This window comes from Azospirillum brasilense, assembly GCF_008365405.1.
Taxonomy (GTDB): Bacteria; Pseudomonadota; Alphaproteobacteria; order Azospirillales; family Azospirillaceae; genus Azospirillum; species Azospirillum brasilense_D.
Window position 1 is genome coordinate 55,612 of record NZ_QOKV01000006.1, and the last position, 56,794, is coordinate 112,405.

At 68.2% G+C, this 56,794-nt stretch carries 47 protein-coding genes (1 of these 47 cut by a window edge); 31 read left to right on the top strand and 16 right to left on the bottom strand.

From position 1 onward, the window contains the following. Window positions 1–201 precede the first annotated feature (201 nt). Entirely contained in the window at window positions 202–1,032 is an 831-nt protein-coding gene (locus tag DS837_RS11950) for an esterase-like activity of phytase family protein (protein ID WP_247889887.1), read from the top strand. A 32-nt stretch (window positions 1,033–1,064) separates the two neighbouring features. Here DS837_RS11950 and DS837_RS11955 read toward each other — a convergent pair whose 3' ends face one another. Next, window positions 1,065–1,646, bottom strand: a complete 582-nt coding sequence (locus DS837_RS11955) for a LabA-like NYN domain-containing protein (RefSeq protein WP_149164961.1) — start codon at window positions 1,644–1,646, stop codon at window positions 1,065–1,067. 297 nt (window positions 1,647–1,943) lie between these two features. On the opposite strand from DS837_RS11955, the gene rpoZ reads away from it, so the two are divergent. The 10 genes from rpoZ to DS837_RS12005 all read left to right on the top strand — a co-directional run bounded on the left by rpoZ (window position 1,944) and on the right by DS837_RS12005 (window position 11,584). Then, window positions 1,944–2,390, top strand: a complete 447-nt coding sequence (gene rpoZ / locus DS837_RS11960) for a DNA-directed RNA polymerase subunit omega (protein ID WP_149164962.1) — start codon at window positions 1,944–1,946, stop codon at window positions 2,388–2,390. A 106-nt stretch (window positions 2,391–2,496) separates the two neighbouring features. After that, window positions 2,497–4,668, top strand: coding sequence for a RelA/SpoT family protein (locus DS837_RS11965; protein ID WP_149164963.1), 2,172 nt, complete (start codon window positions 2,497–2,499; stop codon window positions 4,666–4,668). A 53-nt stretch (window positions 4,669–4,721) separates the two neighbouring features. Beyond that, window positions 4,722–5,144: an HIT family protein gene (locus DS837_RS11970; protein WP_149164964.1), complete on the top strand. Its 423-nt coding sequence runs from the start codon at window positions 4,722–4,724 to the stop codon at window positions 5,142–5,144. Window positions 5,145–5,242: 98 nt separating this feature from the next. Then, a complete protein-coding gene (locus tag DS837_RS11975) occupies window positions 5,243–5,995 on the top strand; it encodes a pyridoxine 5'-phosphate synthase (RefSeq protein WP_149164965.1) in 753 nt (250 codons plus the stop codon). Further along, window positions 5,992–6,459, top strand: a complete 468-nt coding sequence (gene acpS, locus DS837_RS11980; protein ID WP_149164966.1) for a holo-ACP synthase — start codon at window positions 5,992–5,994, stop codon at window positions 6,457–6,459. Before DS837_RS11975 ends, acpS begins: the two co-directional genes overlap by 4 nt. Next, complete coding sequence (gene lepB / locus DS837_RS11985) at window positions 6,456–7,226, top strand: signal peptidase I (protein ID WP_149164967.1); 771 nt, start codon at window positions 6,456–6,458, stop codon at window positions 7,224–7,226. Before acpS ends, lepB begins: the two co-directional genes overlap by 4 nt. Window positions 7,227–7,290: 64 nt before the next feature. Then, window positions 7,291–8,040, top strand: coding sequence for a ribonuclease III (gene rnc / locus DS837_RS11990; protein ID WP_149164968.1), 750 nt, complete (start codon window positions 7,291–7,293; stop codon window positions 8,038–8,040). Beyond that, window positions 8,033–9,064, top strand: coding sequence for a GTPase Era (gene era, locus DS837_RS11995; protein ID WP_149164969.1), 1,032 nt, complete (start codon window positions 8,033–8,035; stop codon window positions 9,062–9,064). Before rnc ends, era begins: the two co-directional genes overlap by 8 nt. A gap of 79 nt (window positions 9,065–9,143) precedes the next feature. Further along, on the top strand, window positions 9,144–10,559 hold the full coding sequence (locus DS837_RS12000; RefSeq protein ID WP_149164970.1) for a YcjX family GTP-binding protein: 1,416 nt from the start codon (window positions 9,144–9,146) through the stop codon (window positions 10,557–10,559). After that, window positions 10,556–11,584 carry a YcjF family protein gene (locus tag DS837_RS12005; RefSeq protein WP_149164971.1) on the top strand — a complete coding sequence of 343 codons (1,029 nt, stop codon included), beginning with the start codon at window positions 10,556–10,558 and terminating at the stop codon, window positions 11,582–11,584. Before DS837_RS12000 ends, DS837_RS12005 begins: the two co-directional genes overlap by 4 nt. A gap of 4 nt (window positions 11,585–11,588) precedes the next feature. Here the strand turns inward: DS837_RS12005 and DS837_RS12010 are convergent, their stop codons facing one another. Continuing rightward, window positions 11,589–13,073, bottom strand: a complete 1,485-nt coding sequence (locus DS837_RS12010) for a tetratricopeptide repeat protein (protein ID WP_170295838.1) — start codon at window positions 13,071–13,073, stop codon at window positions 11,589–11,591. A 222-nt stretch (window positions 13,074–13,295) separates the two neighbouring features. Here DS837_RS12010 and DS837_RS12015 point away from each other — a divergent pair, with 222 nt between their 5' ends. Both DS837_RS12015 and DS837_RS32055 read left to right on the top strand, forming a co-directional pair. Further along, window positions 13,296–13,853 (top strand): hypothetical protein, encoded by a 558-nt coding sequence (locus DS837_RS12015; protein WP_149164973.1) that lies wholly within the window; start codon window positions 13,296–13,298, stop codon window positions 13,851–13,853. A gap of 53 nt (window positions 13,854–13,906) precedes the next feature. Beyond that, window positions 13,907–14,119, top strand: coding sequence for a hypothetical protein (locus tag DS837_RS32055; protein ID WP_040134149.1), 213 nt, complete (start codon window positions 13,907–13,909; stop codon window positions 14,117–14,119). 97 nt (window positions 14,120–14,216) lie between these two features. Here the strand turns inward: DS837_RS32055 and DS837_RS12025 are convergent, their stop codons facing one another. Continuing rightward, window positions 14,217–14,843 (bottom strand): ATP-dependent Clp protease proteolytic subunit, encoded by a 627-nt coding sequence (locus DS837_RS12025; RefSeq protein WP_149164974.1) that lies wholly within the window; start codon window positions 14,841–14,843, stop codon window positions 14,217–14,219. Between the two features lie 261 nt (window positions 14,844–15,104). On the opposite strand from DS837_RS12025, the gene DS837_RS12030 reads away from it, so the two are divergent. Continuing rightward, a complete protein-coding gene (locus DS837_RS12030) occupies window positions 15,105–15,965 on the top strand; it encodes a glycosyltransferase family 2 protein (RefSeq protein WP_149164975.1) in 861 nt (286 codons plus the stop codon). On the opposite strand, the gene DS837_RS12035 is transcribed toward DS837_RS12030, so the two are convergent. After that, window positions 15,923–16,738 carry a phosphodiesterase gene (locus DS837_RS12035; RefSeq protein ID WP_149164976.1) on the bottom strand — a complete coding sequence of 272 codons (816 nt, stop codon included), beginning with the start codon at window positions 16,736–16,738 and terminating at the stop codon, window positions 15,923–15,925. The two genes, DS837_RS12030 and DS837_RS12035, sit on opposite strands and share 43 nt — an antisense overlap. 677 nt (window positions 16,739–17,415) lie before the next feature. On the opposite strand from DS837_RS12035, the gene DS837_RS12040 reads away from it, so the two are divergent. Together DS837_RS12040 and DS837_RS12045 are read left to right on the top strand one after the other, a co-directional pair. Continuing rightward, on the top strand, window positions 17,416–18,549 hold the full coding sequence (locus DS837_RS12040; RefSeq protein WP_149164977.1) for an efflux RND transporter periplasmic adaptor subunit: 1,134 nt from the start codon (window positions 17,416–17,418) through the stop codon (window positions 18,547–18,549). 3 nt (window positions 18,550–18,552) lie between these two features. Next, the gene (locus tag DS837_RS12045) at window positions 18,553–21,675 is read left to right on the top strand and encodes an efflux RND transporter permease subunit (RefSeq protein WP_149164978.1); all 3,123 of its coding nucleotides are present in this window, start codon (window positions 18,553–18,555) and stop codon (window positions 21,673–21,675) included. Between the two features lie 59 nt (window positions 21,676–21,734). On the opposite strand, the gene DS837_RS12050 is transcribed toward DS837_RS12045, so the two are convergent. The 4 genes from DS837_RS12050 to DS837_RS12065 form a co-directional block, all read right to left on the bottom strand. Next, entirely contained in the window at window positions 21,735–22,715 is a 981-nt protein-coding gene (locus tag DS837_RS12050; RefSeq protein ID WP_247889888.1) for a transglutaminase family protein, read from the bottom strand. Further along, window positions 22,693–25,287 carry a circularly permuted type 2 ATP-grasp protein gene (locus tag DS837_RS12055; protein WP_247889889.1) on the bottom strand — a complete coding sequence of 865 codons (2,595 nt, stop codon included), beginning with the start codon at window positions 25,285–25,287 and terminating at the stop codon, window positions 22,693–22,695. Before DS837_RS12055 ends, DS837_RS12050 begins: the two co-directional genes overlap by 23 nt. A 227-nt stretch (window positions 25,288–25,514) precedes the next feature. Beyond that, entirely contained in the window at window positions 25,515–27,602 is a 2,088-nt protein-coding gene (locus DS837_RS12060) for a di-heme-cytochrome C peroxidase (RefSeq protein ID WP_149164979.1), read from the bottom strand. Window positions 27,603–27,830: 228 nt separating this feature from the next. Further along, window positions 27,831–31,175, bottom strand: coding sequence for a transglutaminase family protein (locus tag DS837_RS12065; RefSeq protein ID WP_149164980.1), 3,345 nt, complete (start codon window positions 31,173–31,175; stop codon window positions 27,831–27,833). A 260-nt stretch (window positions 31,176–31,435) separates the two neighbouring features. On the opposite strand from DS837_RS12065, the gene DS837_RS12070 reads away from it, so the two are divergent. Together DS837_RS12070 and DS837_RS12075 are read left to right on the top strand one after the other, a co-directional pair. Beyond that, window positions 31,436–32,362 (top strand): hypothetical protein, encoded by a 927-nt coding sequence (locus tag DS837_RS12070; protein WP_149164981.1) that lies wholly within the window; start codon window positions 31,436–31,438, stop codon window positions 32,360–32,362. Between the two features lie 13 nt (window positions 32,363–32,375). Continuing rightward, a complete protein-coding gene (locus DS837_RS12075; RefSeq protein ID WP_149164982.1) occupies window positions 32,376–33,185 on the top strand; it encodes a lysozyme inhibitor LprI family protein in 810 nt (269 codons plus the stop codon). 16 nt (window positions 33,186–33,201) lie between these two features. On the opposite strand, the gene DS837_RS12080 is transcribed toward DS837_RS12075, so the two are convergent. Further along, window positions 33,202–34,140 carry an aldose 1-epimerase gene (locus DS837_RS12080; protein WP_149164983.1) on the bottom strand — a complete coding sequence of 313 codons (939 nt, stop codon included), beginning with the start codon at window positions 34,138–34,140 and terminating at the stop codon, window positions 33,202–33,204. Window positions 34,141–34,424: 284 nt separating this feature from the next. Here DS837_RS12080 and DS837_RS12085 point away from each other — a divergent pair, with 284 nt between their 5' ends. Further along, window positions 34,425–37,076, top strand: coding sequence for a serine/threonine-protein kinase (locus tag DS837_RS12085; RefSeq protein WP_149164984.1), 2,652 nt, complete (start codon window positions 34,425–34,427; stop codon window positions 37,074–37,076). A 101-nt stretch (window positions 37,077–37,177) separates the two neighbouring features. Here DS837_RS12085 and DS837_RS12090 read toward each other — a convergent pair whose 3' ends face one another. After that, window positions 37,178–37,705 (bottom strand): peptidylprolyl isomerase, encoded by a 528-nt coding sequence (locus tag DS837_RS12090; protein ID WP_051140648.1) that lies wholly within the window; start codon window positions 37,703–37,705, stop codon window positions 37,178–37,180. Window positions 37,706–37,965: 260 nt separating this feature from the next. Between DS837_RS12090 and DS837_RS12095 the strand changes: the two genes are divergently transcribed. From DS837_RS12095 to DS837_RS12110, 4 genes are all read left to right on the top strand, one after another. Next, complete coding sequence (locus DS837_RS12095) at window positions 37,966–39,408, top strand: intermembrane phospholipid transport YdbH family protein (protein WP_149164985.1); 1,443 nt, start codon at window positions 37,966–37,968, stop codon at window positions 39,406–39,408. Window positions 39,409–39,470: 62 nt separating this feature from the next. Beyond that, window positions 39,471–39,671 carry a YnbE family lipoprotein gene (locus DS837_RS12100; RefSeq protein ID WP_247889890.1) on the top strand — a complete coding sequence of 67 codons (201 nt, stop codon included), beginning with the start codon at window positions 39,471–39,473 and terminating at the stop codon, window positions 39,669–39,671. Then, complete coding sequence (locus tag DS837_RS12105; RefSeq protein WP_149164987.1) at window positions 39,668–40,003, top strand: YdbL family probable chaperone protein; 336 nt, start codon at window positions 39,668–39,670, stop codon at window positions 40,001–40,003. The genes DS837_RS12100 and DS837_RS12105 overlap by 4 nt, the downstream gene beginning before the upstream one ends. 13 nt (window positions 40,004–40,016) lie before the next feature. Further along, the gene (locus tag DS837_RS12110) at window positions 40,017–42,029 is read left to right on the top strand and encodes an O-linked N-acetylglucosamine transferase, SPINDLY family protein (RefSeq protein ID WP_149164988.1); all 2,013 of its coding nucleotides are present in this window, start codon (window positions 40,017–40,019) and stop codon (window positions 42,027–42,029) included. Here DS837_RS12110 and DS837_RS12115 read toward each other — a convergent pair. The 4 genes from DS837_RS12115 to DS837_RS12130 all read right to left on the bottom strand — a co-directional run bounded on the left by DS837_RS12115 (window position 42,026) and on the right by DS837_RS12130 (window position 47,250). After that, window positions 42,026–42,751 (bottom strand): hypothetical protein, encoded by a 726-nt coding sequence (locus tag DS837_RS12115; protein WP_149164989.1) that lies wholly within the window; start codon window positions 42,749–42,751, stop codon window positions 42,026–42,028. The two genes, DS837_RS12110 and DS837_RS12115, sit on opposite strands and share 4 nt — an antisense overlap. Before the next feature lie 96 nt (window positions 42,752–42,847). Further along, a complete protein-coding gene (locus tag DS837_RS12120) occupies window positions 42,848–45,253 on the bottom strand; it encodes an LPS-assembly protein LptD (protein WP_149164990.1) in 2,406 nt (801 codons plus the stop codon). 183 nt (window positions 45,254–45,436) lie between these two features. Beyond that, a complete protein-coding gene (locus tag DS837_RS12125) occupies window positions 45,437–45,679 on the bottom strand; it encodes an Lrp/AsnC ligand binding domain-containing protein (protein ID WP_145623509.1) in 243 nt (80 codons plus the stop codon). Between the two features lie 5 nt (window positions 45,680–45,684). Beyond that, entirely contained in the window at window positions 45,685–47,250 is a 1,566-nt protein-coding gene (locus DS837_RS12130; RefSeq protein WP_149164991.1) for a DEAD/DEAH box helicase, read from the bottom strand. A 277-nt stretch (window positions 47,251–47,527) separates the two neighbouring features. On the opposite strand from DS837_RS12130, the gene DS837_RS12135 reads away from it, so the two are divergent. Continuing rightward, on the top strand, window positions 47,528–48,070 hold the full coding sequence (locus DS837_RS12135; RefSeq protein ID WP_149164992.1) for a hydrolase: 543 nt from the start codon (window positions 47,528–47,530) through the stop codon (window positions 48,068–48,070). Between the two features lie 37 nt (window positions 48,071–48,107). Then, entirely contained in the window at window positions 48,108–48,812 is a 705-nt protein-coding gene (locus tag DS837_RS12140) for an alpha/beta fold hydrolase (protein WP_149164993.1), read from the top strand. A gap of 15 nt (window positions 48,813–48,827) precedes the next feature. Here DS837_RS12140 and DS837_RS12145 read toward each other — a convergent pair whose 3' ends face one another. Both DS837_RS12145 and parE read right to left on the bottom strand, forming a co-directional pair. Then, the gene (locus DS837_RS12145; protein WP_247889891.1) at window positions 48,828–49,412 is read right to left on the bottom strand and encodes a hypothetical protein; all 585 of its coding nucleotides are present in this window, start codon (window positions 49,410–49,412) and stop codon (window positions 48,828–48,830) included. A 97-nt stretch (window positions 49,413–49,509) separates the two neighbouring features. Continuing rightward, window positions 49,510–51,498: a DNA topoisomerase IV subunit B gene (gene parE, locus DS837_RS12150; RefSeq protein WP_149164995.1), complete on the bottom strand. Its 1,989-nt coding sequence runs from the start codon at window positions 51,496–51,498 to the stop codon at window positions 49,510–49,512. A gap of 117 nt (window positions 51,499–51,615) precedes the next feature. Between parE and DS837_RS12155 the strand changes: the two genes are divergently transcribed. From DS837_RS12155 to lpdA, 6 genes are all read left to right on the top strand, one after another. Further along, on the top strand, window positions 51,616–52,032 hold the full coding sequence (locus tag DS837_RS12155) for an acyl-CoA thioesterase (protein ID WP_247889892.1): 417 nt from the start codon (window positions 51,616–51,618) through the stop codon (window positions 52,030–52,032). A 164-nt stretch (window positions 52,033–52,196) separates the two neighbouring features. After that, window positions 52,197–52,568 carry an FtsB family cell division protein gene (locus tag DS837_RS12160; protein WP_014198780.1) on the top strand — a complete coding sequence of 124 codons (372 nt, stop codon included), beginning with the start codon at window positions 52,197–52,199 and terminating at the stop codon, window positions 52,566–52,568. A gap of 212 nt (window positions 52,569–52,780) precedes the next feature. After that, a complete protein-coding gene (gene pdhA / locus DS837_RS12165; RefSeq protein WP_014198781.1) occupies window positions 52,781–53,797 on the top strand; it encodes a pyruvate dehydrogenase (acetyl-transferring) E1 component subunit alpha in 1,017 nt (338 codons plus the stop codon). Window positions 53,798–53,875: 78 nt separating this feature from the next. Next, a complete protein-coding gene (locus DS837_RS12170; RefSeq protein ID WP_149164996.1) occupies window positions 53,876–55,273 on the top strand; it encodes a pyruvate dehydrogenase complex E1 component subunit beta in 1,398 nt (465 codons plus the stop codon). Window positions 55,274–55,286: 13 nt separating this feature from the next. After that, window positions 55,287–56,636: a pyruvate dehydrogenase complex dihydrolipoamide acetyltransferase gene (locus DS837_RS12175; RefSeq protein WP_149164997.1), complete on the top strand. Its 1,350-nt coding sequence runs from the start codon at window positions 55,287–55,289 to the stop codon at window positions 56,634–56,636. A 12-nt stretch (window positions 56,637–56,648) separates the two neighbouring features. Next, window positions 56,649–56,794 carry the beginning of a dihydrolipoyl dehydrogenase gene (gene lpdA, locus DS837_RS12180; protein ID WP_109069446.1) on the top strand. 1,252 nt of this gene lie beyond the right edge of the window, so the window shows 146 of its 1,398 coding nt (coding positions 1–146); its start codon is at window positions 56,649–56,651; its stop codon lies off the right edge, out of view.

A 56,794-nucleotide genomic window follows, 5' to 3' on the forward strand; every position in this document is an offset into this window, starting at 1 on the left:
AGTGCCGCCATGCGTTTGAGAACCCTGGTAATTCCTTTCTGCGCCCTGCTGGCTGTGGCCGGCGGCTGCGTTGCGGTGGCCGGAAATGGCGGGCCATCCGCATCCTCCGTTCCGATCGCACTGGATCCGGACCGCCCGGATCTTGCGGAGCTCGGTGCTCTGCAATTCCGCGGCGCCCTCCGTCTGCCCGACAGGGCGGGCGTGGGGGGCTTGTCCGGCCTCTGGGTCAGCGACTCGGGCGACCGTTTCGTCGCGATCTCCGACAATGGGAAGAGCGTTACGGGGCGGCTGTCCTACAACGCCGAGGGACGTCTGGCCGGTGCCGGACGCTATGATGTCCGCCCCCTGATCATCGACAAGGGCCCGAACTACCGCGGCCGGCTCAATGACTCGGAAGATCTCGTCCGCCTTCCGGACGGCGGCTGGCTGGTGCCGTTCGAGCGCAACCACCGCATCCTGCGCTACGGTGGCGCCGACCGGCCAGAGGGAACGCCGCGGAAGCTTCCGGTGCCGCCCGGGCTGGAAAACGCTCCCGCGAACGGCGGGGTCGAGGCGCTGGCCGCGCTGCCGGACGGCCGCATCCTGGCCATAGAGGAAGGCGACGATGACGGCGTCCGCGAACGCCACGCCTGGATCGCTCCCGCCGATCCGAAGGCGCGCGGCGACTGGCAGCCGCTGACCTACCGCGCTGCGCCGCGCTTCCGCCCCACGGCCGCGGCGCCATTGCCGGACGGCGGGGTGCTGGTGCTGGAGCGGCGGGTATCCCTGCTGGGCGGCTGGGCGGCGCGCATCGTTCATGTGCCGGCGGACTCGCTGCGCGGCGGCGCGACGATGGATGGGGCGGAACTGGGGCGGCTGGAGCCGCCGCTGCTGACCGACAATTTCGAAGGGCTGGCGGTGCGGACCGGTGCGGATGGCGACCTGCTCATCTACATCGTTTCCGATGACAACCGCAGTCCGCTCCAGCGGACTTATCTGATGATGTTCCAGCTTCCGGCCGGCGCTCTGAAAGCCACCGTCGCGGGGCGCTGATCGGAAAGCGCCTCCGCGGTGGGCGGCGTCGCTCAGAAGTTGGCGTAGGGGCCGCCTTGGCTGGACATGTCCGGGGCGCCCGGAGTGCCCGGATTTCCCATCGGCTCGCGGTGATGATGGACACGGGCGATGCTTGGGGCGAGGTCCTGAAGTTCGATGAAGTTGTCGGCCTGACGGCGCAGTTCATCGGCGACCATCGGCGGCTGGGAGCGCACGGTGCTGATGACGCTGACCCGCACGCCCTTGCGTTGCACCGCCTCGACCAGCCTGCGGAAATCGCCGTCGCCGGAGAAGAGCAGGATGTGGTCCACCCGCTCGGCCATCTCCATCACGTCGATGGCCAGCTCTATGTCCATGTTGCCCTTGATCTTGCGCCGACCGGAGGCGTCGGTGAACTCCTTGGTCGGCTTGGTCACCATGGTGTAGCCGTTGTAGTCCAGCCAGTCGACCAGCGGGCGGATCGGCGAATATTCCTGATCCTCCACCAACGCCGTGTAATAGAAGGCGCGCACCAGTCGCCCTTCGGAGGCGAAGCCGTCGCGAAGACGCTTATAGTCGATATCGAAGCCCAGGGACCGGGCGGCTGCGTACAAATTGGCGCCGTCGATGAACATCGCCAGACGCTCTTCCTTATAAAAGAGCTTCGTAACATCCTTCGGCAAAGTCGTATTCCGATCCAATTCCGTAATCCTTCCACGATGGATTGAATTATATGTCAGGCATACGCGAAATTGCGATTCACCAGATAAGTAAAGTAGGCGGTCGTCTTCGCGCGAGCAAGGGGGAGCGCGGGCATGGTCACGCCGCGGGCGGGGTACGGCGGGCGGACCCGACAAGGCTCGAAGCGCTTGCGCAGGCGCGAACGCATCAATATATTCGGTTGCCTTCGCAGATCCCGGAGTTGGTTTGGTATGGCCCGCGTTACCGTCGAAGATTGCGTCCTCAAGGTTCCGAACCGGTTTGAACTGGTCATGATAGCGGCCCAGCGCGCGCGTGAAATCGCGTCCGGCGCCCCGCTGTCGATCGACCGCGACAACGACAAGAATCCAGTCGTTGCCCTGCGCGAGATCGCCGATGAGACGGTGATGCTTGAGCATCTGAAGAATGCCCTGATCAAGGGCCATCAGAAGCATGTCGAGCCGGACGAGCCGGAAGAGGAAATCGTCGAGTTGATGGCCGGCGAGCACGACTGGGCCGCCCGCGGCGATACGTCGCTGGAGGACGAGGACGGGATGAGCGAGGCGGAGGAGGTTGGCGAAGGCGACGACCTGCTGTCCGATATGGAAAGCGATCCGGCGGCGGCCTTTGGCGAGACCGAAGACGATGTCGTCGGCCGCGATGCGGACGGGGATCTCTGACGCTGACCGATAGCGACCGGCCTTGGGGGGCGGTGGCCCCCCTTTCCGTCCAAGAACCAAGGCATTTGCGAAACTTCATGGCGCACGCTGCGCCGGGTCGGGTGGCATGATCCGGCAATATGAGCTTGTCGAACGCGTCAAGGCGTACGACCCCTCGGCGGACGAGGAGTTGCTCAACCGCGCCTACGTCTTCTCCATGAAGGCGCACGGCTCGCAGACCCGCGCCTCGGGCGATCCCTATTTCCTCCACCCGCTGGAGGTCGCCGGCATCCTGACCCAGCTCAAGCTGGACGCCGGAACCATCGCGACGGCGCTGCTGCACGACACGGTCGAAGACACGGTCGCCACGCTGGAGGACATCGAGAAGCACTTCGGCAAGGAGATCGCCCGTCTGGTCGACGGCGTGACCAAGCTGTCGCGCCTGGAGCTGCACAGCGAGCAGGCCAAGCAGGCCGAGAATTTCCGCAAGCTGGTTCTGGCCATGTCGGAGGACATCCGCGTCCTCCTGGTGAAGCTGGCCGACCGGCTGCACAACATGCGCACGCTGTTCCATCTGAAGAACCCGGACAAGCGCAAGCGCATCGCCCGCGAAACGATCGAGATCTACGCGCCGCTCGCCGAACGCATCGGCATGCATCAGGTCAAGGACGAGCTGGAGGATCTCTCCTTCGCGGAGCTGAACCCGGACGCCCGCGACAGCATCCTGGCCCAGCTCTCCCGCCTGCGGACGGAGGGCGAGAATCGGGTCCAGCGGATCATCCAGGAACTCCGCGGCACGCTGGCGGAGGAGGGGCTGCCAAACGCCGGGGTCACCGGGCGCGAGAAGACCGCCTATTCGATCTGGCGCAAGCTGCAGCGCAAGAATGTCAGCTTCGAGCAGCTGTCGGACATCATGGCCTTCCGGATCATGGTGGACACGGTGCCGGAATGCTATCAGGCGCTGGGCGTCATCCACGCCCATTACCCGGTCGTTCCGGGGCGCTTCAAGGATTACATCTCGACGCCCAAGCCCAACGGTTACCGCTCGCTCCACACCGGGGTGATCGGCCCGGAGCGCAACCGCATCGAGGTGCAGATCCGCACCAGCGACATGCACGAGATCTGCGAACTCGGCGTCGCCGCCCACTGGGCCTACAAGCAGGGCGAGCCGCGCACCCAGCAGGGGCGCGAGTACCGTTGGCTTCGCGAGCTTCTGGATATCCTGGAGCACGCGCAGAAGCCCGAGGAGTTCCTGGAGCACACCAAGCTGGAGCTGTTCCAGGACCAGGTCTTCTGCTTCACGCCCAAGGGCGACCTGATCGCGCTGCCGCGCGGGGCGACCCCGGTGGACTTCGCCTACGCGGTCCATTCCGAGGTCGGCGACCACTGCGTCGGCGCCAAGATCAACGCGCGGATGCTGCCGCTGCGCACGCAGTTGCAGAACGGCGATCAGGTCGACATCATCACCTCCAAGGCCCAGACCCCGGTTCCGGGCTGGGAACGCTTCGTCGTCACCGGCAAGGCGCGGGCGCGCATCCGCAAGTTCCTGCGCACCCAGCAGCGCACCCAGTACATCGAGCTGGGCCGCGCCATCCTGCAGCGCCAGTTCAAGTCGGAAGGCTACGAGTTCTCGGAAAAGGCGCTGGACGGCGTCGTCAAGATTTTCCAGCAGCCGAGCGCCGACGATCTCATGGCCAGCGTCGGGTCGGGGCTGCATTCGGGCCGCGAGGTCTTCCACGCCGTCTTCCCCGGCCACAAACCGCATGTGGCGACGACCAAGGAAGGCGACGACAAGAACGCCATCACGGTGCCGAAGCCCAAGCCGAAGGCGAAGGGCAACAACGCGCCGCTGCCGATCCGCGGCCTGATTCCCGGCATGGCCGTCCATTACGCCCGCTGCTGCCACCCGCTGCCGGGCGACCGCATCGTCGGCATCGTGACCACCGGCAAGGGCGTGACCATCCACACCATCGACTGCGAGACGCTGGAGAGCTTCCACGAGTCGCCGGAGCGCTGGATCGACGTCGCCTGGGACATCGGACCGGACAGCCCCGAGGAGCATGTCGGGCGCATCTCGCTGGTGGTCAACAACGAGCCGGGCTCGCTCGGCACGCTGTCCACGGTCATCGGCAAGAACGGCGGCAACATCACGAACCTGAAGATCACCAGCCGCAACACCGACTTCTTCGAGCTGCTGATCGACATCGACGTGAAGGACGCCAAGCATCTGACCAACATCATGGCGGCCCTGCGCGCCACCCCCGCCATCAATGCGGTTGAGCGGGCGCGGGGGCGGTGAGGGTGCCCGCGCGGTAGTGCCCACCAAGAGCACCCATCGGAAGCGAGAGAAGCATGTCCAGCCCGACCATCTTCAGCCGCCTGATCGCCGGGGAGCTGCCTTGCGCCGTGGTGTACGAGGATGCGGAGACCTTCGCCTTCATGGACGCCGGGCAGGTCAATCCCGGCCATGTGCTGGTGGCGCTGAAGCGCCCGGCCCCGACCATCCTGGACGTGACGGAGGACGAGGCGGCGGCCCTGTTCCGCACCGTTCACAAGATCGCCCGCGCCGTCCAGGCGGCCTTTTCACCCGAGGGGATCACGCTTCTCCAGACCAACAGGCCGGCGGGTTGGCAGACGGTGCCGCACATCCACGTGCATGTGGTGCCGCGCTATGAGAACGACGGCGCCGATCTGGTCTGGCCGCGCCACGACCCGCCCATCGAGGAGCTGAAGGCGCTCGCCGCGCGGATCGCCGCCCATCATGTCGTCGAATGACGGCGTGACGCGACGCGACGCCACCGCTATATAGCAGGAGAACCGGTGCCCGCCGGATGCAGGATGCGGGGCCGGTGCGACACCGGAGTTTCGAGCCTATGCCCCGCCCTTTGCGCCTCGGCGTAAACATCGACCATGTGGCGACCGTCCGCAACGCGCGGGGCGGGCGTCATCCCGATCCCGTGCGCGCGGCAAAGCTCGCCGCGGAGGCCGGGGCCGACGGCATCACCGCCCACCTGCGCGAAGACCGCCGCCACATCATCGATTCCGACATCGAGCGGCTGATGGCGGAGATCCGGTTGCCGCTGAATCTGGAAATGGCGGCGACGGACGAGATGCTGGCCATCGCGCTGCGCCACCGGCCGCACGCCTGCTGCCTCGTCCCGGAGAAGCGCACGGAGGTCACCACCGAAGGCGGGCTGGACGTCGCCGGGCAGATGGAGACGCTGAAGCGCACCGTCGGCGATCTCGGCGCCGCGGGCATCCGCGTCTCGCTGTTCATCGACCCGGAACCGGCGCAGCTCGACGCGGCGAAGGCGCTGGGCGCGCCCGTGGTGGAGCTGCACACCGGCGCCTATTGCGACGCGCCCGCCGGGCCGGAGCGTGCGGCGGAGCTGGAGCGCATTGTCCGGGCGGCGGCACACGCCGAGGCCATCGGGTTGGAATGCCACGCCGGCCATGGGCTGAGCTATGAGACGGTCGGGGCGGTCGCCGCCATTCCGACCATCGTCGAGCTGAACATCGGCCATTTCCTCATCGGCGAGGCGATCTTCGTCGGGCTGGGCAACACGCTCCAGCGCATGCGCGCTGTGATGAAGGACGCCCGCTTGGCAAGCGGAGGCGTCTCATGATCCTGGGCATCGGCAACGACCTGATCGACATCCGCCGGATCGAGCAGTCGCTGGACCGTTTCGGTGACCGCTTCATCGCCCGCATCTTCACCGACGTGGAGCGCGCCAAGTCCGAGCGCCGCGCCGGGGCCGCCGGCAAGCACAGCGCGCGGGCCGCGACCTACGCCAAGCGCTTCGCCGCCAAGGAGGCCTGCTCCAAGGCGCTGGGCACCGGCTTCCGCGACGGCGTGTTCTGGCGCGACATGGGGGTGGTGAACCTGCCCTCCGGCCAGCCGACCATGCGCCTGACCGGCGGGGCGCTGGAGCGGCTGCAGGCGATCACCCCGCCGGGCATGCAGGCGCGCATCCACGTGACGCTGACCGACGAGTACCCGATGGCCGAGGCCTTCGTCATCATCAGCGCCGAACCGGCCGACACGTCCGCCACCACCTCCATCACCACCTCCACGGCACCCCCCGCATGACCATGAACAGAGAGACCGCCTTGACCGGCAAAACCAAAGAGACAGGCGGCTTTGCCGAGACGGTGAAGACGGTCTTCTACGCGGTCATCATCGCCTTCGGCGTGCGGACCTTCGCCTTCGAGCCCTTCAACATCCCGTCCGGGTCGATGATCCCGACGCTGCTGATCGGCGACTACCTGTTCGTGTCCAAATTCTCCTATGGATACAGCAAGTACACGGTCGGCTTCGGTCTGCCGCTGTTCGAAGGCCGCATCATGGGTCACGCGCCGGAGCGCGGCGACGTCGCCGTCTTCAAACTGCCGCGCGACAACAAGACCGACTACATCAAGCGCGTCATCGGTCTGCCGGGCGACACCGTTCAGGTGACCGGCGGCGTGCTGCACATCAACGGCCAGCCGGTGAAGCGCGAGCGGATCGAGGACTATGTGTCCCGCGACGCGCTGGGCCGCGAGGTCCGCATCGCGCAATATGTCGAAACATTGCCGGGCGGGCGCAACCACCGCATCATCGAGGAGTCGGACAACGGTCCGCTCGACAACACCCCAGCCTTCAAGGTTCCGGCGAACCACCTGTTCATGATGGGCGACAACCGCGACAACTCGCTGGACAGCCGCGTCCCGTCGCAGGTGGGGTATGTCCCGATGGAGAATCTGGTCGGGCGCGCCGAATTCCTGTTCTTCTCATTGGAGGACGGGACGCGCTTCTTCGAAGTGTGGCGCTGGCCGGCGGACCTGCGGTTCAGCCGCCTGTTCAACGCCGTGAAGTGAGCCCCGCACAGCACCGGGGCGTGGAGACCGTATTATTGTGAGCCCTGAAGAACGGGGGACCCCCATGGCGTCCGACGCGGACGTGAGCGCCGATTCCGCCGACCTTGCGGAACTGGCCGCGGCCATCGGCCATCGCTTCGCCGACCCGCAACGGCTGGCCGACGCGGTCACCCACCCCAGCCTGATGGGGCTGGAGCGCAACGTCCGCGGCGGACGGCCCGAGCAGGGGCCCGGACTCGCCTACGAGCGGCTGGAGTTCCTGGGCGACCGGGTGCTCGGCCTCGTCATCGCCGAATGGCTTCTGGAACGCTTCCCCAGCGAACGCGAGGGCGCGCTCGCCAAGCGGCACGTCTCGCTGGTCCGGCGGGAGGCGCTGAGCCGCGTCGCCGACGCGCTGCGGCTGGGGCGCTACCTGCGCCTGTCCCCGTCGGAGGCGCAGGGCGGCGGGCGCAGCAACACCACCATCCTGGCCGACGCCTGCGAGGCGGTGATCGGGGCGCTCTATCTGGACGGCGGCATGGACAAGGCGCGGGACTTCATCCGCTCCGCCTGGGCCGGGCAGATCGACCGCGCGGAGCCGCCGCCGCTGGACTCCAAGACGGCGTTGCAGGAATGGGCGCAAGGCAACGGGCGGCCCCTTCCCACCTATGAACTGATCGAGCAGAGCGGCCCGGCGCACGAGCCGGTGTTCCGCATCGCGGTCCGGCTGAAGGGCATGGAGCCGGTGACGGCCACCGGCCCGTCCAAGCGGGTCGCCGAACGGAAAGCGGCCAGCGCCTTGCTGCGCCAATTGGGAGTGCAGGTCGATGACTGACGGCCGCGACAAGTTTGAAGACGACGATTTCGACGATAAGGACGAGGGCGTGAGCGAGAGCGTGGACGCTGATCTTGAAGAGGGCGGCCCGGAAGAGGGCGCCGAAGAGGCTGCCTATGTGCCGGAGAATCCGCGCTGCGGTTTCGTTGCCCTGGTCGGCGCGCCGAACGCCGGCAAGTCCACTCTGCTGAACGCGATGGTCGGCTCCAAGGTGTCGATCGTCAGCTCCAAGGTGCAGACCACCCGCACGCGCGTGCTCGGCATCACCATCGCCGGCGACAGCCAGATCATCTTCGTGGACACCCCCGGCATCTTCAAGCCGAAACGTCGTCTGGACCGTGCCATGGTGGCGGCGGCCTGGCAGGGGGCGGAGGATGCCGATCTCGTCGGACTGCTGTTCGACGTGTCGCGCCGCGGCATCGACCAGGACACGCAGGGCATCATCGCCCGGCTGAAGGAGCAGGGGCGCAAGGCCATCCTGATCCTGAACAAGATCGACCTCGTGCCGCGCGAGAAGCTGCTCGGCCTTGCCGACAGCTTCAACCAGGAAGGCATCTTCACCGACATCTTCATGCTGTCCGCCTCGACGGGCGACGGGGTGGAGCATCTGCGCGGCTTCCTGGCCGCCCGCATGCCGGAAGGCCCCTGGCACTACCCGGAGGACCAGATCTCCGACATGCCGATGCGCCTCCTGGCGGCGGAGATCACCCGCGAGAAGCTGTTCCAGCAGCTTCACCAGGAACTCCCCTATTCGGCGACGGTCGAGACCGAGCAGTGGGAAGAGTTCGAGAACGGGTCGGTCAAGATCTCCCAGGTCGTGTATGTCCAGCGCGACAGCCAGAAGGCCATCGTGCTCGGCAAGCAGGGCACCCGGATCAAGGCGCTGGGGCAGGCCGCCCGCACCGAGCTTGAGGAGATGCTGGAGCAGCGCGTCCACCTGATGCTGTTCGTCAAGGTGCGCGAGGACTGGGAGAACGATCCGGAGCGCTACGAGGCCTGGAACCTCGACTTCGGCGCGTCCTAAAGCACCGGTCTGGGTATAGGCGTGGGCGGACGGTCCCCCATATAGAGGGGCGATCGTCCCCTATACGGACCGGCTGACCGTGCGCGTGCCCATTTTCAACGACTTGTACGACGCCGGCTCGCGCCTGTTGGGGCGAGCCGGCGATCTCGTTTCCGGCGGCATCCTGGAACAGGACGTCCGTCTTGGCGTCACCGGGCTGCGGCGGGCCGGCAAGACCGTGTTCGTCACCTCGCTGGTCGACAACCTGCTGAAGGCCGGGCGGCTTCCCTTCCTCGACGTGGTGTCCTCCGGCCGCTTCCAGGCCTCGCGCCTGCGTCCGCAGCCCGACGCCCAGGTTCCCCGCTTCGAGGTCGAGCAACGGCTGGCCGAACTGACCGGGCCGGCGCCGCATTGGCCGACCGAGACGCGCGGCATCAGCCAGCTCCGCCTGTCCATGCGCTACCGCCCGAACGCGATGCTGAAGCGCACGGTGCAGCCGGTCGCCACGCTGAATCTCGATATCGTCGACTATCCCGGCGAATGGCTGCTCGACCTGCCGCTGCTGCACCAGTCCTTCGCGGAATGGAGCGCTCTGACCCTGGAGCTGGCCGGGCGGGCGCCGCGCGACGAGCTGTCGGTGTCCTGGCGCGGCTGGCTCGCCACCCTCGACACGGCGGCGCCGGCGGAGGAGGAGCAGGCGCGGCGCGGGGCGGCGCTGTTCACCGATTACCTGCACGCCTGCCGCCGCTCCGACAATCTGCTGAGCCTGATCCAGCCGGGGCGCTTCGTCGAGCCGGGCGACATGGCCAACGCGCCGCTGCTGACCTTCTGCCCGCTGCCGGGCGAAAGACCGCGCACCCGCGGCAGCCTGTGGGCGCTGATGGAGGACCGCTACGAGGCGTACAAGTCCAAGGTCGTCCGCCGCTTCTTCGCCGAGCATTTCGCCCGGCTCGACCGGCAGATCGTCCTGATCGACGTGCTGGGGGCGCTGAACTCCGGCCCGGCGGGTATGGCGGACATGAAGCGCGCCCTGGAGTTGAGCCTGGAGCCCTTCCGCCACGGGTCGAGCAGTTGGCTGGACTGGCTGCTGGGCCGGAAGATCGACCGGGTGCTGTTCGCGGCGACCAAGGCCGACCATGTCGCCTCGCACCAGCACAACAGCCTGCGCCATCTGCTGGACCGGCTGGTGTCTGACGCCCGCGCCGGCATCCGGTTCGAAGGGGCGCAGGTGGAGACGATGGCCATCGCCGCCCTGAAATCCACCGAGACGGTGGTGACCGAGCATGAGGGGCGGCAGTTGCGCTGCGTGCGCGGCGTGCCGCTCGGGCGCGACCGCCCGACCGTGCTGTTCCCCGGCGAGATCCCCGAGGACGCCGACTTCCCGCCGGGGCAGGAGCGGCCCTACAACTTCATGGCCTTCCAGCCGCCCGCCGACCTCGCCCGCGAGGCGCGCGGCCTGCCGCACATCCGGCTGGATCAGGCCATGCAGTTCCTGCTGGGGGATTATTTGGAATGAGCGAGCGCACCCGCGACCGCCACTGGGTCCCGCCGATGGAACTGGACCCCGCCCGCGCCGCCGCCGTCCCCGCGGCGGAGGAGGAGGCGATCATCGCCGGCCCCCTGGCCGGTTCGGCGGCGGAGCGCCTCCCCGCGCTGCTGGCGGAGGACCGGCCGCGAAGCCGGCTTGGCCGCTGGTTGGCCGGCTCGGTCGCCGCGCTGGTGCTGATCGCGCTGGGCTTCGACACCTGGGACCTGTTCAACCGAGCCTTCGCCACCAGCGCCGCGCTGGGCGTCCTGGTGGCCGCCGCCGTGACCGTGGCCGGCGGGGCGGCAGTGGCGATGCTGCTGCGCGAGTTGCGCGCGCTGCGCCGCCTGCGCAAGATCGAGGAGCTGCGTGGCGAGGCCGGTCGCCTGTCCACGGAGATTGTGACGCAGGCCGGCGAGCCGGGCCACGCCGAGCGTTTCGCCGGATCGCTGACCCGCCTCTATGAGGGCCGCGCCGATCTGGCGTCCTCGCTGGAGCGGGTGCGCGACCATGTGACCGACGCCCACGACGATGCGGAGATTCTCCGCCTGCTCGACCGCGAGGTGATGGGGCCGCTGGACCGCCGCGCCTACCAGACCGTCCTGCGCGCCTCCCGTGACACGGCGGTGGCGACGGCGCTCAGCCCGGCGGCGGTCGTCGACCTTGCCGTGGTGCTATGGCGGAACCTGAAGCTGGTGCGGGAGATCGCGGCGCTCTACGGCGCGCGGCCCGGCTATGTCGGGTCGCTGCGGCTGTTGCGGCGGATGCTCGCCAACCTCGCGGTGGCCGGGGTGGCGGAAAGCGCCCACCACGTTGCCGTCGAGGCGCTGGGCGGCTCCATCGCCGCGGCCATCTCCACCCGCATGGGGCAGGGGGTGATCAACGGTCTGCTGACCGCGCGGGTCGGGCTGACCGCGATGCATCTGTGCCGCCCCATCGCCTTCGGGCCGGACAACCGCCCCAGCATGGGTCAGATCCGCAAGGAGCTGCTGTCGCTGCCGAAGCAGGTGTTGTAGCCGGTCAGGCCTTCGGAATGGGCAGGCCGTGCCGGGGATGGGCGCGGTCGTGGATCAGGGCGCGGTCGCGGATCATCGGCCAGACGATGCGGCGCAGGAACCGGTGATCCTGCGCCCGGTCCACCTCGGCGGCGGCGTGGCGTTCGGCCAGCGGCAGCAGGTCGGGCAGCAGTCCGGCGACGCCGCCCCAGTGACCGCCCGACATCACCTCCGTGTGCAGGACCCCGTCACGCAAGATGTGGAAGGGCAGGCCGGAGGCGACCCAGGCATCGACGGCTGCCTTTCCGTCGGCGGACGGCAGGGCATCCCAATCCCGGCAGAGGAAGCGCGCCGCCGTGGGATCGTCGGCGGCGGTCAGACGCCAATAGGGAGCACCGGTCGGCGCGTCCGAGGCCACCGCCACGAGGTCCGCCCCCGCCCCGGCCAGTTCGGCCAACCGGTCCGCGGCAAGACTGCCGTCATGGTAAACCCGGCAGACCCAGCCTGGATGCAGCGCCACGGTGTGCCGCAGAATGTCCGCCGGGTCGTTGGCGCCGACGGGTTGGCCGTTCCACAGGCTGAAGGCGATGACGTTGTGCCGCCGCTGCTCCGCCCCGCGCGGCTGAGCGGGCAGCGGCGGCAGGGCAGGAGTCGTGCCCATGGCCGCCCGGTCCTTCAGGTCCAGCGCGCGTTCACCCCAAGCGGCGGCCTCGTCCTCCCGACCGAGAAGGGCGAGGGCGACGACCAACCGGTCGATGGCGTCGAGATGGCGAGGGTCCAGGCGGGCGGCCCGTTCCAGCGCGCGGGCGGAGTCCTCCAGCCGATCCACGCCCCCCAGCGCGACCCCCAGATTGAAGGCGGCGGAGGGGAAGTCCGGCGTGATGGCCAGGGCGTTGCGGTAGGCGAGGGTGGAGTCCTCCCGCAGTCCCATGGCGAACAGGGCGTTGCCGTAGAGAAAGGCGACGTCGGCGTCCAGCGGCAGCAGTTCCGCGGCCCGGGCCAGCGGGCGAAGGGATTCGGTACCGCGCCCTTGCTCCACCAGAAGGCGCCCTTCCTCGTGTCGCAGCGCGCCCAAGCGTTCCACGGCGATGGCGAGGGTGGGGGCGGACGTGACGGCGCGCTCCAGGGCGCTGATGGCTCCGGCGAAGCGGCCCAGGCTGCGCAGGGCGTTTGCCATGTCGGTCCAGGCTTCCGCGAAATCGGGCTGGAGGGCGACGGCACGCCGGTAGTCCTCCACCGCGACCTCCGGTTGCCCGGAGGAGCGCCGGATGTTGCCGCTGTTGGCGTGCATGTCCGCCGCCTCGGGCCGCTGGGCGATGGCGCGGTCGATGAGTTGCAGAGCGAGCGCCTGCTCCCCCACCTGACCGGCCAGAACGCCAAGGAAATGCAGGGCGTCCGGCTGATCCGGGTCCACATCCAGGATGCGGTTGTAGAGCTGCTGGGCCTCGGCCAGCCGGCCGGCCAGATGGTGGTCCAGGGCGAGCGTCAGCGCTTCCGCGATCGTAGCCATGCATACAGGCATAAGCACCCTGGTGCCCCTCCGCAAGCGTCATGGCTGTGAGAAGGGTAGGCGATGGCCCCAATGGTCCTGGAATGCGAAGCTTTGGTGCCGGAAACAGCCTTCGGGATTTCATCCTTTGGCATAGCCGGAAAAAAGGTGAACGAACCCTTTACAATGCACGAGTGCGGCTGCAATATATGAGCTGTATTGTCCAATCAACGGTGTAATGTCATGAACGTGGCCATCGCCACCGCAACGGCTGCAAGGCCGTTGGCCTTCATGACGGCCCGCAACAGCGACGCTGTTGAAACCGGGGCCGACACCGGGACTCCGCCCGCGAAGGACCCCGTGACCGGGCAGTCCGAACCTCTCTCCGGGCGTTACACGAAGACCGCGTACCGCTATGACGCCGATGCGTCGCGGCTGGTGCTGCTGTTCCGCAGCCCGGAAGACGGGGCGACCCTCGACCAGATACCGACCGAGGCGGCTCTGCGGCAGTACCGTGAGGCGCAGAAGGACCGGAAAAGCGGCAAGGCGTCGCTTGAGCTTCTGGTCGGTGGTCCGGACGGGCAGGACCAGCCGAACGGTGCGGGCCAGAGCGGGACCTCCGCCATCGGTTCCCCTGTGCACCGGTCGGCCTCGGGCCATTCCGGGACCGGCGCGGGCCGCTCCGGACCGTCACAGGGGACTTCCGCGCACACGTCGCCGGTGGTAGCCTCGACACCGATGGTGGCCCACGCGGCGGCCGCTCCCTCGGCGGGGACTGGTTCCGTCAACGTCGTCATCTGACTGGCGCGGGCCGTACGGCGTCGGCCGACTGTTTCCTTTGAAGGCATCCTGCGATGGCTCTCGACATTTCCTCCTCCACCCTGGGTGCCGCGGTCGGCTTGCGGCAGGCGCAGGGACAGATGGACTTCGGCGTGAAGACGCTGAACCAGACCGCGCAACAGCAGGATCAGGCGATCGCCACATTGCTTCAGGGCGGTTCGGATGGGTCCTCGTCCGGCGGAAACGTCACGGCCACGCGCGGGCAGAATCTGAACATCGTCGTGTAAGCGGCTGATGTGACGGGCTTGATCGCTCAAGCCAAGCCGCGGCCATAAAAAAAGCCCCTCTCGCAAGAGAGGGGCTTCATGCGTTCCGGAGGACCGCTTACTTCAGCTCGTCGAAGGTGTCGATGACATGGGTGACGATGCCGTACTCGCGGGCCTCGTCGGCCATCATCCAGTAGTTCCGGTCGGTGTCCTTGGAAACCTTCTCCACCGGCTGGCCGGTTTCGCGCGCGATGATGCGGTTCAGACGCTCACGCATGCGGATGATTTCCTTCGCCTCGATGGCGATGTCCGTCGCCCGGCCACCGGTGCCGCCCAGCGGCTGGTGGATCAGGAAGCGGGTGTTCGGCAGGCAGTAGCGGTCTTCCTTATTCGCGGCCAGGAAGATGTGGCAGCCGGCGCTGGCGACCCAGCCGGTACCCAGCATCCTCACGCGCGGCTTCACGAAGCGGATCATGTCGTGAATGGTGTCGCCCGCCTCGACGTGGCCGCCGGGGGAGTTCACCACGACCGTGATGTCGTCGTTGCTCTCGTGGGCCAGAGCCAGCAGCTGGGCCGAGACGGCCTGCGCCAGCTTCATGTCGATCTGCCCGAAGATCAGCACCGTGCGCGCCTTGAACAGGTTCGACTGCACGGCAGCGAACGGCGGCGGGGCGCTTTCCTTCGACTTCTCGTCCGGCTCCTGCTCGGGCTCGTCGTCGAAGCGGGTGTATCCGTCTTGCGCCATCGTTTTTGAACTCCCTGAGGTCGGCGTGTCTACCGGGGGGCTTTGGCTTGCGGGGGCTTGGGATGTCGGATGGGGACCGAACCACGCCACTCGTTTCTCCACATAGCCCGTATCGGTTCCTTGTTCAACGGGCCGCGACGCCAAATCCCACCCCGGCGCCGTCATAGTCGCGCTCAGGCTGGCCGCATCGGTGCGGATCGCCGCTTGCCGACCATCGGGAAGGAGAGGCACACTGCCCCTTGCACAATCGGAGGGCGGTGCATGGAAGGGGGCATCGGGGGCGGCGTATCGGTCATCATTCCAGCCTACCGGGCGCAGGGCACCATCGCCCGCGCCGTGTCCAGCCTTTTGGTGCAGAGCTTTCTCCACTGGGAGGCGGTGGTGGTCAGCGACGACGGCGCCGACTACCGCGCCCTTCTGGCGGCCGCCGGAATCACCGACTCGCGCCTGACCTTCACCGGAACCGGCCGCGTCGGGTCCGGCGCACCGGCGGCGCGCAACGCCGGACTGCGGTGCGCCAGTCTACCGCTGATCGCCCCGCTGGACGCCGACGACCGGTTCGAGCCGGACCGGCTGGCGCGGCTGGCCCCGCTGGCGGCGGCGCAGGGTGCGGCGGCGGACAATGTGGCGGTGGTGCGCGACGGCGACGGTTCGCCGCTCTCAACCCTGTTCCCGCCCGGGACCGGGACCACGACGCTGGACGCGGCGGCCTTCCTGGAAACCTCGGTCCCGATGTTCTTCGTGGTTCGCCGCGACCTCGTTCCCGGCTGGCAGGAGGGGGTCGATTTCTGCGACGACGTGGTCTTCAACGTCCAGGTCCTCGACCGGCTGGGCCGTCTGCCTCTGGTGCTGGAACCGCTCTACGAATACCGGCAGCGGGAGGGGTCGATCACCTGCTCCGCCGACAGCGGCGCGCGGGCGGACCTCTGCTACCGCCATGTTCTCGACCGCTTGGACGGCGACGGGCTGCGGATCGCCGACGCCATGCTGCGCCACCGCTTCGCCGCCGCCCTGGGCGCCAAGCGCGCCTTGAACGCCGCCTACATGGCGGCGCAGGCCGCCGGACGCTGCGCCAATTTTCAGGAGTTCCTGGCCCTGCGGGAAAACTCCCTGCCGGGATAGTCGCCGATCACGCTCAGATGCGTCACCACCGTGCCATCCGGTCGGAATTGATGAAGAGCGAGCGCGGACGGCTCCTCCGTCCAGCGATAGGGCGGCTCCGGCGCCAAGTCCAGGGCGATCTGATAGGCCACCGACGGGGCGACGTAGCCGTGCGCCCCGTTCCAGGCGACCGCGGTCTGGCGGTGGGTGTGGCCGCTGAGCACGGCCCGGACGTTCGGACGGCTCCGCACCAGCCGTCCCAACTCCTCCGCGCCCTCCAGGCAGCGCAGCGTGTCCAGGAAGGCCAGCCCGGTGTCGAAGGGCGGGTGGTGCAGCGCCAGCACGGTCGGGCGCTCCGGCTGCTCGGCCAGACGCTCCGCCAGCCAGGACAGCCGGTCGGCGCACAGGCCACCCACCGCCATGCCGGGGATCACCGAATCGAGCATCAGGATGCGGACCGGAAATTCCTCCACCGCGTGGTGAAGGAAGGGGCCATCCATAGGCATCCAGCCCGTGCCGGCGAAAGTCCGGCGCAGTTCCGCACGGTCGTCGTGATTGCCCGGCAGCACGCGCATAGGAATAGAAAGCGGTTCCAGCAGGGCGAACAGCGCCTCGTACTCGCCGGGCTTCGGTCCGTTGACAAGGTCGCCGGTGATGAGGACGAGGTCCGGGCGCGGCACCAGAGCGTTCAAGTGGGCCACCGCGGCGGCGAGGCGGGCGTTCGTGTCGTAGGCGGTGGTCGGGGTGGTGCCGGGGGCCGTCACATGCAGGTCGGACATCTGGGCGATCAGCATCGGGCACCCCTTGGGACGCGAGGGTCGGAGGACCAAGGATTGTCACATCGCCGATTTCCCCGACGCGTTCAAGAGTCCAACCGGAGCAAAACTTCCTTTACGCTTCCGTGACAGGCTGAGCCATCGGCCGAACGACAGTCTTGCCGCCACAGCATCGGATCGGGGAATGAGCGCGTCCACCTCCGCCTGCCTGCTCGCACGATTGCTGGCGTCCGGAAAGTTCTGGTTGAAGCGCGCCCGCATCGACTCCCAGGACCTCGGCGAGGGGGCCCCGCCACCTGGGGCGGACGGCGCCCTGCTGGCCGATCTTCGCATTGAAGGCGATCGGATTCGTGCGGTTCTACCGGCAGGCGAAGCGCCCTGCTGCGCTCCCGGCCTCTGCCTCGATGGCGCGTCGGTTCGTCCGTGCGGTGGCTGCACCGCAGTTGGTCCCGGCCAACCAGCTGATTTGACAGTGATTTTTCCTGATGGTGCGCGGTTGGAGATAGGGACGGGCCGGGTTGTGCACGCCGATCCGCCGCCGTCGCGCGTGTGAACTCTTGCAACCGTCTCGACTCCGGAACTGAACTGAACGATATAGTTCAGTTTACCGCCCGCCCCTCACAGCGGCCCGGTTGACACGAAACGCCCCGCGCGCCCGTCCGGCGGTTCAGCGGGCCTGTGCGGGTTCCGTATCCATGCGCCACACGCTTCGCATCGTCGCCCTTCTGGTTCTGGTCGCTCTCGGCGGCGGCGCCTACTGGTACTTCGTCAAGCAGGGCGGGACCATCAACACGCTGCTCGCCGGCAAGGTTCCGTCTCCCGGAGGCGCGTCGTCTGGCGCTCCGGCGGCGGGAGGGCCGCCGGGTGGCACGCCGCCGATGCCGGTGGAGGCCCTGCCGGTCAAGGTCGGCACGGTGTCGCGCCAGGTCACCGCGGTCGGCTCGCTGCTGTCGAGCGAGTCGGTGGTCATCCGGCCCGAGGTGGCGGGCAAGGTCTCCGAGATCGCCTTCCTGGAAGGGCAGGCGGTGAAGAAGGGGGCGGTGCTGATCCGTCTGGACGATTCCATCGCCCGCGCCACGCTGGCCCAGGCGCAGGCGAGCATCGCCTTCTCCCGCGCCGAGCTGAGCCGCGCCGAGGAGCTGTACCGCCAGCGCACCGGCCCCGCCCGCAACCGCGAGCAGGCGCTCGCCAAGCTCCAGTCCGACGAGGCGGCGGTTCAGCTCGCCAAGGCGCAGTTGGAGAAGCTGACCCTGACCGCCCCCTTCGACGGCGTGCTGGGCCTGCGCAAGGTCTCGGTGGGCGACGTGGTGGCGGCGGGCAAGGACATCGTGAACCTGGAGGCCATCGATACCCTGAAGCTCGATTTCCGGGTGCCGGAGCTGTATCTGCCGACCGTCCGCACCGGCCAGACCCTGAAGGTCGCCGTGGACTCCTTCGGCGGGCGGAGCTTCGACGGCATGGTCTACGCCATCGACCCGCTGGTCGACGTGAACGGGCGCGCGGTGGTGATCCGCGCCCGCGTCCCCAACACCGATGGCGCGCTGCGCCCCGGCCTGTTCGCCCGGGTGGCGCTGACGCTGGACCAAAATCCGAACGCCGTGCTGGTGCCCGAGCAGGCGGTCAGCGCCTTCGGCAACAAGCAGTTCGTCTTCAAGGTGGTGGAGGGCAAGGCGGTGCAGACCACGGTCACGCTGGGCGAGCGCCGCAACGCCGAGGTGGAGATCACCGCCGGCCTGCAGCCCGGCGACGTGGTGGTGACCGCCGGCCAGCTGAAGATCCGCGATGGCGCACCGGTGGTGGTCGTGAACAACAAGCCGGCTGGGAGCTGATCCATGGTTCTCTCCGACATCTCCATCCGCCGGCCGGTCCTGGCGACGGTGATGAGCCTCGCGCTCATGCTGATCGGCATCGTGTCGTACCAGCGCCTGTCGGTGCGCGAATACCCGAAGATCGACGAACCCGTCGTCACGGTGGAGACCACCTACAAGGGCGCGTCGGCCGAGATCATCGAAAGCCAGGTCACCCAGATCCTGGAGGACTCGCTGTCGGGCATCGAGGGCATCGACGTGATGTCCTCGATCAGCCGTGCCGAGAAGAGCCAGATCACCCTGCGTTTCCGGCTGGATCGAAACGTCGACACGGCGGCCAGCGACGTGCGCGACCGCGTCGGCCGCGTGCGCGCCCAGCTTCCCAACGAGATCGACGAGCCGGTCATCGCGAAGGTGGAGGCCGACGCGCAGCCGATCATCTATCTGGCCTTCTCCTCCGACCGCCATTCGCCGCTGGACGTGACGGACTTCGCCGACCGCTACGTCAAGGACCGCTTGCAGAACCTGCCCGGCGTCGCCCAGGTGCGAATCTTCGGCGAGCGGCGCTTCGCCATGCGGCTGTGGCTCGACCCGCAGCGCATGGCCGCCTACCGCGTCACCCCGCAGGACGTGGAGAACGCGCTGCGCAAGCAGAACGTCGAGATCCCTGCGGGCCGCGTGGAGAGCAAGGCGCGGGAGTTCACCGTCGTTTCCGAAACCGACCTGCGCACGCCGGAGGAGTTCGACCGCATCATCCTGCGCGACGACGGCGGCTATCTGGTCCGGTTGAAGGACGTCGGCCGGGCCGAGCTGGGGGCGCGGGACGAGCGGGTCAGCGCCCGCTTCAACGGGCGCGGCGCCGTCGCCATCGGCGTGGTCAAGCAGTCCACCGCCAACCCGCTGGACGTCTCCAAGGCGGTGAACGAGGCGCTGCCGAAGATCCGCGCCGCCCTGCCGGAGGGCATGGGGGTGGATGTCGGCTACGACAGTTCCGTCTTCATCGCCAAGTCCATCGACGCGGTGTTCAGCACGATCTTCGAGGCCATCATCCTGGTCGTTCTGGTCATCTTCGTGTTCCTCCGCAGCTTCCGCGCCACGCTGGTGCCGCTGGTGACCATCCCGGTGTCGCTGATCGGCGGCTTCGCGCTGATGTACGCCTTCGGCTTCTCGGTAAACACGCTGACTCTGCTGTCCATGGTGCTGGCCATCGGCCTCGTCGTGGACGACGCCATCGTGATGCTGGAGAACATCTACCGCCACATCGAGGAGGGCGTGCCGCCTTTCCAGGCGGCTTTGCAGGGATCGAAGGAGATCGGCTTCGCGGTCATCGCGATGACCATCACGCTGGCCGCGGTCTACGCGCCCATCGGCTTCATGACCGGCCGCACCGGCCGCCTCTTTTCCGAGTTCGCGCTGACGCTGGCGGGGGCGGTGATCGTGTCGGGCTTCGTCGCCCTGACGCTGTCGCCGATGATGTGCTCCAAGCTGCTGAAGCACCAGACCAAGCACAACGCGCTCTACAACGCCATCGAGCGGCTGCTGAACGGGCTGACCAACGGCTACCGGGCGCTGCTCCGCGTGTCGCTGAAGGCGCGGCCGCTGGTGCTGCTGGTCGGCGCGGTGGTGGCGGGGCTCAGCTACACGCTGTTCACCGGGCTGAAGTCGGAACTGGCGCCGGTCGAGGACCGCGGCACCATCGTCGGCATCGCCATTGCCCCGGAAGGCTCGACGCTCGACTACACGGAAAGCTACGCCAAGCGGATGGAGGACCTGTTCCGCCAGATCCCCATCGTCGAGAAGTTCTTCGTCGTGGTCGGCTTCCCGGTGGTGAACCAGGGCATCTCCTTCGTCCGCCTGATCGACTGGGACGAGCGCGACGTGAAGCAGCAGGCGATCACCGCCCAGCTCTTCCCCAAGATGTTCGGCATCCCCGGCATCCTCGCCTTCGTCACCAACCCGCCCTCGCTGGGGCAGAGCCCGGTGGACAAGCCGGTCAACTTCGTCATCCAAAGCTCGCTGCCCTACGACGAGCTTCAGAAGATGGTCGACGGGCTGATGGCCGAAGCGCGGAAGTTCCCCGGCCTGACCAACCTCGACACCGACCTGAAGCTGAACAAGCCGGAACTGCGCATCACCATCGACCGCGACAAGGCCGCCGACCTCGGCGTGGATGTGGAGACGGTGGGCCGCACGCTGGAGACCCTGCTCGGCGGACGGCAGGTCACCCGCTTCAAGAAGGAGGGCAAGCAGTACGACGTCGTGGTCCAGGTCGGCGACGTCGACCGCCGCAACCCGGACGACATCGCCTCCATCTACGTCCGCGGCACGCCGACGATGGCGGCGGAGGCGGGCGTCGCCACCAGCGCCGGGGCGATGATCTCGCTCGCCAACCTCGTCCACATCGAGGAGCGGGTGGCACCCAAGGAGCTGAACCACTTCAACAAGCTGCGCTCCGTCACCATCACCGCCACCCTGGCGCCGGGCACCTCGCTGGGCGAGGCGCTGGGCTATCTCCAGGAGGCGGCGAACCGGGTGCTGCCGGCCACCGCCCAGACCGACTATGCGGGGCAGAGCCGCGAGTTCCGGGAATCGGCGACGGGCCTGTACTTCGTCTTCATCCTGGCGCTGGCCTTCATCTATCTGGTGCTGGCGGCGCAGTTCGAGAGCTTCATCGACCCCTTCGTGATCATGCTGACGGTGCCGCTGTCGATGACCGGCGCGCTCGCCGCCCTGCACCTCACGGGCGCGACGATGAACGTCTACAGCCAGATCGGGTTGGTGACCCTCGTCGGCCTCATCACCAAGCACGGCATCCTGATCGTGGAGTTCGCCAACCAGCTCCAGCGCGAGGGGGTGGACATCCGCAAGGCGGTGGAGGAAGCCGCCGTGCTGCGCCTGCGCCCGATCCTGATGACCACGGGCGCCATGGTGCTGGGCGCCGTGCCGCTCGCCAACGCCCATGGGGCGGGCGCGGAGAGCCGGCAGGCCATCGGTGCGGTGATCGTCGGCGGCATGCTGTTGGGCACCTTCCTGACGCTGTTCGTGGTGCCGACGGTCTACAGCTACATCGCCAAGAAGAAGCCCCTCCCGGCGGTGGACGGCTCTGCCAGCCATCCGAAGGGCGCGCACCCGCAGCCGGCGGAGTGATCGGCGGCCAGATGGCTGTATTTTGAACAGGCGGTGAAGAGCGAAGCGGGGCGCCCGGATCAGGGCGCCCCGTTCTCCTCCAGCGGCTCGACATCGACGCTGACCGACAGAGTGTGGCCGGCGGCCCCCATCAGGACGCCGCGGGCGGGGCTGACGTCGTCGTAGTCGCGGCCCCAGGCGATGGTGATGAAGTCCTGGTCGGCGCGCCGCGCGTTGGTCGGGCAGACGTCGATCCAGCCGGCCTCGGCGCCGCACCAGACGGAGGCCCAGGCGTGGCTGACGTCGGCGCCGATCAGCCGCGGCCGGCCCGGCGGGGGCAGGGTGCGCAGATAGCCGGAGACGTAGCGGGACGGCAGCCCCATGGCGCGCGCGCAGCCGACCACGATGTGGGCGAAGTCCTGGCAGACGCCGCGGCGGTGCCGCATCACCTCGGCCATCGGGGTGGCGATCGTCGTCGCGGTGGGGTCGAAGGTGAAGTCGTCGTGGATCCGCTGCATCAGGTCCAGGGCAGCGTCCGCCGCCGCGCGGCCGGGAGTGAAGGACAGCGCGGCGTACTCCTGCAGCGTCGGGCCGGCCGCCACCAGCGCGCTGTCGAAGCGGTACTGGAGCACCTCCGCCCCGTCCTCCGGCCCGGTCAGGCCACCCAGCGAATCGCGCACAAGCTCCCAGGATGGGGTTAACATGGCGTCGAGCAGCGGCGGTGGGCCGACCTCCACCTCGCTCTCCGCCGTCACGACCAATTGCCGGTGCGGCTCCTGCATCGCGACATAGGTGACGGTGTTGCCGAAATAGTCGGTGTGGGACGACTGCACCGCCGGAGCCGGCAGGATGGTCAGCGTGCTCCGGTGGACGCGCTGGCGCGGGTGCGGCCGGGCGGTCAGGTGCAGCAGATGGTGCGACACCGACACGTCCTCGCCATAGTCGTAGCGGGTCGTGTGGCGCACGCGGAAGCGAACGCCGAAACGGTCACCGGAGGGATCGTCAGCGGGGGCCGCGCCGGCCAGGGTCGGGGAGAGGTCAGGCCGGTCGGGCAAAGGCATGGCTGAAATAGGCGTGGGTCAGGAGGTTGGAAATCTCAGGCAATGACAGGGCGAGCGAGTCCAGCAGCGTGTGCAGGGCGGCGCCCGAATCCAGAGCCTCCGGCGCACGCAACGAGGCGCGGGCGGCACCCAGGATCGAGCGGGCCGAGGCGGCCGTGTCGCCCGGCACGGCCTGCGACCCGCTGGGCAGGGCCGCCACATGCCGCTCCAGCGCCGCCAGCTGGAAATCCAGGGCGCGTGGATTGGAGTCGTCGGCCAGCAGAAGTTCCAGCACCGGGCGCCGTCGCACGCTGGTCAGGTAGCGGGACCGGTAGGTCATCACGCTTTCTCCCAGTTCCAGCAGCACGCTCAGCGTCGCCACCTGGACGGGCTCGTCCTGCCGTTCGAGCGCGTGGACCTGGATGCCCCGCATCACCGAAATGATGTGGAGCGCCCGCTCCATGCGCCGTCCGATGTCGAGGAAGCGCCAGCCCTGGCCGCGCGTCATGCTTTCCTGTTCCAGCCCGGCGATGGCGGCGAGGCTGGTCATCAGGTCGTCCAGCCGCAGCAGCATGGCGGCGGCGTCCAGCTTGTGCGCCGGCGGCTGGCTCTGCCGCTCCAGCATCGTGACCACGCGCCACATGTCGAGCGACAGGCGGTCGCGCACCGAATAGGCGGTGCGGTGCACCCGCTGAACCTGGGCGCGCAGGCTGTTGGGATGGTCCGGGTCGACGACCGAGCCGTAGAGCGCCGTCCTCAACGCCCGCCCGCCACCGAGTGCCGTGACGCGCGTCAGGTCCCAGGGGATCATGCCCTCCCAGGCCATCAGATGGAGCAGCGGGCGAAGCTGCAGCGACGCGCCCGGCACGTTGCCGTCGGTCAGGCGGGAATGGGTGGAGCGCAGCAGGCGCACCGTGCCCTCCGACCGCTCCGCGTAGCGGCCCAGCCAATAAAGGCTGTCGGCCACCCGGCTGGGCAGGTCGGCGGAGGCCGCCCTGGGCGCCGGCTGCGGCTCCTGGGCCGGCTGCGGGCGTGGCGTCGCCAAGGTGGCCTCGGCCCGGCGCCCGGACAGGATCCAGGTGTCCTTGCTGCCGCCGCCCCGCTGCATGGAGACGACCAGCTTTCCCGATTCGGTGGACACGCGGGTCAGGCCGCCGGGCATGACGGTGTAGCTGCCGTCCGGACGGGCGCAGAGGAAGACGCGCAGCACCAGCGGGCGCGGCTGCAACCGTCCGCCCTGCCAGACCGGCGCCGTGGACAGGGCCAGCCGCTCCTGCGCGACGTAACACCAGGGGCGGGCTCTGATGCGCTCCACGAGGGAAGCGCGCTCGGCCGCCGACAGGTCGGCGCCGAAGATCGGCTCGAAAGACAGGGACGGGAAGGCGGGCTTCACCACCAGCCCGTCCAGATGCTCGATGACGTAGGCCCGCTCGTCGTCGTTGCCGCACCACCAGACCGCCACGCCCGGCATCTTCAGCTCTTCGCCCAGCAGATGGCGGCACAGCATGGGCAGCGACGGCTTGACCGCCATGGATTCCATAAAGCCGGAGCCGAGCGCGTTCGCCACCACCACGTTGCCGGCGCGCACCGCCTCGATCAGCCCCGCCACGCCCAGCGAACTGTCGGCGCGCAGCTCCAACGGGTCGGCGAAATCCGCGTCCAGGCGGCGCAGGATCACGTCCACCGGCTCCAGCCCCGACAGCGTCTTCAGATAGACCTGACGGTCGCGCACGGTCAGGTCGCCGCCCTCCACCAACGTGATGCCGAGGTAGCGGGCCAGATAGACGTGCTCGAAATAGGTTTCGTTGTAAGGGCCGGGCGTCAGCAGAACGATCCGCGGCTGGTCGCGGCGCGGGCTGAGCGACAGCAGCGTTTCCTTGTACGCCTCGAAGAAGGGGGACAGATGCTCCACCTGGCAATGGCGGAAGCTGTCCGGCAGCACCTTCGCCAGCACCGCCCGGTTCTCCAGCGCGTAGCCGCTGCCGCTCGGCGCCTGGGTGCGGTCGGACAGCACCCACCAGCGCCCGTCCGGCGCGCGGGCGAGGTCCGCCGCGTAGAAATGCAGGTGGATGTCGTTGGGCACCGGAATGCCATGCACGGCGCGGCGGAATCCGGGATCGGCGTGGATCACCGCCGGGGACAGCCGCCCGCTGCGCGTCAGGGTCTGCGGCCCGTAGATGTCGGCCAGCACCGCGTTCAGCAGCGTGGCGCGCTGGATCAGCCCCGATTCGACCGCCTTCCACTCGTGGGCGGGGATCAGCAGCGGCACCATGTCGAGCGGCCAGGGCCGCTCCATCCCCTTGGGGTCGCCGTAGATGTTGTAGGTGACGCCGTTCTGGTGCAGCAGGCGCCGCGCCTCCTCCCATCGCTCGGCCATCAGCTCCGGGTCGAGGGGACCCAGCGTGCCCATGAAGGTCTGCCAATGCGGGCGCAGGCGGCCCTGCCCGGTGACCATCTCGTCATAGACCTGCCCGCCGCCATAACCCATGGCGTCGGCCTCGCCGAACAGCGATCCCTGAAGGAACGGCACCGGACGCAGCCCCGGAAGGGCCGGCGTGCTGGGGTCGAGAAAGGGGGAATCGCGGTCGGACAAGGCGGGTTCGGGCGCTCAACTCTGGTACGGTGCTGGGGAGTGTGAACGTCCGTTCCCGCCGATGCAAGCGGCGGTTCGGAGGCGGCGTGGCGCAATTGCATTCCGTCGCCCTCCGGGGACAGGGGGCGCGTGTGAGGGGTGCCCTTTTGCCGGACGTTTCCGCTTCCCCGCTCTCCGCCCCTTCGGGGCACCCTCTCCCCGAAGGGAGAGGGCTGTGTACGGCCGCCTTACAGGGTCTTCAGGTACTCGAGCAACTGCCAGCGCTGTTCGTCGGTCAGCGACGCGCCGAATTCGTGACCGGTGTTGTGATTGCCGGGCTTGGCCGTGTCGAAGGTGAAGCTGTTGTCGTCCGCGCTCTGGTCCACGCCGACCTTGAGCGGCTCGAAGGAGTGCGTGCCCAGGCGGAAGGTCGCCGAACGCTGCGAGGCCGGGAGCAGCATCTCGTACAGGTTCGGGACCGAACCGTTGTGCATGTACGGCGCCGTCGCCCACACGCCGTCCAGCGGACGGGCCTTGTAGGCGAGGATGCTCTGGATCAGCTCAGCCAGAGCCTTGGTCGCCTTGGCCTCGGCGTCTTTGGCGGCCTGCGTCGGCTCGGTCGTGAGGTTCGTCGCGGCAGCGGCTGAAGCCTGCTCGCTCGAAGGGGACGCCCGCTCTTTCAGCCTACGCAGCAGGGCCTGGGCGGCGTCGTCAACGGGCTTGCCCTTGACCGGCTTGGTGAAGGCGCGGGTGTCCTTGACCAGCACGGATGGCTGCGGGGCGGAAGCTGAGGCGGCTGCGGTCTCCGTCTTCCACACCGGCGGATCGTCCCACGGGGTCGGGGTCCGCACGTCCTTGGCGCCCGTCCAGCTGGTGTCCAGCAGCAGCGAGGCGACCGTCCGGTCGTGGATGACCGTGCCGATCAGCGAACCGGTCACGGCGTTGGCCAGGACGTTGACAGCCAGATCCTCCTTCTTCAGCGCCGTGCCGATGATCGGCGGCATGACCACGCCCTCGATCGGGCCGGTCTTCAGGAAGCGGCAGGCGGCGTCCACCGCCATGGTCGGATCGGATTCGTAGGCGACGGAGATATGGCCCGCCTTGACGGCGGCGGGAACTCCCTTCGCCGGGTCGCAGATGGTCTTGGTGAAGACCTCGACCACCGTCTCCGGCCGCTTGTCCGCCCAATTGAACAGCGGGATCATCCGGATCGGCGTGTCGGTGACGGTCATGTCACGCGGCAGGACCTCATGACAGCTCTCGCAATTTTCCTTGTAGATCGACTCGCCGGCCGAGGCCTTGACGATGTCCACCTTGCCGGCGATCGAGTCCGGCCACACGGGCGAACGCAGCTCGCGCACCAGCTCTTCCATCCAGATCAGGTTTTTCGCCCGGATGGTGGAGTTGTAATAGTATTGATCCTTGCTGGGCGGTGCCTTCAGCGCGGCCTTGCCGAACACGCCCAGAACCTCTCCGGCGTTGCGGGCAAGCGCGGTCAGGCGATCGCCGTTCGGCACCGCGCCGTTCCACTGGGCCTTCGGCTGCTTGGAGGCGTCCCACAGGTAGGGGAAGCTGACCGGCGCGTTGGGGTGAACGCTGTTGGACGGGATCTTCAGGTCGATGGCGCCGACCCGGTTGAAGATCATCTGGAATGCGTCGGTGCGCATCGGCCCCCACGGTGACGCCGGGGTGCTGTCGGCGACGAAGGTCGCGAAGTCCTTGTGGAAGGCGGCCAACTTCCGGTGCAGGTCCACCCGCTGCGCGTCGGTGGCATAGGGACCGAGAACGCGGCGGGAGAACACGTCGAAGGCGGCCGTGTTGCCCAACGTGTATTTCACCGCGTCCGAGATGCCGCTGATCAGGCCGTACAGGTCACCGGTGGTGGCCGAGCCGTCGATGCGCATGGTCTTGTCGCCGACGCGCCAGTCGCCGGTGTGGCAGGCCGCGCAGGTCAGGCCGATCCAGGTGGCGCCATCCTTCGGGTCGGTGTCCTTGGTGAAGCCGACCGGCAGAACGCCGTCGCTCCAGCCACTCTTGCTCGCCGCCAGATAACCGTAGCGTGTCAGATCCTGATGGAAATAGCTTTGCTCCAGCGGCGTGGTCAGCGACGAGTCCGGCAAGGCCATGAACCAGTCGTGGGGCATGATCTGCGAGCCCTGGGTGGTGCTGTAGTACCACTGGCGCTCGGCGTCGGTCCAGTTCTGGTCCAGGTACCAGTAGTCGCCGATCTTCTGCGGCAGGCTGACGGGAACGGGCCGCGGCGGCTCCGGCGGCCTTTCGGCGCAAGCGCCGAGCAGCACGGTCCCCGCCACGACGGTAAGAAGGCTGGCTTTCATCCCTTTCGCTCCTGAAGGATATCGGCGGCAGGCCGACGGAAATCGGTCAGAAGCTAGCTCGGATAACAACCAGGAGGATATTTAAACCATAAATACTCTCCTTTCTGTCTCTTTTCGTCGAAGTCGCCGCCTTCCGGGAGATGAAATCCAGAATTGCACCTACGAATGGATGAGAATCAAGCCGAATCGCGCAACGCGCGCGAATCGGCCTTTCGCCCCCGCCGCGGATCAACCCCGCCGCAGGTCCAGCGTCATCGGAAACTGCGGGTTGCGCTCCTCCGCTGGGGTATCCATCGGGCCGGGGGTGTGGCCGAAGGGGAAGAAGCGGGCAAGGCGCCGCCCCTCCGCCTCATTGGCGTTGACCGGGAAGGTGTCGTAGTTGCGCCCGCCCGGATGCATGACGTGGTAGGTGCAGCCGCCGATGGAGCGGCCCGCCCACTGGTCCAGGATGTCGAAGACCAGCGGCGTGTGCACCGGGATCGTCGGGTGCAGGCAGGAGGGCGGCTGCCACGCCCGGTACCGCACACCGGCCACGAATTCGCCCTCCGTCCCAGTGGGAATCAGCGGCACGCGGCGGCCGTTGCAGGTGACGGCGTAGCGCGCGTCGGTCAGGCCGGCGACCCGCACCTGCACCCGCTCGACCGAGCTGTCGACGTAGCGCACGGTGCCGCCGCCGCCCGGCTCCTCGCCCAGGACGTTCCAGGGCTCCAGCGCCATGCGCAGTTCCAGCGCGATGCCGCGCTGGTTGACATGGCCGTAGACCGGGAAGCGGAAGTTCATGTGCGGGTCGAACCAACGCTCCTCGATGGGATAGCCGTGGTCGCGCAGGTCGGCGATGACGTCCGCCAGATCCTGCTGCACGAAGTAGGGCAGCATGAAGCGGTCGTGCAGCTCCGTCCCCCAGCGCACCAGCTTGCCCTTGTAGGGCGTCTTCCAGAAGCGCGCGACCAGGGCGCGCAGCAGAAGTTGCTGGGTCAGGCTCATCTCCGCGTGCGGCGGCATCTCGAAGGCGCGGAACTCGACCAGCCCGAGCCGCCCGGTCGAGCTGTCCGGAGAGTAGAGCTTGTCGATGCAGAACTCCGCCCGGTGGGTGTTGCCCTGCACATCGGTCAGCAGGTTGCGCAGCACGCGGTCGACCATCCAGGGCGGGCAATCGCCCGTCGCCGCGGCCTTGTCGATCTGATTGAAAGCGATCTCCAGCTCGTAGAGCGCGTCGTCGCGGGCCTCGTCCACGCGCGGCGCCTGGCTGGTCGGGCCGATGAACATGCCGGAGAAGGCGTAGGACAGCGACGGGTGGTTCTGCCAAAAGGCGATCAGGCTGCGCAGCATGTCGGGCCGCCGCAGGAACGGGCTGTCCGCCGCGGTGGCGCCGCCCATCACCACATGGTTGCCGCCGCCGGTGCCGCAGTGGCGTCCGTCGATCATGAACTTCTCCGCACCCAGCCGCGACTGGCGGGCGTCCTCGTAAAGCTCCAGCGTGTTGCGGACCAGCTCGTCCCAACTGTGGGCGGGGTGGATGTTCACCTCGATCACGCCGGGGTCGGGGGTGACGGCCAGCGAGTTCAGGCGCGGGTCCTTCGGCGGCTGATAGCCCTCGATCACCACCGGCATGTCCAGCTCGAGCGCCGTCGCCTCGATCTCCGCCAGCATCGCCAGATAGTCCTCCAGCGTGTTCATCGGCGGCAGGAACAGGTGGATGCGCCCGTTGCGCGCTTCGCAGGTCAGGGCGGTGCGCACAACCCACCACGCCGACTTGCCGTGCTCCGGCATCTCACTGCGCACTTCGGCCATGGCGCGCTGGACGTGCTCGTTCCGTCGGGAGGCGTCCTGGCGTCCGGCCTCCTCGCGGAGCGCGTGCTGGCGCAGCGGCACCCGGTTGGGGGGCAGCGGCGCCCGCTCCTCGAACGGGTCGGTCTCCCAGGAATAGGGATAGTCCTGCGGCGACACCCAGGGCAGCGAGCCGAGCGGCAGGCGGAAGCCGACCGGGCTGTCACCCGGCATCAGCAGCAGCCGTTCCTGGCGCAGCGGCCACGCGCTGGACAGCCACACCGGCCCCTGCTGGGTCATCTTGCGGTTGATCGGCAGGGCGAAACCGACCGGCTCGTTCAGGCCGCGGGTGAAGACGTGGGCGAGGCGCGCCCGCTCCTCCTTGTCCTCCAGCTTGCTGTCCAGCGGATCGACGTTGACCGGCAGCAGCGATTCGCGGCGCAGGTAGTGCCAGGGGTCCTCATAGGCCGCCAGCACCAGCGCCGGATCCAGCCCCAGCTTCTTCGCCAAGCTGACCAGGAAGGCACCGGCGTCCTCCGCCGTGTGGCCGTAGTCGGTGTCCTCGCGGGCCAGCAGGTCGCTGTTCGCCCACAGCGCCTCGCCGTCGCGGCGCCAGTAGACGGTCATCGCCCAGCGCGGCAGCGATTCGCCGGGATACCATTTGCCCTGCCCGAAATGCAGCAGCCCGCCCGGCGCGAAGCGCTTGGCCAGCCGGTGCACGAGGTCGGCGGCCATCTTGCGCTTGTTGGGCCCGAGCGCCGTGGTGTTCCACTCCGCCCCGTCCATGTCGTCGATGGACACGAAGGTCGGTTCGCCGCCCATGGTCAGGCGCACGTCGCCAGCGGTCAGCTCCTCGTCGATGCGGTGGCCCAGCGCTTCGATCCCCGCCCATTGCCGGGGGGTGTAGGGCTTGGTGACGCGCGGCGCCTCGTAGATGCGGGTGACCGACATCTCGTGCCCGAACTCCACCTCGCACTCGTCGATGAGGCCGGAGATCGGGGCGGCGGAGGAGGCGTCCGGCGTGCAGGCCAGCGGGATGTGCCCTTCGCCGGCCAGCAGGCCGGAGGTGGGATCGAGGCCGACCCAGCCGGCGCCGGGCAGGAACACCTCGGTCCAGGCGTGCAGGTCGGTGAAGTCCTCTTCGGGACCGGATGGGCCGTCGAGCGCCTTCTGGTCGGCGGTGAGCTGGATCAGATAGCCGGAGACGAAGCGCGCGGCCAGACCGAGGTTGCGCAGGATCTGCACCAGCAGCCACGCCGAATCGCGGCAGGAGCCGGTCCGCTTGCCCAGCGTCTCCTCGCAGGTCTGGATGCCGGGCTCGAGGCGGATGACGTAGCCGATGTCCGTCTGGAGCCGCTGGTTGATGTCGACCAGGAAGTTGATCGACGCCGCCGGCTCCCGCGAAATGCCGGTCAGGTAGTCGGCCAGCAGCGGCCCCGGCTCCTCCACCTCCAGATAGGGGCGAAGCTCGCGCTCCAGCCACGGTTCGTAGGCGAAGGGGATGGTCTGGGCCTTCTCCTCCAGGAAGAAGTCGAAGGGGTTGATCGCCGCGATCTCCGCGACGAGATCGACCTCGATCACGAATTCGCGGGTCTTTTCCGGGAAGACGAAGCGGGCCTGGTAGTTGGACTGCGGGTCCTGCTGCCAGTTCAGGAAATGATGCTTCGGGGTGACGCGCAGCGAATAGCTGAGGATCGGGGTGCGGCAGTGGGGGGCCGGGCGGAGCCGGACGATCTGTGGTCCCAGATTGACCAATCGGTCGTAACGGTAGACGGTCTTGTGGTTGAGAGCGACGTGGATCGCCATGAAGTTCCACCCGTTGTCTGCGCTGGCCGGTCCCCTGCGGCTCTCCGCCGCACGGGCAAGGGCATAGTACCATCGAAGAGTTCGCGCAGACCAGAGCGCCTTCGCAATCGCGGCACGAGTTGGTTGCACAAAAAACAAGCAGATGCATATTGGACCGGTTGCGCCTTTCATCGACGCCCCGACCGCTTTATAAAGACCCATCTCTGTCCGCGGGCCTTGCTCGACGGACGGGAGCGACGCAGGCAGAGTGTGCATTGGGAATGGCGACGCTGGCGGGCCTGTCTGTGGGTGGCGGTGTTCCGGCGGGCGATGGAGCGCCCGGCGGTGCCACGCGTGGTGTCGTCACGGGCAAATATTTCAATTTCAACCCTCTGCCGCCTCCGCCCGACGTGCTCGGCAACCCGCTGGTCGTCGGCAATCTGCCGACCCACAAGGCGCCGAAGGAAACTTGGCGCAGCCGGTGGCAGCGCCGCCTGGCGCGTTTCCACATCGGCAAGCAATCGGCGCAGGTGAAGCGGCGCTGGAAGATCCAGGACACCATCTCCTCGGTGATCGCCTCGGTGTCGCCGGCGGCGACTCTTCTGGGTGAGCGACGGGTGCCGGAAAAACGCCAAGCGTCGAGCGCTCCGGTCATCGTGGTCAGGCACCCCTATCATCTCCGCCATGTCTTTGAACTGATTCTGCAGACATCGGACGACCTCGCGGCGGAGCGCCGGTTCCTCGAATTGCTGATGGGGCGCGTTCTGCGCAGGTATGGGGAGCAGCTCGCGCAAATCCGCGGCTCCGCTTTTTCCTTCGAGAACGAGGCGCGGGAGTATTTTTTTGCAGGGTTCAAGCTGGAGCGCCAGATCAAGAAATACACAAGTCCCGACGAGCGCTTTGCCGCGCTGCAATCAATCTATGTCAATTATTTCCATGGGCGGAACTACTACCTTTACGCGCTGCTGCGCCGGGAGAGGATGGCGCCGGACAACAAGCTGTTCATGCTGAATTCCCGCGCTGTTTACTTCATGGCGCGGATCGGCTGGAACGGGGAGCTGCTGGACAAGCCCAACCCGCGTTCCCTGCCCAGCCGGGAGGACATCTTTTTCCTTGTTCAGCGTGACAAGACGGTCCTGACGCGCTATCGCAGCGATCAGGATTTCCAACGGCAGGTGAAGGCTGTCCTGGAAGCGTTTCCGGCGTAAGGGATTTTGTGCGATGCGGGCAGCGATTCTTCTGGCGGGCATGCTGGTGGCCGGCACGGCCATGGCGGCGGACACCAGCGGGGAGGCCGCCAAGCCCGCGGACTGCGCCGGGGAGACTCCGCTGGCACTGCTGCTGTGCCGCGACGCGTCTCTGGTGGCCTCCGCCGACAAGCTCGATTCGGCGGTGCGGGCGCTGACCGAAGAGGCCGGGAAAGCGGGTGAGGAGGCGGTCGCCGCCGGCCAGCGCGCCTGGGTCCAGCGGCGGGACGCCGCCTGTCCGGTCGCGGAAACCGATCTCGCCGACCCGAAGAAGAGCAAGGACCGCGCCGCCTGTCTGGCACGTCAGATGGCTGACCGCAGCAAGGCGCTCGAATCGGAACTGGCCGCCCGCCGCGCCCCGGTGGCCGACGAACCGCTGACCGTTTCCGCGTCCGCCCCGCAGCGCCCGGCTCCAACCAGTCTCCAGGGCCAAGCGAAGCCTGCCTCGGCGAAGCGCATGGTGGGCGTGCCGGCTCTGACCGGCCGTTGGGCCAAGGCCGATCCGGCCACCCGGACGCCGATCGACGATTGCCGAACCTCCTACCTGGAGATCACCGGCGACGGCGCCTTCGGCCTGCATGACCCGCGCATTGCCGCTTTTCCGCTGGAAGGACCGCTGGCACCCGGCGAGGGCGACGTGGCGGAGGGTCTGTCCTTCGGCGGGGAGGAGGGGTTGCCGGAGGGCACGCTGCGCCTGGACGCCGCCGACGTGCCGAGATTCGACCGCCTGTTCGTGACGCTGGATCAACCGGCCTTCGGCGCCACCTTCGTCCGCTGCCGCTGACGCCGGTCTCCGGGTCTCAACGGGCGAGCGTTCCCAGGCGCAAGCGCATGGTGCCGCTCAGTTCTTCGCCCGGTTCGAGACGGCGCAGGCCGGTGTCGGGTTGCTCGGGGTGGTTGACCGCGTCGGTCATGTGGGACACCGGCTCGACGCAGAGATAGCCCTCGCCCGGCGGGGCATAGACGATGAGATGGCCGAACGGTCCTTCGGTCTCGATCGACAATCGACGGTCGAGCGTCGGCCAGTCCAGCGCCGCCGCCCCGTCCCAGCCGGTGAAGCCGTTGTCGAGAACGGTCCGGTCCATGACGATTCCGTCGGCAAAGGCCCAGCGGGATGGCACCGCGACGCGTTCCACCGGAAGGATGGTCGGTCCGTTCAGCCAGACGCCGCCGACCCGGGCGGTCAGGCGGGTGCCCGGCGGCTTCGGGAAATAGGGGTGCAGCCCAATTCCGGCGGGCATCGGCGTGTCGTCCTCGTTGACGAGGGAAAGGGTCAGGCTGGCTCCATCCTCCTCCAACACCACCGTCTGCGTCGCGCGGTAACGCCAGGGCCAAGCGTCGGCAGGGTGCCGGAAAGCCATGCGCACGGCCGAGGCGCTGGCGTCCTCGACCGTCCAGGCGGCGCGCCAGCCATGGCCGTGGATGACGTGCGGATTGCCGTCGCCGTCGAGCGGGAGCCGCACCTGTCGCCCGTCGTAGCTGAATTGCCCCCCACCGATGCGGTTGGAGAAGGGCACAAGCGGGAAGCAGCCCATGTCGTTGGCCGAGCCGTGGCGCAACGCCCAGTCGGAAGCCGAGCGCAAGAGGTCGATCGTTTCGTCCGCGCCGTGCCAGGCGAGGCGCGCCACGACGCCGCCGCGCTGTGGGCACAGCGTGCATTCCAGGGATCCGTTCGCAGCGCTGCGATGCAGCGTAAGGGTGTGGGCGCCGATTCCCTGGTCCAACTCGACCTGTTCCATCCGGATCTCCTGCCGGCGGTGGTTGGGCGCCGGTATCGGTTCGGGTATCGCACAGCCCGCAGGGGAAGGGAAGGGCAGGGCTGCGCGCAAAAGTGTGCGGCGGGCCACGCCCTATGGCCCCTTGCAACACCTTTGCGCAAACATTCTCCTCCGCCGTCGCGCAACCGGGCCGTTCGGCCAAGTCGGCCCGCGTATACCGGCTGTTTACCGGATCGCGTGGATGATGACCAACCGTTCACGCCATCCGCCGCCGCGCCGATCCTGACCAAAGGCCGCCCGTGTCAATGCCCGCCTCCAGGACGCCCGCTTCCGCCGGGGCGGCCGGCCCCGCCGGCACGCTCGACGAGGCGGTGCTGTGCCAGACGCTCGCCGATCACCATGACGGGCCGGCGCGGATGGTCATCGGCATCGCCCTGCGTCCGCATCTCGACAGCCTCGTGCTGACCCCGACGGAGCTGATCCACAGCAGCCGGCATCTGAAGGCGCTCCAGTCCAAGGCCACGCTGATGGAGTCCGCCCTGGGCCGGGTCGCCACGGTGCAGGCACGCCTCCCCGGCCAGGATGCCAAGGCCCGCCGCCGTGCGCTGGACCACGCGCTTTTCGAGACCATTGCGAAGGCTCGCGCCGCCCAACTCGCCTTCACCGGGCTGGGGCGGGGACGTTCCCTCATCGACCTCGTCCTGCGCAGCGCGCCGGGAAAATCGCCGACCGGCGACGCGGGGTTCGATTTGCGCGCAGCGGTTTGCCTGGAGCTTGAGGACTGCCGGACTTGGTCGTCGAAGCTCGACGCTCTGATCCAGCTGTTTCCGGCGGAGCGGCAGGACGCCTTGTCCACCGCTCTGGACGAGGTGATCGGCGACGTGCTGGCCTCGCCCGCCGCGACGCAGGAGCTGTTCGGAAACACGCCGGCCGGCGGGTCGCCGCTGGTGAGGCTGTGCGACCTTCTGTTCGGGCGCGTGCCGATGGAGGCGTCCGGGCCGAATCGGCTGGGCGTTCTCAACGGCCTGTTCCGCCAGGGGCGCTTGCCCGCCGCCCGCGACATGGTGCTGGAGCGCATCCGGCGCCAGTTGCGCGCCCCACAGCCGCTCGGGCGCGGCACGGCGGAGCAGGAAGCCGACCTGCTGCGTGCGCTGATGGGGCATCTGCTGTCCCCGGCTGGACTGACCGGCGGGTCCGCCATGGCCGATGCCTTGACCATCCGCTATTCCCGTCGGTTGGAACAGGGCGGGGCGAGCGCCTACCGGCGTTCCCTCGTGGGTCTCAGCGAAACGCAACCGGACCTGATCTGCCGGATCCATTATCTGACCGCCGTCTCCGCGGTGCCCGCCGCGGAGCGGCACATGGGCGAGATCGTGGACGCGCTGGACGCCGCGCTGAAGAACGAGCTGCTGGTGGAGAACATGGTGCTCCAGACGCCCGATACGGCGCTGGTGCGGCAGGCCCTGACCGGCGCGGTGGAGGCCGTCCGAGGCTCGGCCATGGCGGAGTATGACCGGGAGCGGATCGCCGCCCGTGCGGCCTCTGTGGTCGACGAGTTTGCCCGGCGGGGCCGGCTCGTCCAGCGACTCCGTCAGACCGAACCGCTGCCGCGCCGCCGGATCATCCGTCTGGCGGAACTGGCCTGTTCCGGTCTGATCGCCGACGACGGGGCGCTTTCGGTCCTGCGCCAGCACATTCTGGAGACGGTCCGCCAGCCGCAGTTCCAGGCCGAACTGGCCGGCTCTCAAGGCGACGACATCGCCCAGGCGGAGGTCCGCCGCCTGTACGAACTGCTCGACCGCTTGAGCCAGATGCCGTTGCCCTCGGCCAAGCCGTCGTCCCGGCGCGACCAGACGGCGGCGCGGTCCGCCTTCGAACCTTGCGGCGCGACGGCGCTGCCCACCGTCGTGGCTCCGCAGGTCCGCAGCATCGCCCTTCCGGTGAGCGCCGCCGCAGTGACGATGGAGGCGCCGTTGGCCGGCGCCGCCGCGTCGGGTCTGTGCCCGGCCTGCTTCGTGCCGAAGGCTCCGCGCGACGTGTGCCGGGATTGCGGCTACCCGGTCCGGGTGCCGAACCGCAACGGGGTCCATCTGCTTCCGGGAACGCGGCTGCTGGGCCGCTATCTGGTGGGCCGTGTCCTGGGGCAGGGGGGCTTCGGGGCAACCTATCTCGGCTGGGACGAACGGCTTCAGATCAAGGTCGCGGTGAAGGAGTTCTATCCGGCCAATCTGGTGTCCCGCGTCGTCGGATCGCCGGGGATCGCTCCCTTCTCCGACGAGCATGCGGAGAGCTTCTCCGCCGGACTGGCGAAGTTCCTGGAGGAGGCGCGGATGCTCGCCCGCCTGCGGGAGGTCAAGGAGATCGTCAGCGTCCAGGACTTCTTCGAGGAGAACGAGACCGCCTACATCGTCATGGAGCTTCTCGACGGGCGGACCCTGAAGCGGCATGTCTCCGAAAATGGCGGGCGGATCGCGGCGCGTCAGACGCTGACCCTGCTGTCACCAATCATCAAGGCGCTGCACGCCGTGCACGAGCAGGGTCTGATCCACCGCGACATCAGCCCCGACAATATTTTCCTCACCAGCTCCGGCGACCGCAAGCTGCTGGATTTCGGTGCCGCGCGCCACGCCGCGGGAAAGAGCGCCGACCTGACGGTGATCCTGAAGCCGGGCTACGCGCCGCCCGAACAATACGCGCCGGATGGCAAGCAGGGGCCTTGGACGGACGTCTACGCGCTGTGCGCCACCGCTTACTTCGTGCTGACCGGCAAGACACCGCCCGACGCCACCAGCCGCTTCATGAGTGACCGGGTGCCCCGTCTGGCCGAAGGCGGCGCCACAGTGCCGCCCGGGTTCGAGAAGGTCCTGTTGAGCGGCCTGTCGATGCGTTGGCAGGACCGTCCCCGCAGCATGCGGGATCTCCTGGTGGCGCTGACCGGGGCGATGAACGGGTCGTGACGACCCGGAGGAACGGGACGGGAAACGGGGCGGCGCGCGGTTTCACCGCCCCAATCACCTGAACAGGACCGCCGCGAACGGCGATCCTTTCCCCGGCGCCGTTACTTGGCGTCGGCGGCGACCTGCATCTTGACGATCTTGTCCGGGTCGCTGACCTGACCGTTGCGGGACTGGCTGCCCTTCTTGATCTTATCGACGAATTCCATGCCTTCGACGACCTTGCCCCAGACGGTGTACTGCTTGTCCAGGAACGAAGCCGGGGCGAAGCAGATGAAGAACTGGCTGTCGGCGCTGTCCGGGTCCGGCGTGCGGGCCATCGACAGCGTGCCGCGGACGTGCGGCTCGTTGCTGAACTCGGCCTTCAGCTTCTTGCCGGAGCCGCCGGTGCCGGTGCCGGTCGGGTCGCCGGTCTGGGCCATGAAGCCGTCGATCACGCGATGGAAGACGACGCCGTTGTAGAAGCCCTGACGGGTCAGCTCCTTGATGCGGGCGACGTGGTTCGGTGCCAGGTCGGGGCGCAGTTCGATGACCACGCGGCCGTCCTTGAGGTCGAGATAGAGGGTGTTTTCCGGATCCAAGGCCTTGGCCTCCCCCTGAGCGAAGATGAATGTGGCGAACAGTGCCGCCATGAGAATGCGCGTCCACCGCAACATGCGAAACACTCCGATGTGCCGATTCCGCGGACGCGACCATAGGGGAAACCGGCGCCGATGCAAAGACGCCCTGCGGGGCTGCCTTCATCGGCGCCTGTCCGATCCGTTTCCGCCGCCGGCTCATCATTGTCCCAACGCTGCACGGTCGCGCCCCGGCCGCGATGGACGATAGACTGCCTTTCGGGTGTTCATACCCGAAAGAGACCGGCGGCGATTTCAAAGGCGAGGGGTGGGGCGTGCGGCAGCAAAGCGTGCGGCGGTTGAGACGATGGCTGGTGCTGGTGAAGCTGGTGCTGATCGGTGGCGCGGTCACCCTCGCCGTCCAGCACCGCACCGATCTGGCCGGCACCGCCGCCACGCAGGCGCTGCGCCGCGCCGGCTTCCCGGACGCCGCCGTGACGGTGACCGACCTGTCGGTGGAGCAGACCAGCGCCGTGGTCCGCCTGGACCGGCAGGGCACGGTCGCTGGAACGCTCACCATCCGTCATCCGACGGACGCCCTTCTGGAGGGGCGAATCGAACGCCTCGATCTTGCGGACGTGCGCCTGAGGCTGGACGTGGCCAAGGACGGTGCCCTGCGCGTCGCCGGCTATCCATTGGCCGGTTCCGCCGGGGCGGGAAGCAACGGCGGCGCGGCGGGCGGTGGCGCCTTCGCGATTCCCATCGACACCATCCGGCTCGGCGATGCCGCGGTCACGCTGGCGACACCGCGGGGCACGGCCGGCGGGACGCTGCGTCTGACCATGACACGCGACGGCGCGATTCACCGCGGGCAGGCGACGCTGAACGCACCGGCCAAGGGGGTGCCGGCCCTGACCCACTGGACCGGTGCCGGGACCATCGCCGAGACGGTGGGCACCCTGACGGCCAAGGTCCGCTTCACCTGGGATGGTGCGGCCTTGAAAGCCCAGGGCGACCTGCTGCTCGCCGATCTCGCCGGACAGTTCGGGCCGGTCTCGGCCAGCGGGATCAACGGGGTGGTTTCCCTTCCCAGCCTGTTCCCCCCTGTGATCGCGCCCGGCCAGACGCTGGCGGTGAAGCTGCTCGATGTCGGGTTGCCGCTGACCGACGGCACCCTGCGCTTCGGCTATGGGGCGAAGGGCCGGCTGAACGTGGAGCGCGCCGAATGGCATTGGGCCGGCGGCGTGCTGCGGGCCGACCCCTTCACCATCGACCCGGTGGCGCCGCGGGGAACGGTCACGCTGCGGGCGGAGCGCGTCCATCTCGGCCCCATGCTGGCGATGGTCGCCGTGGACGGGCTGGAGGCAAGCGGAACGGTCAGCGGGCGCCTGCCGGTGCGCATCGGAACGGACTCCGTCCATCTGGACGGTGGGCTGCTGGAGGCCGACGGTCCCGGCACGCTGCGCTACGATCCCGAGAACCCTCCGGGCTTTCTGAAGGGCGAGGAGGGCAGCCCGACGGCCCTGCTGATGGGGGCGCTGACCGATTTCCGCTACGACACGCTGACCGCCACCGTGGACGGACAGGCGGGCGGAGAACTGGCGGTCGGCATCGCCATCCGCGGCTCCAACCCGGCATTCTACGATGGCTATCCGGTCGCGCTTAATCTTAAGGTGAGCGGCGCGCTCGACCGGATTTTGCGGCAGAGCCTGGACACCTACCGCATTCCCGAGACGGTGCGCGACCGCATGACGGAGTTCCAACGAAAGAATCCATGAGACACACGGTTCGAAGCCGGCGCGTCCTGACCGCCGCACTGATCGCCGGAATGGGTGCCGGAATGGGCGCCTGCACCCCGACCGTCAAGGTCGAGGCACCCGACAAGCCCATCGAAATCAATCTGAACATCCGGATCGAACAGGAAGTCCGCGTGAAGGTCGAACGCGACCTGGAAAAGGCCATCGCGGACGATCCGGCGCTGTTCGGCCTGCCGCCGGCCCAGGACCCCTTGGGCGCCGCGAAGGGAGGGAAGAAGCCATGAAACGCATGATTGCCGCCGCCGGACTGGTCCTGGCACTCGCCTTGTCGGGTCCCGTTCCAGCGCCGGCGCAGGATGCCCTGGGCGCCGCCAAGGCCGCCGGGCAGATCGGCGAGCGTCCGGATGGTCTGGTCGGGGCGGTCCCCGGCGCGCCGGCCACGGCGGCCCAGCTCGCCGAGCAGGTCAACGCCCAGCGCATAGCCCGCTACAGAGAGATCGCCGGCAGCAACGGAACCTCGGTGGATCAGGTCCAGGCCCTGGCCGGGAAGCAGCTGATCGAGCGGACCCCCGCCGGCCAGTATGTCCTTTCGGGCGGGCGCTGGGTCCGCAAGTAGGCCACCCGCGGGCATGACCACCGCCCTCCGTGCCCTGATCGGGGAGTGCCGTTCGGCCCTGGCCGCCACGCCCGGCGACTCCGCGGCTCTGGCCGGGTTGTTCGACGCACTCGACGCGCTGGGCGAGCCCGGTACGCCGGAGGAGGCGGTGGCCCGCTCCTCCTTCGGCGAGGCGCTGCGGCGGCAGGGGCGGGCGGCCGAGGCCGAGGCGCACCACCGCGCCGCGCTGTCCTGGCTGCCCGATTTCGGCGGCAACCATTTCAATCTGGGCCTGACGCTCCAGGCGCTGGGTCGCATCGCGGAGGCGGCGGACGCCTATGGGGAGGCCGCGAGGCTGATGCCGCGCTTCGCCCCGGCTCTCTGCAACCAGGGTGTCCTGCTCCGCGCGCTGGGCCATCGGGGAGCGGCGGAAACGGCGTTGCGCCGGGCCGTTTCGCTCGACCCCACGCTGGTTCCCGGCTGGCTCAACCTCGGCGCGGTGGTCCAGGAGTTGGGGCAGGCGGAGGCCGCCGCCGGCTGTTACCGCAACGCTTTGGCGCTGCGTCCCGATTTGGCCGAAGCCCACGCGAATCTCGGGCTCGTGGTGAAGGAGGCCGGACACCTCGCGGACAGCCTGCCGACCTTCGAACGCGCCCTGGCGATCGGCCTGCCCGACGCGGGCGGTGTGCTTGCCCAGCTCGTCCAGCAGATGCGTCATCTCTGCCGCTGGAACGGACTGGCGGAGCGCTCCGCGCAACTGACTGCCCTGGTGGGCGGCGGCAGGACGCGGCAGGTCCACCCCTGGATCTTCCTCGGCGAGGGCGCCGGTCCGGCGGCGGAGTTGGCGTGCGCCCGCCGCTATGCGGGCTGGCGGACGCAGGGCATCGCCGCCCTGCCGGTTCGCCGCGACACCGGACCGCGCGGCCGCCTGCGCATCGGTTACCTGTCCGCCGACTACCACGAGCACGCCACAGCCGCCCTCATCGCGGAATTGATCGAGCGCCACGACCGGTCTCGGGTTGAGGCCGTCGCCTACAGCTATGGACCCGACGACGGCGGTCCGATGCGGCGCCGGCTGATCGCCGGCTTCGACGGATTCGTGGACATCTCCGCCTGTTCACACGCCGATGCCGCGGCGCGCATCCGAGCGGACGGCGTGGACATCCTGGTGGATTTGAAGGGCTACACCCAGCACGCCCGGCCGGAGATCGCCGCCCATCGGCCCGCCCCCGTGCAGGTGCAGTGGCTCGGTTATCCAGGGACGATGGGAACTGGGTTCATCGATTACGTGATCGGCGATCCGCTGGTCACGCCGCTCGACCACCAGCCCTTCTACGCGGAGCGAATCGTCCAGCTTCCCGTCTGCTATCAACCCAACGACCGGAGCCGGCCGATCGGCCCGACCCCGTCTCGCGCGGCCTGCGGCCTGCCGGAGCGGGGCGTGGTCTTCTGCTGCTTCAACGCCGCCTACAAGATCACGCCGTCCCTGTTCGACCTGTGGTGCCGCCTGCTGCGCGCTGTGCCGGACAGCGTGCTGTGGCTGCTCGACAGTCACCCGGAGGCGAGCGCGAATCTGCGGCGTGAGGCGGCACGCCGCGGTGTGGCGGGGGATCGGCTGATCTTTGCAGCCCGGCGCGCTCCGGCGGAGCATCTGGCGCGCTATCGTCTGGCCGATCTGTTCCTCGACACCACGCCGGTCGGAGCCCACACCACCGCCAGCGACGCGCTGTGGGCGGGCCTGCCGGTGCTGACGGTGACGGGGGACGGGTTCTCGTCCCGCGTCGGGACGAGTCTGCTGCGCGCCGCCGGCCTGCCCGAACCGGCCATCCGTTCGCTCGCTGATTATGAAGCAACGGCTTTGCGATTGGCCCGCGACCCGGCCGGCCTCGTCCGGCTGAAGGCTCGCCTCGCCGCGGAGCGGGACCGCATGCCGCTGTTCGACACCGACCGCTTCGCCCGCGCTCTGGAGCGCGCCTACGCGACGATGTGGGAGGTCCAGGCGGCCGGAATGCCGCCCCGCCCCTTCACCGTTCCGGACGACGGCTAAGGGAAGGGGCAACGGTCGGCGGTCACGTCCACGAAGGAGCGGGCGCCGGGCGCGAAGGTGAAGCGGTACTCGGTGTTGTCGATCACCACCGTCTGGTGAAGGGGAAGAACGCCCTTGGCGACCGTCTCCTTGCCGCCCATGCCGGCGATCTTGATGGTCACCGGCTGCGCCGGGTCGAACCAGCTTTCGGCGTTGCCCTGGGCGTTGCGCGACGATTGGCCCTCACCGCTGACCGTCACCGCGCCGTTGTTGAAGCTGGTGCTGCGGTTGCCCGATTTCAGGAGGGGGGTGGCCAGGGCGAAGCGCTTGGTTTCCGCCGGCTGGCAGTTGCGCACCGCCTGGACCTGGGCGATCACGAAGGCAAGGCGGTTGGGGTCCATGCCGCCCTTCAGCCGTTCCGATACCAGTCCGGTCAGCCGTGCGAGATCGCCCGAGGGAACCTCGCGCTGGAGACGAGCCTCCAACTCCGCGGCGCGGGCCTCCGCCGTGCGGGCGGCGTGCTGCATCTGGCTGGCGAGCAGCTCAAGCTCGGCCTTCTGGCGCGACAAGGTGGAGATCTCCTCCCGCAGCGTGACGTCGCGGCCCTTCAACTGCTCGATGCCCATCTGGTAGGCGAACAGACCGACACCGAGGAGAACGGCGGCGAACAGACCGAACTTCGCGAACCCCGCCCAGAAGCGGCGTCGATAACGGCGTTCGTAGTCGTAGCGTCCCAAGGCCATGTGCAGCAAACCCGAGCGGAAGAAGAGGGTGCTATGGCTACCCAGATCGGCCGCCCGATGCAACCCCTTGACCTTGGCGGGAGACGCCGCTCCCGATCAGTTGCTGGCCCCGGACGGGCCGAGGAATCCGGCGCTGATCCCGGGCGTGCGGAACTCGCCGACATTCTTGAACACGAAGCGGAAGAAGATGGTGTTTCCTTCCTGCTCGCCGTTCTGGATGACGGTGTAGTCGCGCTGGGCGATGGTTTCGAAGATCAGGCATTCATCCTGATAGCGGAGGATGCCCGCGCTGGAACGCGGTCCCGCATCGGGACGGAAGGCTTGAGAATGGGAAACGCCGATCGACCAATGTTCTGAAAACTGCGACGACACCGAAACGCCCGCCTGCTCCACCTCGTTCCGCTCGACGACGTAGGGATTCTCGGTCTGGTCGACATAGGTGTAGGTGCCGGAAATGCGCAGCAGCGGCACGCCGGCCGACGCGTTGACCGAATGGCGGCGCGGCTTCAGCGTGTCGTGGTCGATGCGGAAGCCGTAATTCACGTCCAGCCAATCCGCCGGTCGCAGATCGAGACGACCGACGTAATCCGACGTCTTCTTGTCGAGCCCCGATCCGCCACGGAAGTTGTCCGTGTCGTCAGCGCGGAAGCTCTGACCGACGAACAGGCTGGCCGAACCGGTCTTGTAGCCCTGGAACGTCGTGCGCAGGCCATAGGTGGCGCGCGGTCCCCCGTCCAACCGGTCGATGCCGGTGAAGCGGTTGGGCATCAGCAGGTTGACCTCGTCGAACTCGACGTCGAGGCTGTCCTCGTTCGGGAAGGCCGGATCGTTGTCCACCCGCGGCGACACGCTGATCTGACCGATCGGCTCGATGGTCTGGAAACTGCTCTCCCCGTAGCGGACGAAGGGATAGCGGACGGTGGCCGTGGCCTGCGGGAAGAAGCGCAGGCGCTGGACGCTGTCGTTGCCGGTTCCGGCCGGATCGTTCGGATCGAACCGCTGGGCGGTGTAGCCGGCCAGCAGGACGCTGCCCTCGATCGTGGTGACGAAACCGAGGTTGGAGTAGATGTCCCGCTGCCAGCCGGGCTGCACGGCCAACCGCTGGGTGTCGGGACCACCGCTGCCCGGACGGGCGACGGCCAGCAGACTGCTGTCCAGAGACCACCGCCCGCCCAACAGGCTTCCCGGTTCGCCCAGAGCGTTGTAGCGCGCCTCAGGCAGCACGTAGGGCTCCTGCACCGTGTTGCCCCAGCGCAGATCCTGGAAGCTGTAGGCGTTGACGGCCGCATAGTTGCGGCCGTTGAAACCTTCGACGAAGGCGCGGCTGGTCAGCACTTCGTCGCGGATGTTGAAGTAGCGGCGCAGATACAGCTCGTCGCTGGCCCGTTTCAGATTGAAGCCCCAGCGCCAGGTCTCGTCGATGTCGAACAGGCCGCTGGCGAAGGCGTGGCCGCGCCAGCGCCGGTCGTCGGCGCCCTTCAGCGTGCCGTTGGGGATTTCGCCCTGAGTCCCCGACACGTCGAGTTGCAGCCGCCCATTCTCGAAGCGCTTGCGGTACTGGCCGCCCAGGAACAGGCCCTGGTTCGAGTAGCCGCCGACGTCGAAGGTGGCGTCCTGATCCGGCGCAATGTCCCAATAATAATGAGAGATGACGCCGAAACCGAGATCGGAATTGTTCCGGAAGCTGGGCGTCAGGAACCCCGAGCGCCGGTCAACCGTGGGGTCGGGATGGGACAGGTAGGGTGTGTAGAAGAACGGGACGCCGAACATCTCCATGACGGCGTCGCGGTAGCGGACCTCGTGATCCTCGTTGTCCTGCACCACGCGGGCGGCGCGGATCTGCCAGACCGGCGCGCGCTCCGGATCGGTCTTGCAAAGTTCGCAAGGGCTGTAGACGGCGCGATTCAGGCGGATCAGCCGCCCGCCGCGGCGCTCGCCCTCGGTGCCGGCCATGCGGCTGTTATCGGTCATCAGCACGCGGACATTCTCGACGAACGCGTCACGCATGTCGTCGGTCAGTTCCGCATAGTTGGAAAACAGGATGTCGCCCGACGGTTCGACCAGGCGGACGTTGCCGGAGGCGATGACCACCTTGGTCTTCTGGTTGTAGGTGATCGTGTCGGCATGGACGGTCCGCGGCCCCTGCGACAGTTCCACGTTCCCCGATGCCGTCACGAGGCTGTTCGCCTCGTCGAAGGAAACCGTGTCCGCTCCCAGAAGGACCGGCGGGTCCTGCGGCTTTCCGTTGGACGGTCCCGGCGTTGGAGCGACGACTTCGAGCCGTCCGCCCTGGTCCGCACCGGCGGGCGGCGCGGCATCGGCCTGCGGCGCCGGAGCGGGAGGCTGCTGCGCGTCGGCCAGATCGGCGAAGACAACGCCACAGGCGGCCATCAGGGCGACGATACCGGATCGCAGGACCAGCGACCGGCGGTCCAACGGGCGATGCGTCTTCGGGTTGGTGGCGCGGGCGCGCCGGGCATGTCGGGACGGGAGCTGGGACATGCGGAACGTTTGAGGTAACCAACCGGCCAAGTCAACGGTTTCGCGGCGCGTCTCGCGAATTGTCCAACCGCTGTTGCCGTAAGGCGGAGTCATGAAAAAGGGGACCGGCCGCGACAGGCGGACGTCCCCTTTTTCGTGCCCGGCCCGCCCCTTTTCAGGGCGGTTTCCGCATCCGTCGAACCTCTAGGCGAAGGCCTTGAAGGCGATGAGGGTGAAGGTATCGCGCACCCCGGTCAGGGTCTGGATGTTTTCGGTCACGAATCGGCCGATGTCCAGATCCTGAGGCAGATAGCATTTCATCAGCAGATCGTACTGGCCGGAGGTGGAATGCACCTCCGACACCTGTTCGATGTCCTGAACGGCCTGATCGGCCACCTGATAGGCTTTTCCCAGCTCGCACTTGACCATGACGAAGATGGTCTGCATGGCGCTCAGCCCTCCTGCGAGGATTGCTCGGCGGGTTCGATCGGGGCCGGGCGCCGCGCGGAGCGGAGCATGAAGGCCGGCATATGGTCGCCGAAGCCGATCACCGGTGTGTCGTCCTCGTCCTCGTCGCGGCGACGACGACGGTCGCGGTCGCGGTCACGATCCCGGCGGGGCTCCTGCCGGCGGCTCTCGGCGGCGGCCAACGATTCGCGCGGCTGGCGTTCCTCACGGGGCTGCCGGTCGTCGCGCACCGGGCGCTCGTCACGGCTCGGCCGCTCCTCGCGCGGTTGACGCTCCTCGCGGGCCTGACGTTCCTCGCGGGGCGCCCGATCCTCGCGTTCGGGGCGCTCGGCACGCTCACGCGGCGCGCGGTCGCCGCGCTCCTTGTCCTTGGCACGACCCCGGCTGCGGCCACGGCGCGCCTCGTCCTCGCTGAGGAACTCGGCCGACTCGAGGCCGTCAATGGCGATCAACGGAATCTCCCGCTTGATGAGACGGCCAATGGCCGAAACCTGCTTGCCGTCCAGCGGGCTGGCCAGCGTGAAGGCGCGGCCCATGCGGCCCGCCCGGCCGGTGCGTCCGATGCGGTGGACATAGTCTTCCGCGCTGATCGGTACATCGAAATTGAAGACGTGGCTGAGTCCCTGCACGTCCAGGCCGCGCGCCGCCACGTCGGAACAGACGAGCAGCGTGATCTCGCCCTTCTTGAAGGCTTCCAGCGTCTCCGTCCGCTTGGACTGCACCATGTCTCCGTGCAGCGCGCCGGCGTTGAAGCCGTGGCTCTCCAGAGACTTCTGCAGGATGGCGACGTCGCGCTTGCGATTGCAGAAGATGAAGGCGTTCTTGACGTCCTCGGTGCGCAGCAGGTGGCGCAGCGCCTTGCGCTTGTCGTCCTCGTGCACCAGGACCATGGCCTGGGTCACTGTCTCCGACGGCGAGGCCGGCGGGGCGACGGTCACTTCCTTCGGGTTCGACAGGAAGGCGTCGGCCAGACGGCGGATCTCCGGCGGCATGGTGGCCGAGAAGAACAGCGTCTGACGCTGCTTGGGCAGCTTGCTGACGATCCGTTCGATGTCCGGGATGAAGCCCATGTCGAGCATCCGGTCCGCCTCGTCGATGACGAAGACCTTGATGTCGTTGAGCATGATGTTGCCGCGCTCGAACAGGTCGATCAGACGGCCCGGCGTCGCGATCAGCACGTCCACCCCGCGATCCAGCCGCTTCACCTGCTCGGTGAAGGTTTCGCCGCCGATCAGGAGCGCCATGCTGAGCTTGTGGTGCTTGCCGTAGGTCTCGAAGCTTTCGGCGACCTGCGCCGCCAGCTCCCGAGTCGGCTCCAGGATGAGCGAACGGGGCATGCGCGCCCGTGCCCGGCCCGACGCCAGAATGCTGATCATCGGCAAGGTGAAGCTGGCCGTCTTCCCGGTGCCGGTTTGCGCGCAGCCGAGCACGTCGCGGCCTTGCAGGACCCAGGGAATGGCCTGTTCCTGAATTGGCGTCGGCTGGGTGTAACCCTTGTCCTCGATTGCCCGCAGGACGTCAGGTCCAAGCCCAAGTTCCGAAAAGAGCATCCAACCTGTTTCTGTCTGGAGTGCGAAAATCGTGCCGATACGGCCCGACGAGTAGATGGTGCGGCAGAATATGAAGTCAAAGGGCGCTGTCAATAGACCTTGTGATGAAATCGCGCATCGCGCGGCTTCGGATGGACCGCTTGGCGTGCCGCGTCCGCTCGAGTAGGCTGCGAAAAAGCCGGCAAAACCGCGAAAATCCGCGGCTTGGGACGGTTGAAGGGCAGATTTCAGCCTTGTTCTCCGCCCGGACCGGACAATGAAAAAAGGCAGCCCTCCGATGCTTCTTTCCTCTCAACGCTCCGTCCTGGTGGTGGTCGATATCCAGGAAAAGCTGATGCCGGCCATCGCCGAGTCCGCGCGGGTCGAGCGCAACGCCGCCATCCTTCTGAAGGCTGCCGCCCTGCTCGGCGTGCCCGCTTTCGCCACAGAACAGTACCCCAAGGGCCTCGGCCCGACCGCCGCCTCTCTGCGCGCCCTGCTGCCGCCGGACGGGGTGGTGGAGAAGATCAGCTTCTCCGCCGCGCGGGAGCCCGCCTTCCTGGAGCGGCTGGAGCGGATTGGCCGCCGACAGGTCGTGCTGGCCGGGTCGGAGGCCCATGTGTGCGTGATGCAGACGGCGCTGTCGCTGGTCGGGCTGGGGTTCGAGGTGGTGCTGGTGGCCGACGCCGTGTCGTCGCGCACGCCCGCCAACGCGGAGCTTGGCATCGCCCGCATGCGCGCGGCCGGGGCGACCATCGTCAGCACGGAAATGGTTCTGTTCGAGTGGATGGAGCGGTCGGACATCCCCGCCTTCAAGGCGGTGCTGGACCTGATCCGCTGACCGGGTCACGAAGGCCCACAACGAGGAAGGAAGAGGGATGAGCGACCGGATTCCCCTGATCCTGCTGCCTGGCATGCCGCTGGACGCCGCGCTGTGGGAACACCAGACCAACCATCTCGCCGAAGTGGCCGAGCCGACCGTCGGCGACCTGACCGGTCACGACTCGGTGGCTGCCCTCGCCGCCGCGGTGCTGGCGCAGGCGCCGGCACGATTCGCGCTTACCGGTCTGTCGATGGGCGGTTACGTCGCCTTCGAGATTATGCGGCAGGCGCCGGAGCGGGTGGCGAAGCTCGCCCTGCTCGACACCAGCGCCCGTCCCGACACGCCCGAGCAGACCGCCACGCGCCAGGACGCCGTTCGTCTGGTGGCGCAGGGGCGGCTGCGTCAGGTGGTGGCCGCCGGCATGCCACGTCTCGTCCATCCCGACCGCGCCGCGGACATCACCCTGGTCGAATCGGTGCAGGCCCAGGCCCAGCGGGTCGGGGCGGACGGCTATGCGCGCCAGCAGACCGCCATCATGAACCGCCCGGACAGCCGGCCCGGCCTGGGCGCCATCGCCTGCCCGACGCTGGTGCTGTGCGGGCGGCAGGACGCCATCACGCCCCCCGCGCTGCACGAGGAGATGGCCGAGGGCATCCCCGGCGCCCGCCTCGCCCTGATCGAGGACTGCGGCCACCTGTCGGCCATGGAGCAGCCGCAAGCGGTCACCGCCTTGCTGAGGCAGTGGCTTCTCTACGCCTGAGCGCCGTCTCCCGCCTCAGCAGTCAGGACCCCCGCCGCAGCCGTCCAGGTCGGCGCGGCGGGCCGGAAAAAGCGCGAAGGTCATGTCGCTGATGAGCGACCGGAAATCCGGGTCGTTCGGTCCCTGCGGACGGTCGAGCCAGCCGGTGGCCGAGGACAGCGGCCCGCCCCCGCGGCAGAAGGCCCCCTGCACCACGATGGGACCGCCGGGCGGGCTGGTGCGCAGGGGCTGGCCGCTGCACAGGTATGAGTTCAGAGTCGTCTCGGCGGGGTTGAAGGCCAGCACGACGCGGTAGTCGGGCCGCGCCGTCTGGTTCGGCGTGGTTGTGAAGTTGGTGCGCACGCCGGAAATGCGGTTCTGCATGTTGGCGGTCACCAGCGGCCCGAAGGTCTGCGGGTCCATGCCGAAGGGATTGCCGAGGATCACCACGCGCAGGTCGCGATTGGAAGCCGCGTAGGACACCTCGCTCAGCGTGTAGGCGGGAACGGGCAGATCGGCCACCACGCGTTCGTTGGTGCAGGCCGCCGCCATCGCGCAAAGGGCGAGAAGGCTGGCACGGGACAGGAAGGTCATGGCTCGCCTGGGCTGCTGGGTGGACATGGGCGATCAATCATGGGACGCCGCCCCGGCACCGACAAGCCTACGCCTCCGGAAGAGCCGCCGCTCAGCCGGCCGCGCATCCTGGCAGCGTTCGAAATCACACGTCGATGTCGTCGACCCGGACAAACTTTGCGTTCTCCTGGATGAACTGGAAGCGCAGCTCCGGACGGCGGCCCATCAGCTCCTCCACGCGGGTCTTCGTGGCCTTCACGTCCTCCGCCTGTTCCGGATCGGCGGCGTTCGGCACGACGACGCGCAGCAGCGTGCGCTTGGCCGGGTCCATGGTCGTCTCGCGGAGCTGGGCCGGCATCATCTCGCCCAGGCCCTTGAAGCGGCTGATCTCCACCTTCTTGCCCTTGAACGTCTTGTTCATGAGTTGGTCCTTGTGCGCGTCGTCGCGGGCGTAGACCGACTTGGCGCCGTGGCTGATGCGGTAGAGCGGCGGCAGAGCGAGGTACAGGTGCCCGTTCTGGATCAGCCCGCCCATCTCCCGGTAGAAGAAGGTCATCAGCAGCGAGGCGATGTGCGCGCCGTCCACGTCCGCGTCGGTCATGATGATGACCCGCTCGTAGCGCAGCTTGTCGCTGGAGAAGTCCTTGCCCACGCCGCAGCCCAGCGCCTGGGTAAGGTCGTTCAGCTCCTGGTTGGCCTTCATCTTGTCGGCGGAGGCCGACGCGACGTTCAGGATCTTGCCGCGCAGCGGCAGGATGGCCTGGGTTTCGCGGTTGCGCGCCTGCTTGGCGGAGCCACCCGCGGAATCGCCCTCGACCAGGAAGATCTCGGTGCCCTCCGGCGAATTGCGGGAGCAATCGGCCAGCTTGCCGGGCAGGCGCAGGCGGCGGGTCGCGGATTTGCGTCCCAACTCCTTGGACTGCTTGCGCTTGGCGCGCTCCTCCGCCTTCTCGATGAGCCGCTCCAGAAGGGCCTTGGAGGAGGAGGGGTCGCCCGACAGCCAGTGGTCGAAGTGATCCTTGATCGCCGCCTCGACCAGCCGGTGGGCTTCCGCCGTCACCAGCTTCTCCTTGGTCTGGCCCTGGAAATGCGGTTCGCGGATGAAGACCGACAGCAGGATGCAGGCGTCACCCATCACGTCGTCCGCGGTGACCTGGGCGGCGCGCTTGTTGCTGGTCAGCTCGCCATAGCCCTTCAGGCCGCGGGTCAGCGCGGCGCGCAGGCCGGCCTCGTGCGTGCCGCCCTGCGGGGTGGGCACCGTGTTGCAGTAGGTGTGGGAGAAGCCCTCGTCATCCTCCGGCCAGGCGATGGCCCATTCCACGCGGCCCTGCTGGTTCGGGAAGTCCAACGCGCCGGAGAAGGGCAGGCGGGTCAGCGTCCGACGCTCCTTCAGGGCGGCGTTCAGATAGTCGAGCAGGCCGCCGGGGAAGTGCAGCGTCTCCTGCGCCGGGGTGGTGCTGTCGGGTGCCAGCAGCGACGGGTCGCAGTTCCAGCGGATCTCCACGCCCCGGTACAGGTAGGCCTTGGAGCGCGCCAGCCGGTACAGCCGGTGCGGCTCGAAATGGGCGGCCTCGCCGAAGATTTCGGGGTCGGCGTGGAAGCGGATGGTCGTGCCGCGGCGATTGGCCGCGCCCTGGCGGGTCAGCGGTCCCTGGGGCAGGCCGCGGCTGTAGTGCTGCACGTAGAGCTGGCGGTCGCGCGCCACCTCCACGGCCAATCGGTCGGACAGGGCGTTGACCACCGACAGGCCGACGCCGTGCAGGCCGCCGGAGGTCTGGTAGACCTTGTTGGAGAACTTTCCGCCCGAATGCAGGGTGGTGAGGATGACCTCCAGCGCCGACTTGCCCGGGTACTTGGGGTGGTCGTCGATCGGGATGCCGCGCCCGTTGTCGCGCACCACCACCGTGCCGTCGATGGTCAGCTCCAGGTCGATGCGGCTGGCGTGGCCGGCCACCGCCTCGTCCATGGCGTTGTCCAGAACCTCGGCCACCAGATGGTGCAGCGCCCGGTCGTCGGTGCCGCCGATGTACATGCCGGGGCGCCGGCGGACGGGCTCAAGCCCCTCCAGAACCTCGATATCCTGGGCGGAATAGGTCTCGGCCTTGCGCGCCGTGTTCTCGAAAAGATCGCTCATGGCCCAGTTATAGGAATTTCGTCAGGGCTGCGCAAGCGCATGCGGTGGCTCCTATATACTCCCCGCACCATATTTTGTGATGCGCTTTTTCGACCCTACAGAGAGGGCGGGTTCACGATGAGCGACGGCACCCCGATCAACCACCCCCCGACCCATCCGGACATGGAGGGCGGCCCGGCGCTGCGCACCATCGCCATGCCGGCGGACACCAACCCCAACGGCGACATTTTCGGCGGCTGGCTGCTGGCCCAGATGGATCTGGCCGGCGGCGTCGCCGCCCTGCGCCGCGCGGGCGGGCGCGTGGCGACGGTGGGGATCGAAGCGATGACCTTCCACAAGCCGGTCTATGTCGGCGACGAGGTGAGCTGCTTCGCCCATGTCACCAAGGTGGGCCGCACCTCCATCCGCGTGCGCGTCGAGACCTGGGTGCGCCGCCAGCGCAGCGCGGGGGAGGCGATCAAGGTGACCGAGGGTGTGTTCACCTATGTCGCCATCGGCGAGGACCGCCGCCCGCGCGAGGTCCCGCCGGAGTGAATCGGCGCCCGCCTTCTTTCGAAGGTTGCGCACTGTGTCACTCTCCTTTGGGGGTGTAGGCCGCCTATTACTCGGCGGCGCAAAGAGCATGGCGCGGTGAATTCTTTCGGATTGCTTCTTTTCCGTTTGACCGAAGGAATCGCGTATGATTCCATCATACCGCCATGACCATGCTCCAGAACCTCACCGACTCGCTGAAACGCGCCGCGAAAAGCGCCCTTCGCCAGGCCATCGGGCCGGCCATCGGCTCCTGCGTCGTCGCCTACTTCGTCTATTACGCCGTCCAGGGGGACCGCGGGCTGCTCGCCATGAACCACCTGAAGGCGGAGATCGCCACGGCGGAATCCGTCCTGGATCAGGTGAAGGCCGAGCGCGAGCGAATGGACCGCCGCGCGCAACTGATGCGCAGCGACCACCTGGACCGCGACATGCTGGACGAGCGTGCGCGCACGATGTTGAACCTTTCCGGCCCCCGCGACGTCATAATCGCACTCCCTCCGGCGCAGGTCGAAGGGGATGCTAGCGCTGAGAAGTAGGTCATATCAGTGAATTAACCGAAAGCCGGTTAACGCCGAATTTCGCGTTTAAAAACAGATATTTGCGTCTCGTGCGCTTGTCGTGTACTGTGCGCCCCGCATCCGCTTCCGGTGCGAGGGGGATGCACCCTCATAAGTGGGATGTACCCTCGCAACGTGCTGCAGCCCTGGCTGTTCGCTTGCCGTCGCTGCATAAACCCTGGGGAGGAAACATGGCCGCGTCACGACGCCGTCCGAAGGCGCAGACTGACTCCGCGTCGAAGCAGGCCGCTTCGACCGAGGACTTGATCAAGTACTACCGTGAGATGCTGCTGATCCGCCGCTTCGAGGAGAAGGCGGGCCAGCTCTACGGCATGGGCCTCATCGGCGGTTTCTGCCACCTCTACATCGGCCAGGAAGCCGTCGTGGTCGGCATCCAGGCCGCGCTGAAGGACAACGACGACGTCATCACCAGCTACCGTGACCATGGCCACATGCTGGCCTGCGGCATGGACCCCAAGGGCGTGATGGCCGAGCTGACCGGCCGCCGTGGAGGCTACTCCAAGGGCAAGGGCGGCTCGATGCACATGTTCAGCCGCGAGAAGAACTTCTACGGCGGCCACGGCATCGTCGGAGCGCAGGTCCCGCTGGGCACCGGCCTCGCCTTCTCGCACAAGTACAACAAGGACGACGGCCTGTCCGCGGTCTATTGCGGCGACGGCGCCATCAACCAGGGTCAGGTTTACGAGAGCTTCAACATGGCGGCGCTGTGGAAGCTGCCGGTGCTCTACGTGATCGAGAACAACAAGTACGCCATGGGCACCTCGCAGGAGCGCGCCTCGGCGGGCGAGCTGCACCAGCGCGGCGCGGCCTACGGCATTCCCGGCCACCAGGTCAACGGCATGGACGTCCTCGAGGTCCGCGAGGCCGCCGACAAGTGGGTGGAATACATCCGCGCCGGCAACGGCCCGGTCATCCTCGAGATGAAGACCTACCGCTACCGCGGCCACTCGATGTCCGACCCGGCCAAGTATCGGACCAAGGAGGAGGTCGAGAAGATGCGGAGCGAGTCCGATCCGATCGACAACCTGAAGCGCGTCCTGCTGGAAGGCGCTTACGTGACCGAGGACCAGCTCAAAGAGATCGACCGCGAGGTCAAGGCCGTGGTGACCGAGGCTGCCGAGTTCGCGCAGCAGAGCCCCGAGCCCGATCCGGCGGAGCTGTGGACGGACGTCCTGGTCGAAGCCTGACGACAACGATAAGCAGGAGCGGCGCCGAGGGCCGGAGGCTTCGCCTCCCGGTGAACCCGCGCCGCCGGAGGTTGAGGAATGCCGATCGAAGTGCTGATGCCGGCGCTGTCGCCCACCATGACCGAGGGCAAGCTGGCGAAATGGGTCAAAAAAGAAGGTGACGAGGTCAAGTCCGGCGACGTGCTCGCCGAGATCGAGACCGACAAGGCGACCATGGAGGTCGAGGCGGTCGACGAAGGCCGCATCGGCAAGATCCTGGTCGCCGAGGGCACCGAGAACGTCGCCGTGAACACCCCCATCGCCGTGATCCTCGGCGAGGGCGAGAGCGTCACCGACGCCGTGTCCGGCTCTCCGGTGCCGGCGCCGAAGGTCGCCGCCGAGCCGGTGGTGAAGGACACGGGCGCGCACGCCCCGGCCACCCTGCCGGTCGGCCCGGCCAGCGGCCCGGCCGCCGCGCCGCCGGCCTCGGACGAGGACAAGTTCTTCGACAAGACGGTGAAGAAGACCGTCCGCGAAGCGCTGCGCGACGCCATGGCCGAAGAGATGCGCCGCGACCCGACCGTCTTCCTGATGGGCGAGGAGGTCGCGCAGTACCAGGGCGCCTACAAGGTGTCGCAGGGCCTGCTCCAGGAGTTCGGCGCCGACCGCGTCATCGACACGCCGATCACCGAGATCGGCTTCGCCGGCTTGGGCGTCGGTGCGGCCTTCCGCGGCCTGCGCCCGATCGTCGAGTTCATGACCTTCAACTTCGCGATGCAGGCGATCGACCACATCGTGAACTCGGCGGCCAAGACGCTGTACATGTCCGGCGGCCAGATGGGCTGCCCGATCGTGTTCCGCGGCCCGAACGGCGCCGCCGCCCGCGTCGCCGCGCAGCACAGCCAGGACTTCACCCCCTGGTACGCCAGCGTGCCCGGCCTGAAGGTCGTCGCCCCCTACAGCGCGTCGGACTTCAAGGGCCTGATGAAGTCGGCCATCCGCGATCCGAACCCGGTCATCTTCCTCGAGAACGAGATCCTCTACGGCCAGTCCTTCGAGGTGCCGGAGAGCGAGGACTTCATCGTTCCGATCGGCCGCGCCAAGATCCGCCGCGCCGGCACGGACGTGACCATCACCGCCCACTCGCTGATGGTCAGCTACGCGCTCGCCGCCGCCGATCTGCTGGAGAAGGACGGGATCAGCGCCGAGGTCATCGACCTGCGCACGATCCGTCCGCTCGACACCGAGACGATCGTCGACTCCGTCAAGAAGACCAACCGCCTCGTCACCGTCGAGGAGGCCTGGCCGACCTGCGGCATCGGCGCCGAGCTGTCGGCCCTGATGATGGAGCAGGCCTTCGACTATCTGGACGCCCCGGTGATCCGCGTGACCGGCCTCGACGTGCCGATGCCCTACGCGGCGAACCTGGAAAAGCTCGTACTTCCTTCGCCCGACCGCATCGCGGAAGCGGCGAAGAAGGCCTGCTACCGCAAGTAAGGAGGGCGAGCGAATGACCATCCAGATTCTCATGCCCGCCCTCTCTCCGACCATGACCGAGGGCAACCTCGCCAAGTGGCTGAAGAAGGAAGGCGACGCGGTGAAGTCCGGCGACGTGATCGCCGAGATCGAAACCGACAAGGCCACCATGGAAGTGGAGGCGGCCGACGAAGGCCGTCTCGGCAAGATCCTCGTGCAGGCCGGCACGCAGGGCGTCGCGGTGAACACCCCGATCGCCGTGCTGCTGGAAGAGGGCGAGGACGACAGCGCGCTTGCCAAGGCCGCCGCTCCCGCTCCGGCCGCTGCGCCCGCCGCGGCTCCGGCCCCGGCACAGACCCAGGCGGCGTCCGCTCCGGCTCCGGCCGCTGCTCCGGCTCCGCAGGCCGCGGCCGCTCCGGCCCCCGCCGCCCAGGGCGGTGGCCGCGTGTTCGCCAGCCCGCTGGCCCGCCGCCTGGCCGAGCAGGCCGGTCTCGACCTGAAGGCCGTCACGGGCACCGGCCCGAACGGCCGCATCGTCAAGGCCGACATCGAGGCCGCCAAGGCCGGCGGCACCGCCAAGGCAGCCGCTCCGCAGGCCGCTCAGGCTCCCGCCGCGGCACCGGCGGCTGCTCCGGCCGCCGCTGCTCCGGCCCCGAAGGCCGCGGGCATCGACGCCAAGGACCTGTCGGACAAGCTGGGCATGCGCTACAAGGCGCAGCCGAACAGCTCCATGCGCAAGACGATCTCCCGTCGTCTGACCGAGGTGCAGCAGACGGTGCCGGATTACTTCCTGGCCATCGACTGCGAGCTGGACGCGCTGCTGAAGGTCCGCTCCGACCTGAACGCCCGCTCCAAGGACTACAAGCTGTCGGTCAACGACTTCATCATCCGCGCCGCCGCGCTGACGCTGAAGAAGTTCCCGAACATCAACGCCGCTTGGTCGGAGGAGGCCATCCTCCGCTACGACCACGTCGACATCTCGGTCGCCGTGGCCACCCCGACCGGCCTGATCACGCCCATCGTCAAGAAGGCGGAGACCAAGGGGCTGGCCGAGATCTCCAACGAGATGAAGGGTCTGGCGGAGCGCGCCCGCGATGGCAAGCTGAAGCCGGAAGAGTACCAGGGCGGCACCTTCTCGATCTCCAACCTCGGCATGTACGGCATCCGGGAGTTCGCGGCGATCATCAACCCGCCGCAGGCCTGCATCATGGCGGTCGGCGCCGGGGAGCAGCGTCCGGTCGTGAAGAACGGCGCGCTCGCCATCGCCACCGTGATGACCGTCTCGGTCACCGTGGACCACCGCGTCGCCGACGGCGCGCAGGGTGCGGAATTCCTCGCGGCTTTCAAGAAGCTGATCGAGGACCCGCTGAGCATGCTGCTGTAAGGGGCGCGGACCATGGCTGACATGAACTACGATCTCATCGTCATCGGCGGCGGTCCGGGCGGCTATGTGGCGGCGATCCGCGCCGCCCAGCTCGGCCTCAGCACCGCGGTGGTGGAGCGTGAGAACCTCGGCGGCATCTGCCTCAACTGGGGCTGCAT

What these genes read in the sequence shown, in the direction of transcription:
- era (WP_149164969.1), top strand. Translation starts at nt 8,033, where the DNA reads ATGACTGACGGCCGCGACAAGTTTGAAGACGACGATTTCGACGATAAG.
- DS837_RS12005 (WP_149164971.1), top strand. Translation starts at nt 10,556, where the DNA reads ATGAGCGAGCGCACCCGCGACCGCCACTGGGTCCCGCCGATGGAACTG.
- acpS (WP_149164966.1), top strand. Translation starts at nt 5,992, where the DNA reads ATGATCCTGGGCATCGGCAACGACCTGATCGACATCCGCCGGATCGAG.
- DS837_RS12130 (WP_149164991.1), bottom strand. Translation starts at nt 47,250, where the DNA reads ATGCTCTTTTCGGAACTTGGGCTTGGACCTGACGTCCTGCGGGCAATC.
- DS837_RS12125 (WP_145623509.1), bottom strand. Translation starts at nt 45,679, where the DNA reads ATGCAGACCATCTTCGTCATGGTCAAGTGCGAGCTGGGAAAAGCCTAT.
- DS837_RS11965 (WP_149164963.1), top strand. Translation starts at nt 2,497, where the DNA reads ATGATCCGGCAATATGAGCTTGTCGAACGCGTCAAGGCGTACGACCCC.
- parE (WP_149164995.1), bottom strand. Translation starts at nt 51,498, where the DNA reads ATGAGCGATCTTTTCGAGAACACGGCGCGCAAGGCCGAGACCTATTCC.
- DS837_RS12110 (WP_149164988.1), top strand. Translation starts at nt 40,017, where the DNA reads ATGACCACCGCCCTCCGTGCCCTGATCGGGGAGTGCCGTTCGGCCCTG.
- DS837_RS12050 (WP_247889888.1), bottom strand. Translation starts at nt 22,715, where the DNA reads ATGCCTTTGCCCGACCGGCCTGACCTCTCCCCGACCCTGGCCGGCGCG.
- DS837_RS12155 (WP_247889892.1), top strand. Translation starts at nt 51,616, where the DNA reads ATGAGCGACGGCACCCCGATCAACCACCCCCCGACCCATCCGGACATG.
- rnc (WP_149164968.1), top strand. Translation starts at nt 7,291, where the DNA reads ATGGCGTCCGACGCGGACGTGAGCGCCGATTCCGCCGACCTTGCGGAA.
- DS837_RS12120 (WP_149164990.1), bottom strand. Translation starts at nt 45,253, where the DNA reads ATGTCCCAGCTCCCGTCCCGACATGCCCGGCGCGCCCGCGCCACCAAC.
- DS837_RS12045 (WP_149164978.1), top strand. Translation starts at nt 18,553, where the DNA reads ATGGTTCTCTCCGACATCTCCATCCGCCGGCCGGTCCTGGCGACGGTG.
- DS837_RS12140 (WP_149164993.1), top strand. Translation starts at nt 48,108, where the DNA reads ATGAGCGACCGGATTCCCCTGATCCTGCTGCCTGGCATGCCGCTGGAC.
- DS837_RS12145 (WP_247889891.1), bottom strand. Translation starts at nt 49,412, where the DNA reads ATGTCCACCCAGCAGCCCAGGCGAGCCATGACCTTCCTGTCCCGTGCC.
- pdhA (WP_014198781.1), top strand. Translation starts at nt 52,781, where the DNA reads ATGGCCGCGTCACGACGCCGTCCGAAGGCGCAGACTGACTCCGCGTCG.
- DS837_RS12025 (WP_149164974.1), bottom strand. Translation starts at nt 14,843, where the DNA reads ATGGCGCAAGACGGATACACCCGCTTCGACGACGAGCCCGAGCAGGAG.
- DS837_RS11975 (WP_149164965.1), top strand. Translation starts at nt 5,243, where the DNA reads ATGCCCCGCCCTTTGCGCCTCGGCGTAAACATCGACCATGTGGCGACC.
- DS837_RS12105 (WP_149164987.1), top strand. Translation starts at nt 39,668, where the DNA reads ATGAAACGCATGATTGCCGCCGCCGGACTGGTCCTGGCACTCGCCTTG.
- DS837_RS12040 (WP_149164977.1), top strand. Translation starts at nt 17,416, where the DNA reads ATGCGCCACACGCTTCGCATCGTCGCCCTTCTGGTTCTGGTCGCTCTC.
- DS837_RS12065 (WP_149164980.1), bottom strand. Translation starts at nt 31,175, where the DNA reads ATGGCGATCCACGTCGCTCTCAACCACAAGACCGTCTACCGTTACGAC.
- DS837_RS32055 (WP_040134149.1), top strand. Translation starts at nt 13,907, where the DNA reads ATGGCTCTCGACATTTCCTCCTCCACCCTGGGTGCCGCGGTCGGCTTG.
- DS837_RS12175 (WP_149164997.1), top strand. Translation starts at nt 55,287, where the DNA reads ATGACCATCCAGATTCTCATGCCCGCCCTCTCTCCGACCATGACCGAG.
- DS837_RS12100 (WP_247889890.1), top strand. Translation starts at nt 39,471, where the DNA reads ATGGGCGCCTGCACCCCGACCGTCAAGGTCGAGGCACCCGACAAGCCC.
- DS837_RS12090 (WP_051140648.1), bottom strand. Translation starts at nt 37,705, where the DNA reads ATGGCGGCACTGTTCGCCACATTCATCTTCGCTCAGGGGGAGGCCAAG.
- rpoZ (WP_149164962.1), top strand. Translation starts at nt 1,944, where the DNA reads ATGGCCCGCGTTACCGTCGAAGATTGCGTCCTCAAGGTTCCGAACCGG.
- DS837_RS12070 (WP_149164981.1), top strand. Translation starts at nt 31,436, where the DNA reads ATGGCGACGCTGGCGGGCCTGTCTGTGGGTGGCGGTGTTCCGGCGGGC.
- DS837_RS12015 (WP_149164973.1), top strand. Translation starts at nt 13,296, where the DNA reads ATGAACGTGGCCATCGCCACCGCAACGGCTGCAAGGCCGTTGGCCTTC.
- DS837_RS12170 (WP_149164996.1), top strand. Translation starts at nt 53,876, where the DNA reads ATGCCGATCGAAGTGCTGATGCCGGCGCTGTCGCCCACCATGACCGAG.
- DS837_RS12075 (WP_149164982.1), top strand. Translation starts at nt 32,376, where the DNA reads ATGCGGGCAGCGATTCTTCTGGCGGGCATGCTGGTGGCCGGCACGGCC.
- DS837_RS12085 (WP_149164984.1), top strand. Translation starts at nt 34,425, where the DNA reads ATGCCCGCCTCCAGGACGCCCGCTTCCGCCGGGGCGGCCGGCCCCGCC.
- DS837_RS12135 (WP_149164992.1), top strand. Translation starts at nt 47,528, where the DNA reads ATGCTTCTTTCCTCTCAACGCTCCGTCCTGGTGGTGGTCGATATCCAG.
- DS837_RS12010 (WP_170295838.1), bottom strand. Translation starts at nt 13,073, where the DNA reads ATGGCTACGATCGCGGAAGCGCTGACGCTCGCCCTGGACCACCATCTG.
- DS837_RS11970 (WP_149164964.1), top strand. Translation starts at nt 4,722, where the DNA reads ATGTCCAGCCCGACCATCTTCAGCCGCCTGATCGCCGGGGAGCTGCCT.
- DS837_RS12080 (WP_149164983.1), bottom strand. Translation starts at nt 34,140, where the DNA reads ATGGAACAGGTCGAGTTGGACCAGGGAATCGGCGCCCACACCCTTACG.
- DS837_RS12030 (WP_149164975.1), top strand. Translation starts at nt 15,105, where the DNA reads ATGGAAGGGGGCATCGGGGGCGGCGTATCGGTCATCATTCCAGCCTAC.
- DS837_RS11955 (WP_149164961.1), bottom strand. Translation starts at nt 1,646, where the DNA reads ATGTTCATCGACGGCGCCAATTTGTACGCAGCCGCCCGGTCCCTGGGC.
- DS837_RS12060 (WP_149164979.1), bottom strand. Translation starts at nt 27,602, where the DNA reads ATGAAAGCCAGCCTTCTTACCGTCGTGGCGGGGACCGTGCTGCTCGGC.
- DS837_RS12035 (WP_149164976.1), bottom strand. Translation starts at nt 16,738, where the DNA reads ATGCTGATCGCCCAGATGTCCGACCTGCATGTGACGGCCCCCGGCACC.
- DS837_RS12160 (WP_014198780.1), top strand. Translation starts at nt 52,197, where the DNA reads ATGACCATGCTCCAGAACCTCACCGACTCGCTGAAACGCGCCGCGAAA.
- lepB (WP_149164967.1), top strand. Translation starts at nt 6,456, where the DNA reads ATGACCATGAACAGAGAGACCGCCTTGACCGGCAAAACCAAAGAGACA.
- DS837_RS12115 (WP_149164989.1), bottom strand. Translation starts at nt 42,751, where the DNA reads ATGGCCTTGGGACGCTACGACTACGAACGCCGTTATCGACGCCGCTTC.